Source organism: Micromonospora pisi (assembly GCF_003633685.1).
Taxonomy (GTDB): Bacteria; Actinomycetota; Actinomycetes; order Mycobacteriales; family Micromonosporaceae; genus Micromonospora_G; species Micromonospora_G pisi.
Map to the genome: position 1 here is coordinate 5119782 of NZ_RBKT01000001.1, position 55286 is coordinate 5175067.

Annotated in this window: 65 protein-coding genes and 4 tRNA genes (2 of these 69 cut by a window edge); 67 read left to right on the forward strand and 2 right to left on the reverse strand. The window is 68.3% G+C overall.

What is annotated here, in order from left to right; translation table 11 throughout:
• The 4 genes from BDK92_RS21820 to BDK92_RS21835 all read left to right on the forward strand — a co-directional run.
• Positions 1-423, forward strand: the end of a protein-coding gene (locus tag BDK92_RS21820) for a complex I subunit 4 family protein (RefSeq protein WP_121158383.1). 1101 nt of this gene lie to the left of the window's left edge; 423 of the gene's 1524 nt are visible here — the last part of the coding sequence; the start codon falls outside the window, past its left edge; it ends in the stop codon at positions 421-423.
• The gene (locus BDK92_RS21825; RefSeq protein ID WP_121158384.1) at positions 420-1949 is read left to right on the forward strand and encodes an NADH-quinone oxidoreductase subunit N; all 1530 of its coding nucleotides are present in this window, start codon (positions 420-422) and stop codon (positions 1947-1949) included. The genes BDK92_RS21820 and BDK92_RS21825 overlap by 4 nt, the downstream gene beginning before the upstream one ends.
• A 139-nt stretch (positions 1950-2088) precedes the next feature.
• Positions 2089-2970, forward strand: coding sequence for a zinc metalloprotease HtpX (gene htpX, locus BDK92_RS21830; RefSeq protein WP_246017181.1), 882 nt, complete (start codon positions 2089-2091; stop codon positions 2968-2970).
• A 220-nt stretch (positions 2971-3190) separates the two neighbouring features.
• Positions 3191-4459: an MFS transporter gene (locus BDK92_RS21835; protein ID WP_121158386.1), complete on the forward strand. Its 1269-nt coding sequence runs from the start codon at positions 3191-3193 to the stop codon at positions 4457-4459.
• A gap of 66 nt (positions 4460-4525) precedes the next feature.
• Here BDK92_RS21835 and BDK92_RS21840 read toward each other — a convergent pair whose 3' ends face one another.
• Complete coding sequence (locus BDK92_RS21840) at positions 4526-5020, reverse strand: YajQ family cyclic di-GMP-binding protein (RefSeq protein WP_121162471.1); 495 nt, start codon at positions 5018-5020, stop codon at positions 4526-4528.
• A 146-nt stretch (positions 5021-5166) separates the two neighbouring features.
• Between BDK92_RS21840 and BDK92_RS21845 the strand changes: the two genes are divergently transcribed.
• The 59 genes from BDK92_RS21845 to truA all read left to right on the forward strand — a co-directional run bounded on the left by BDK92_RS21845 (position 5167) and on the right by truA (position 49883).
• A tRNA-Tyr gene (locus tag BDK92_RS21845) sits at positions 5167-5250 on the forward strand.
• Between the two features lie 243 nt (positions 5251-5493).
• A complete protein-coding gene (locus BDK92_RS40850) occupies positions 5494-5616 on the forward strand; it encodes a hypothetical protein (RefSeq protein ID WP_281278633.1) in 123 nt (40 codons plus the stop codon).
• A gap of 813 nt (positions 5617-6429) precedes the next feature.
• A complete protein-coding gene (locus tag BDK92_RS39120) occupies positions 6430-6600 on the forward strand; it encodes a hypothetical protein (RefSeq protein ID WP_170208653.1) in 171 nt (56 codons plus the stop codon).
• 56 nt (positions 6601-6656) lie between these two features.
• On the forward strand, positions 6657-9212 hold the full coding sequence (locus BDK92_RS21850) for a putative bifunctional diguanylate cyclase/phosphodiesterase (RefSeq protein ID WP_121158387.1): 2556 nt from the start codon (positions 6657-6659) through the stop codon (positions 9210-9212).
• 113 nt (positions 9213-9325) lie between these two features.
• Positions 9326-9398, forward strand: a tRNA-Thr gene (locus BDK92_RS21855).
• 26 nt (positions 9399-9424) lie between these two features.
• Positions 9425-9497: transfer RNA gene (locus BDK92_RS21860), tRNA-Met, on the forward strand.
• Positions 9498-9627: 130 nt separating this feature from the next.
• Positions 9628-9795, forward strand: a complete 168-nt coding sequence (gene rpmG, locus BDK92_RS21865) for a 50S ribosomal protein L33 (RefSeq protein WP_013288652.1) — start codon at positions 9628-9630, stop codon at positions 9793-9795.
• 149 nt (positions 9796-9944) lie between these two features.
• Positions 9945-10391 carry a MaoC family dehydratase N-terminal domain-containing protein gene (locus BDK92_RS21870; RefSeq protein WP_121158388.1) on the forward strand — a complete coding sequence of 149 codons (447 nt, stop codon included), beginning with the start codon at positions 9945-9947 and terminating at the stop codon, positions 10389-10391.
• 1 nt (position 10392) lies between these two features.
• On the forward strand, positions 10393-10794 hold the full coding sequence (locus BDK92_RS21875; RefSeq protein WP_121158389.1) for a MaoC family dehydratase: 402 nt from the start codon (positions 10393-10395) through the stop codon (positions 10792-10794).
• A gap of 173 nt (positions 10795-10967) precedes the next feature.
• Positions 10968-11040 (forward strand) — tRNA-Trp (locus tag BDK92_RS21880).
• Positions 11041-11301: 261 nt separating this feature from the next.
• Positions 11302-11697 (forward strand): preprotein translocase subunit SecE, encoded by a 396-nt coding sequence (secE, locus tag BDK92_RS21885; protein WP_121158390.1) that lies wholly within the window; start codon positions 11302-11304, stop codon positions 11695-11697.
• 38 nt (positions 11698-11735) lie between these two features.
• Entirely contained in the window at positions 11736-12467 is a 732-nt protein-coding gene (gene nusG / locus BDK92_RS21890; RefSeq protein WP_121158391.1) for a transcription termination/antitermination protein NusG, read from the forward strand.
• 202 nt (positions 12468-12669) lie between these two features.
• Positions 12670-13098 carry a 50S ribosomal protein L11 gene (rplK, locus tag BDK92_RS21895; protein ID WP_121158392.1) on the forward strand — a complete coding sequence of 143 codons (429 nt, stop codon included), beginning with the start codon at positions 12670-12672 and terminating at the stop codon, positions 13096-13098.
• Between the two features lie 89 nt (positions 13099-13187).
• Positions 13188-13904 (forward strand): 50S ribosomal protein L1, encoded by a 717-nt coding sequence (gene rplA / locus BDK92_RS21900; protein WP_121158393.1) that lies wholly within the window; start codon positions 13188-13190, stop codon positions 13902-13904.
• Positions 13905-14019: 115 nt separating this feature from the next.
• A complete protein-coding gene (locus BDK92_RS21905) occupies positions 14020-14817 on the forward strand; it encodes an ATP-binding cassette domain-containing protein (RefSeq protein WP_121158394.1) in 798 nt (265 codons plus the stop codon).
• Complete coding sequence (locus tag BDK92_RS21910) at positions 14814-15506, forward strand: hypothetical protein (protein ID WP_121158395.1); 693 nt, start codon at positions 14814-14816, stop codon at positions 15504-15506. The genes BDK92_RS21905 and BDK92_RS21910 overlap by 4 nt, the downstream gene beginning before the upstream one ends.
• 309 nt (positions 15507-15815) lie before the next feature.
• Positions 15816-16361, forward strand: coding sequence for a 50S ribosomal protein L10 (rplJ, locus tag BDK92_RS21915; protein WP_121158396.1), 546 nt, complete (start codon positions 15816-15818; stop codon positions 16359-16361).
• A 57-nt stretch (positions 16362-16418) separates the two neighbouring features.
• Complete coding sequence (gene rplL / locus BDK92_RS21920) at positions 16419-16802, forward strand: 50S ribosomal protein L7/L12 (RefSeq protein ID WP_121158397.1); 384 nt, start codon at positions 16419-16421, stop codon at positions 16800-16802.
• A gap of 583 nt (positions 16803-17385) precedes the next feature.
• Positions 17386-20817: a DNA-directed RNA polymerase subunit beta gene (gene rpoB / locus BDK92_RS21925; protein WP_121158398.1), complete on the forward strand. Its 3432-nt coding sequence runs from the start codon at positions 17386-17388 to the stop codon at positions 20815-20817.
• A 90-nt stretch (positions 20818-20907) separates the two neighbouring features.
• Positions 20908-24798: a DNA-directed RNA polymerase subunit beta' gene (locus BDK92_RS21930; RefSeq protein ID WP_121158399.1), complete on the forward strand. Its 3891-nt coding sequence runs from the start codon at positions 20908-20910 to the stop codon at positions 24796-24798.
• Between the two features lie 81 nt (positions 24799-24879).
• Positions 24880-25233: a hypothetical protein gene (locus BDK92_RS21935; RefSeq protein ID WP_121162472.1), complete on the forward strand. Its 354-nt coding sequence runs from the start codon at positions 24880-24882 to the stop codon at positions 25231-25233.
• A gap of 90 nt (positions 25234-25323) precedes the next feature.
• Positions 25324-25848, forward strand: a complete 525-nt coding sequence (locus BDK92_RS21940; RefSeq protein WP_246017182.1) for a DUF4190 domain-containing protein — start codon at positions 25324-25326, stop codon at positions 25846-25848.
• 463 nt (positions 25849-26311) lie between these two features.
• On the forward strand, positions 26312-26686 hold the full coding sequence (rpsL, locus tag BDK92_RS21945; RefSeq protein ID WP_007465318.1) for a 30S ribosomal protein S12: 375 nt from the start codon (positions 26312-26314) through the stop codon (positions 26684-26686).
• A gap of 1 nt (position 26687) precedes the next feature.
• Positions 26688-27158 carry a 30S ribosomal protein S7 gene (gene rpsG / locus BDK92_RS21950; RefSeq protein ID WP_121158400.1) on the forward strand — a complete coding sequence of 157 codons (471 nt, stop codon included), beginning with the start codon at positions 26688-26690 and terminating at the stop codon, positions 27156-27158.
• Positions 27159-27229: 71 nt separating this feature from the next.
• Positions 27230-29326: an elongation factor G gene (gene fusA / locus BDK92_RS21955; protein ID WP_121158401.1), complete on the forward strand. Its 2097-nt coding sequence runs from the start codon at positions 27230-27232 to the stop codon at positions 29324-29326.
• A gap of 233 nt (positions 29327-29559) precedes the next feature.
• Positions 29560-30753: an elongation factor Tu gene (gene tuf / locus BDK92_RS21960; protein ID WP_121158402.1), complete on the forward strand. Its 1194-nt coding sequence runs from the start codon at positions 29560-29562 to the stop codon at positions 30751-30753.
• Between the two features lie 351 nt (positions 30754-31104).
• On the forward strand, positions 31105-31413 hold the full coding sequence (gene rpsJ, locus BDK92_RS21965) for a 30S ribosomal protein S10 (protein ID WP_007073037.1): 309 nt from the start codon (positions 31105-31107) through the stop codon (positions 31411-31413).
• Between the two features lie 11 nt (positions 31414-31424).
• Complete coding sequence (gene rplC, locus BDK92_RS21970) at positions 31425-32090, forward strand: 50S ribosomal protein L3 (RefSeq protein WP_121158403.1); 666 nt, start codon at positions 31425-31427, stop codon at positions 32088-32090.
• Complete coding sequence (gene rplD / locus BDK92_RS21975; protein ID WP_121158404.1) at positions 32087-32755, forward strand: 50S ribosomal protein L4; 669 nt, start codon at positions 32087-32089, stop codon at positions 32753-32755. Before rplC ends, rplD begins: the two co-directional genes overlap by 4 nt.
• Complete coding sequence (rplW, locus tag BDK92_RS21980) at positions 32752-33054, forward strand: 50S ribosomal protein L23 (protein ID WP_121158405.1); 303 nt, start codon at positions 32752-32754, stop codon at positions 33052-33054. The genes rplD and rplW overlap by 4 nt, the downstream gene beginning before the upstream one ends.
• Positions 33055-33066: 12 nt before the next feature.
• On the forward strand, positions 33067-33906 hold the full coding sequence (gene rplB, locus BDK92_RS21985) for a 50S ribosomal protein L2 (RefSeq protein ID WP_121158406.1): 840 nt from the start codon (positions 33067-33069) through the stop codon (positions 33904-33906).
• 15 nt (positions 33907-33921) lie between these two features.
• Positions 33922-34203: a 30S ribosomal protein S19 gene (gene rpsS, locus BDK92_RS21990; RefSeq protein WP_121158407.1), complete on the forward strand. Its 282-nt coding sequence runs from the start codon at positions 33922-33924 to the stop codon at positions 34201-34203.
• Positions 34204-34239: 36 nt separating this feature from the next.
• A complete protein-coding gene (gene rplV, locus BDK92_RS21995) occupies positions 34240-34713 on the forward strand; it encodes a 50S ribosomal protein L22 (RefSeq protein ID WP_121158408.1) in 474 nt (157 codons plus the stop codon).
• A complete protein-coding gene (rpsC, locus tag BDK92_RS22000) occupies positions 34713-35591 on the forward strand; it encodes a 30S ribosomal protein S3 (RefSeq protein ID WP_121158409.1) in 879 nt (292 codons plus the stop codon). The genes rplV and rpsC overlap by 1 nt, the downstream gene beginning before the upstream one ends.
• 3 nt (positions 35592-35594) lie before the next feature.
• Positions 35595-36020 (forward strand): 50S ribosomal protein L16, encoded by a 426-nt coding sequence (rplP, locus tag BDK92_RS22005; RefSeq protein WP_121158410.1) that lies wholly within the window; start codon positions 35595-35597, stop codon positions 36018-36020.
• Entirely contained in the window at positions 36020-36256 is a 237-nt protein-coding gene (gene rpmC / locus BDK92_RS22010) for a 50S ribosomal protein L29 (RefSeq protein WP_121158411.1), read from the forward strand. Before rplP ends, rpmC begins: the two co-directional genes overlap by 1 nt.
• Positions 36253-36543, forward strand: a complete 291-nt coding sequence (gene rpsQ / locus BDK92_RS22015; RefSeq protein WP_121158412.1) for a 30S ribosomal protein S17 — start codon at positions 36253-36255, stop codon at positions 36541-36543. The genes rpmC and rpsQ overlap by 4 nt, the downstream gene beginning before the upstream one ends.
• A gap of 136 nt (positions 36544-36679) precedes the next feature.
• Positions 36680-37048 carry a 50S ribosomal protein L14 gene (gene rplN / locus BDK92_RS22020; protein ID WP_007465279.1) on the forward strand — a complete coding sequence of 123 codons (369 nt, stop codon included), beginning with the start codon at positions 36680-36682 and terminating at the stop codon, positions 37046-37048.
• Positions 37045-37365, forward strand: coding sequence for a 50S ribosomal protein L24 (rplX, locus tag BDK92_RS22025; protein ID WP_211349329.1), 321 nt, complete (start codon positions 37045-37047; stop codon positions 37363-37365). The genes rplN and rplX overlap by 4 nt, the downstream gene beginning before the upstream one ends.
• Positions 37365-37949, forward strand: coding sequence for a 50S ribosomal protein L5 (gene rplE / locus BDK92_RS22030; RefSeq protein WP_121158413.1), 585 nt, complete (start codon positions 37365-37367; stop codon positions 37947-37949). Before rplX ends, rplE begins: the two co-directional genes overlap by 1 nt.
• A 1-nt stretch (position 37950) precedes the next feature.
• On the forward strand, positions 37951-38136 hold the full coding sequence (locus tag BDK92_RS22035) for a type Z 30S ribosomal protein S14 (protein WP_007465272.1): 186 nt from the start codon (positions 37951-37953) through the stop codon (positions 38134-38136).
• Positions 38137-38240: 104 nt separating this feature from the next.
• Complete coding sequence (rpsH, locus tag BDK92_RS22040) at positions 38241-38648, forward strand: 30S ribosomal protein S8 (RefSeq protein WP_121158414.1); 408 nt, start codon at positions 38241-38243, stop codon at positions 38646-38648.
• A gap of 16 nt (positions 38649-38664) precedes the next feature.
• On the forward strand, positions 38665-39207 hold the full coding sequence (gene rplF / locus BDK92_RS22045) for a 50S ribosomal protein L6 (protein ID WP_121158415.1): 543 nt from the start codon (positions 38665-38667) through the stop codon (positions 39205-39207).
• Complete coding sequence (rplR, locus tag BDK92_RS22050) at positions 39204-39593, forward strand: 50S ribosomal protein L18 (RefSeq protein WP_121158416.1); 390 nt, start codon at positions 39204-39206, stop codon at positions 39591-39593. Before rplF ends, rplR begins: the two co-directional genes overlap by 4 nt.
• 72 nt (positions 39594-39665) lie before the next feature.
• Positions 39666-40280: a 30S ribosomal protein S5 gene (gene rpsE, locus BDK92_RS22055; protein WP_121158417.1), complete on the forward strand. Its 615-nt coding sequence runs from the start codon at positions 39666-39668 to the stop codon at positions 40278-40280.
• A complete protein-coding gene (gene rpmD, locus BDK92_RS22060) occupies positions 40280-40462 on the forward strand; it encodes a 50S ribosomal protein L30 (protein WP_121158418.1) in 183 nt (60 codons plus the stop codon). The genes rpsE and rpmD overlap by 1 nt, the downstream gene beginning before the upstream one ends.
• Entirely contained in the window at positions 40462-40905 is a 444-nt protein-coding gene (gene rplO / locus BDK92_RS22065) for a 50S ribosomal protein L15 (RefSeq protein ID WP_121158419.1), read from the forward strand. Before rpmD ends, rplO begins: the two co-directional genes overlap by 1 nt.
• 233 nt (positions 40906-41138) lie before the next feature.
• Positions 41139-42461: a preprotein translocase subunit SecY gene (secY, locus tag BDK92_RS22070; protein ID WP_121162475.1), complete on the forward strand. Its 1323-nt coding sequence runs from the start codon at positions 41139-41141 to the stop codon at positions 42459-42461.
• Positions 42462-43115: an adenylate kinase gene (locus BDK92_RS22075; protein WP_121158420.1), complete on the forward strand. Its 654-nt coding sequence runs from the start codon at positions 42462-42464 to the stop codon at positions 43113-43115.
• A 205-nt stretch (positions 43116-43320) separates the two neighbouring features.
• Positions 43321-44172 carry a type I methionyl aminopeptidase gene (map, locus tag BDK92_RS22080; RefSeq protein ID WP_121158421.1) on the forward strand — a complete coding sequence of 284 codons (852 nt, stop codon included), beginning with the start codon at positions 43321-43323 and terminating at the stop codon, positions 44170-44172.
• A gap of 70 nt (positions 44173-44242) precedes the next feature.
• On the forward strand, positions 44243-44515 hold the full coding sequence (locus BDK92_RS22085) for a DUF1707 domain-containing protein (RefSeq protein WP_246017183.1): 273 nt from the start codon (positions 44243-44245) through the stop codon (positions 44513-44515).
• A gap of 411 nt (positions 44516-44926) precedes the next feature.
• Positions 44927-45148, forward strand: coding sequence for a translation initiation factor IF-1 (gene infA, locus BDK92_RS22090; protein ID WP_007073013.1), 222 nt, complete (start codon positions 44927-44929; stop codon positions 45146-45148).
• A 113-nt stretch (positions 45149-45261) separates the two neighbouring features.
• Positions 45262-45375, forward strand: coding sequence for a 50S ribosomal protein L36 (gene rpmJ / locus BDK92_RS22095; protein WP_088982067.1), 114 nt, complete (start codon positions 45262-45264; stop codon positions 45373-45375).
• Positions 45376-45605: 230 nt separating this feature from the next.
• Positions 45606-45986: a 30S ribosomal protein S13 gene (gene rpsM / locus BDK92_RS22100; protein WP_121158423.1), complete on the forward strand. Its 381-nt coding sequence runs from the start codon at positions 45606-45608 to the stop codon at positions 45984-45986.
• Between the two features lie 63 nt (positions 45987-46049).
• The gene (gene rpsK / locus BDK92_RS22105; RefSeq protein ID WP_007073011.1) at positions 46050-46457 is read left to right on the forward strand and encodes a 30S ribosomal protein S11; all 408 of its coding nucleotides are present in this window, start codon (positions 46050-46052) and stop codon (positions 46455-46457) included.
• Between the two features lie 13 nt (positions 46458-46470).
• Entirely contained in the window at positions 46471-47097 is a 627-nt protein-coding gene (gene rpsD, locus BDK92_RS22110) for a 30S ribosomal protein S4 (RefSeq protein WP_121158424.1), read from the forward strand.
• 159 nt (positions 47098-47256) lie between these two features.
• Positions 47257-48279 carry a DNA-directed RNA polymerase subunit alpha gene (locus BDK92_RS22115; RefSeq protein WP_121158425.1) on the forward strand — a complete coding sequence of 341 codons (1023 nt, stop codon included), beginning with the start codon at positions 47257-47259 and terminating at the stop codon, positions 48277-48279.
• A 48-nt stretch (positions 48280-48327) separates the two neighbouring features.
• On the forward strand, positions 48328-48891 hold the full coding sequence (rplQ, locus tag BDK92_RS22120; protein WP_121158426.1) for a 50S ribosomal protein L17: 564 nt from the start codon (positions 48328-48330) through the stop codon (positions 48889-48891).
• Between the two features lie 161 nt (positions 48892-49052).
• Positions 49053-49883, forward strand: coding sequence for a tRNA pseudouridine(38-40) synthase TruA (truA, locus tag BDK92_RS22125; protein WP_121158427.1), 831 nt, complete (start codon positions 49053-49055; stop codon positions 49881-49883).
• A gap of 28 nt (positions 49884-49911) precedes the next feature.
• Here truA and BDK92_RS22130 read toward each other — a convergent pair whose 3' ends face one another.
• Positions 49912-50952: a hypothetical protein gene (locus BDK92_RS22130; RefSeq protein ID WP_121158428.1), complete on the reverse strand. Its 1041-nt coding sequence runs from the start codon at positions 50950-50952 to the stop codon at positions 49912-49914.
• Positions 50953-51156: 204 nt separating this feature from the next.
• On the opposite strand from BDK92_RS22130, the gene BDK92_RS38525 reads away from it, so the two are divergent.
• The 4 genes from BDK92_RS38525 to BDK92_RS22145 all read left to right on the forward strand — a co-directional run.
• On the forward strand, positions 51157-51579 hold the full coding sequence (locus tag BDK92_RS38525) for a hypothetical protein (protein WP_147457087.1): 423 nt from the start codon (positions 51157-51159) through the stop codon (positions 51577-51579).
• A 366-nt stretch (positions 51580-51945) separates the two neighbouring features.
• Complete coding sequence (locus BDK92_RS22135; protein ID WP_121158429.1) at positions 51946-52551, forward strand: class I SAM-dependent methyltransferase; 606 nt, start codon at positions 51946-51948, stop codon at positions 52549-52551.
• 64 nt (positions 52552-52615) lie between these two features.
• On the forward strand, positions 52616-54295 hold the full coding sequence (locus BDK92_RS22140; protein ID WP_121158430.1) for an ABC-F family ATP-binding cassette domain-containing protein: 1680 nt from the start codon (positions 52616-52618) through the stop codon (positions 54293-54295).
• A 102-nt stretch (positions 54296-54397) separates the two neighbouring features.
• On the forward strand, positions 54398-55286 hold the 5' portion of the coding sequence (locus BDK92_RS22145) for an aldo/keto reductase (protein ID WP_121158431.1). It continues 56 nt past the right edge of the window; the window shows 889 of its 945 coding nt (coding positions 1-889); it begins with the start codon at positions 54398-54400; its stop codon lies off the right edge, out of view.

Genomic DNA, 55286 nt, shown 5'->3' on the forward strand with positions numbered 1-55286 from the left:
CGGGCCCACACCGGCGAGCTGGCGGAGTTGGGCGGGTTGCGGGAGACCGCGCCCCGACTCGCCGGGCTGCTCGGCTTCGCCGCCGTCGCCTCGCTCGGCCTCCCCGGCCTCGCCGGCTTCTGGGGTGAGGCGTTCGCGATCGTCGCCGCGCTGCGCCTCGGTGGACCGCTCTGGACCACGCTCGGCGTACTCGCCGCCTTCGGTGGGGCGCTCACCGCCGCATATTTCCTGCGGATGCTGCGTCGGATCAGCCACGGGCCGGCGACCCCCTCGGTGTCCCGGTTCACCCCCGGCGGGTACGCCGTCGAGCAGACCATCTGGGCCCCGCTGGTGGTGCTCACCCTTGCCATCGGACTGTTGCCGCCGATCGCGCTCGACGTGGCCGACGAGCCGGTGAAAGCCCTGATCGAGGCGATCTCATGAACCTGACCCAGAGCGTGGACAACGTCGCGCTGTTGCCGGCGTACCTGGCTGCGGGGACCGCCGTACTGGTCCTCCTCGCCGATCTGGTGGTGGCCCGACGCGGCGCCACCATGGCGGTCTTCGCGGCCGGCGCCGTCGCCACCGCCGTGGCGGCGCTGCTGGTCGGGGCCGGCGACGACCGCCGGACCTTCTGCGTCGGCGACGCCTGTTCCTACCTGGCCAACGGCCGGACCGCCCTGATCGGCGCCCTGTTCGCCCTGCTCACCCTCGGGGTGCTGGCCTTCTCGACTTCGTTGCTGCGGGCCGGCGAGGTGCCGGCGGGGGAGTACTGCTTCCTGCTCGCCTGTTCGATGACCGGTGGCGTGGTGCTCGCCGGGGCCGGCGACCTGATCACCCTGATCGTGGCGCTGGAGACGCTGACACTGCCGCTGTACGTGCTGGTCGGCCTCCGTCGGCGCAGCGTGGCCGGGGCCGAGGCGGCGGTCACCTTCTTCGTGGTCAGCGTGGTGGCGACCGCGGTCACCCTGCTCGGTGCCGCGCTGCTGTACGCGGTCACCGGCGCACTGCACTTCCGCCTGCTCGCCACCGCGTTCGCCACCGACCCGGAGCTGCTGGAGATCCCGCTCACCTCGGCCGCGGTGGCGCTGGTGGTGCTCGGGCTGGCCTTCAAGGTCGCGGCGGTGCCGTTCCACGCCTGGGCGCCGGCGACGTACGACGGCGCCCCGTTGCCGGTCGCCGCGTACCTCTCCACCGCCTCGAAGCTCGGCGGTGTGGTGGCGCTGCTCGCGGTCACCGGGATCGCCGCGCCGGTGGCCGGGGCGGTGGTGGCGGACGGCTCGCTGCCCGACGCCGTGCTGCCCGCCTCGGTGACCGGGCCGGTGCTGGCCGCGCTGGCGGTGCTGACGATGACCGTCGGCAACCTGGTCGCGCTCCGGCAGACCCGCATGATCAGGCTGTTGGCCTGGTCGTCGGTGGCCCAGGCCGGCTACGTCCTCGCCCCGCTCGGCGCGCTGGCGCTGCCCGGTGGGCGCGACCCGGGGGCGTACGGTACGGCGCTCACCGCCGCGTTGGCGTACACCGTCTTCTTCGTGGTGCTGGAGTTGGCCGCGTTCGGCGCGGTCATCGCACTGCGGTCCGGGCACGGTGACGGCGGGGAGATCGCGGACTACCGGGGGGCCGCCCGGCGGCGGCCGGCGGTCGGTGCCGTGCTGGCGCTCGCGCTGGTCGGGCTCGCCGGACTGCCGCCCGGCCTGGCCGGTCTCTTCGCGAAGGTGACCGTGGTCCGGTCACTGCTCTTCGGCGACTCCGACTGGCTGGCCCTCGTCGTCGCGGTGAACGCGGTGATCGGACTCGCCTACTACGTCCGGGTCGCGGCGACGCTGTACGCCGACCCCGAACCGGTCGAAGCGCCCAGCAGGGCGCGTACGCCCTGGCCGGTGGCTGCCGCCCTTGCCGTCGCCGCCGTGCTGGCCCTCGTCCTCGGGTTCGCCCCGCAGCTCGTGCTGGACGCCGCCGCCGGCTGGTAGCCGGTCGCTGGGCCGCCCCTCGTCGTGCTCCGCCAACGACTCTTACAGGCAACTCTCAGCTATATGGGGATTGTTGATGGGTATCGAGTTGTTGGAACGGTCAGCGGTTTCACGAGAACCGCGCACCGAAGGAGTGATAGTGCACAGCCACCGCAACGGTCTGAAGACGGCCGCCCTGCTCGGCCTGCTCACCGCGCTGATCCTGGGCGTCGGTTACGCACTGGGCGGCAGTGGGGGCGTGGTCGTCGCCGTACTGGTCTCGCTGGGTATGAACGCGGCGACGTACTTCTGGTCGGACAAGCTCGCGCTCCGCTCGATGCGGGCGAGACCGGTCAGTGAGGCGGAATTCCCCGCGCTGTACCAGATGGTCCGGGAGCTCTCCAGCTCTGCCGGGCAGCCGATGCCCCGCCTGTACGTCAGCCCGACGATGCAGCCGAACGCGTTCGCGACCGGACGTAACCCGCAGCACGCGGCGGTCGCGGTGACCCAGGGCATCACGCAGATTCTCGACTACCGCGAGCTTCGGGGCGTGATCGGACACGAACTGTCCCACGTCTACAACCGCGACATTCTCATCTCCAGCGTCGCGGCGGGCCTCGCCGGCATCATCACCATGTTGTCGTACTTCGCCTGGTTCATCCCGCTGGGCGGCGGGGACGACGAAGACGGCCCCAACCCGGCGGTCCTGCTGGTCATGCTCATCCTCGGCCCGATCGCGGCGAGTGTGATCCAGCTCGCGATCAGCCGGAACCGGGAGTACCAGGCGGACGCCTCCGGCGCCACCCTCTCCCGCGACCCGCTGGCCCTGGCCAGCGCACTGCGGAAGATCCACGAGGGTACGCGGGCGCTTCCGCTGCCGGCCGACAACCGGCTCACCTCCACCGCGCACCTGATGATCGACAACCCGTTCCGTGGCGGCGGCCTGGCCGGGCTCTTCTCCACCCACCCGCCGATGCAGGAGCGGGTACGCCGGCTGGAGCAGATGGCCGCGAACTCGGGTCCGGTGCAGTTCCAGCGCTGACCGCGTAGCCCCACGTACTGACGAGAGAATCGGCGGGACCCCGAGCGGGGTCCCGCCGATTCGCGTCTGCGTGCCCGGCTGACGTGAGGGCCGGGCGGGGCTAAGTCGTTTCATCCGGCCGGTCCGTGCCGTTAGGGTCGAGAGGTCTCCCGCTCGTTACATATCTTGGTCACAGCCGAGGTCCGGGCGCGTTACATCTCACGAACGAGGAGGTCCGGCCGTGGCTGCGCTGCGTCAATATCTGGGAGTCTGGCGAATCCCCGGCGCGCCGATGCTGCTGGTCACCGGGATCATCGGGCGGCTCGGCATCGGCATGACCCCACTGGCGCTGCTCCTGGTCGTCGAACAGGTCACCGGCCGGTACGCCCTCGCCGCAGCGGCCGGGGCGGCGTACGCCCTCGCCGGCGCCACGCTCAGCCCGGTCGCCGGCCGGATCGCCGACCGGATCGGGCCGACCCCCGTCCTCGTGGTCACCGCCGTCGCGCACCCGCTCGCACTGGTGGGACTGGTGCTCGCCACCCGGGGCGGGGCGGAGGCGCTCACCCCGATCTACCTCATGTCGGCTGTCGCCGGGGCGACGTACCCACCGCTGACCGCCGCCATCCGGGGCGCCTGGAACGACCTCACCGAACCCGGTTCCGGTCGGTACGGGCTGCGCAACACCGCGCTCGCCGCCGAGACGTCCCTGTTCGAGGTGGTGTTCGTCCTCGGCCCACTGCTGGTCGCGCTCTTCGTACTCCTGGCCGACGCCACCGCCGCCCTGCTCGGCGCGGCCGTGGTGACCCTTGTCGGCACCCTCGCGGTCGCGCTCGGCCGGGTCATGCGCGGCTGGCGACCCCATCCGACCACCGCACACGCCACCGGCCTCGGGCCACTGCGGTCGGGCGGGTTCGCCGCCCTGCTGCTCTGCGCGGCCGGCCTCGGCGTCGCATTCGGCGCGGCCGGGGTCGCCATCCCGGCGTACGCCTCGGCCCACGTCTCCGGCGACGAGGAGAGTGTCGCCGGCATACTGCTCGCGGTCTGGGGGGTCGGCAGCGCCGTCGGCGGCATCTGGTTCGGCACCCGGGCCACCGCGCCGAACATGACCCGCCAGTTCGCCGGGCTGCTCACTGCGGTCGCGGCCAGCTTCGTCCTCTTCGCGCTGATGCCGCACCCGGTGGCGCTCGGTGTCGCGCTGGTGATTGGTGGGGCGACCATCGCGCCCGCGCTCACCCTGGAGAACACCATGGTCGGGCGGATCTCACCGGGCAGCATGCTCAATGAGGCGTACACCTGGATGGTGACCGTGTCGGTGGCCGCGAGCGCGGCCGGCGGCGCGGTCGCCGGGCTCATCGTGGACCAGGTGGGCGTGCCGTGGGCGTTCCTCTTCGCCGGCGCGGCGGTGGCCGTCGCGGCCGGGGTCGCGGCGCCACGCTCGGGGCCGATCTCCCGGGCCGAGGCCCGGGAGGCGGTACGGGTCGAGCAGGCCCTCGCCGCCGAACTGGTCTAGTGGACCGCTGCGGTACGCGAGGCGTGGGCCGCAGCGGTCCGGTCTAACAGCCGCCTGTGATCGAGGTCACCGGTAGTTGGTGAACTGGAGGGCGACGCCGAAGTCCTCGCCCTTGAGTAGCGTGATCACGGCCTGCAGGTCGTCCCTCTTCTTGCCGGTGACCCGCAGCTGGTCACCCTGGATCTGGGCCTGTACGCCCTTCGGGCCCTCGTCCCGGATCTTCTTGCCGATCGCCTTGGCCTTGTCCGAGTCGATGCCCTGGATGACCTTGCAGTCGATCTTGTACGTCTTGCCGGAGGCGCGCGCCTCGCCCGCGTCCAGCGACTTCATCGAGATGTTCCGCTTGATCAGCTTCTCTTTGAATACGTCCAGCGCGGCCTTGACCCGCTCCTCCGTCTCCGCCTGCAGGCTGACCGTCTCCTCGCCCGACCAGGAGATCGCCGCTCCGGTGCCGCGGAAGTCGAAGCGGGTACCGAGCTCCTTCTCCGTCTGGTGGAGGGCGTTGTCGATCTCCTGCCGGTCGACCTTGCTGACGATGTCGAACGACGGGTTGGCTGCCATGATCATGCTCCTGCTGGGTCGCGGTATGAAGATGTCCCGGACGGCTGCTGGGCGGTCCGACCTGCCGACCGTACCCGGTTGCGAAGATGCCCGGTGCAACCGCTATCCTTGCTTCCGCTGCCGCGTTACACGTGGCGGCACGCCCTGGCGGGTTGCCCGAGCGGCCAATGGGAGCGGACTGTAAATCCGTCGCGAAAGCTTCAGAGGTTCGAATCCTCTACCCGCCACCAGGTGCGGAAACGGCCTCCGGCCAGCAGAGATGCTGACCGGAGGCCGTTCTCGTTGGTTCAGCCGAGTCCAGCCAGATCTGGCCGTCTACGGCTCCCAGTGGGCAGATAGTGGGCGGGTCGATCTTGGCTCGTCCTGGGTGGCTCAGGTGCCTCCTGTGCCTCCTGTGCCGTCTGTACGGCTCTGGGGCGCGCGTCTCTTCATGTGCGACTGGGGTCGGCACCGGAACATGGCGTGACGCCCAAGTGCCGCTGAGAATCGGTGCCGGCCTGGTGCTCGTGGAGATCGTCGGTCTGCCCCACGATGTTGCTGGCGGTTGGCTTGAGCTACGTGGCCTGAAGGTGGAGCTGTACGCGACCGGCATCTGAACCACGGCCGGCGTTGTCTCGCTCTGCGGCGGCCGGCGTCGGGTGTGCCGGTCGGCGGCTGCGAGAAGTCGCCCCCAGGTGTCCGTCGACACTCGTCCGTGCGACGCGTACGGGCGCGAGTCGGCCTACCTGCGGCTGCTCGCCACCCCCAGCCGGATTGTCGACGGTGGGAGGGGAGAAGACAGATCTGCTCGTGATGCGGCTTATCTGACAAGCCGTGTCCGTCTCGATCGGTCTGCACAATTACTCGACGGTAGACTGTGAATACGTACGGTGCTCGATGCTGTGATATCGCGGCGACAATTTGTCATGTGTCCACGAAGTCGTGCCCGGGCGGTGCTCGCCGAACGATGTGAGTCGGCCGACGGTCGGGAAGAGCAAGAAGTGAAGATTCTTGGCTGGCCGCGACGTTGACCACGCATTGTGTTGCGCGACGTGCGGCGCGTGGATGTGCCGGGGCGTTTCGCGTCAGCTCAGGTCAGGGCGGTGTGGGAGCGGGTTGCCGTACGGGGTGACCGTCCGATATGGGGAGTGTTGAAGGCATAAGTTCTATAGGTCGATTATGAGATGCAGCACGATTTCGTCCGTGTTATCTGATTCGAGGAAAAGCTCACTTCGTGCGCTACCCGCACCAAGTCGGGGATCTGTGGCACATGGGGTTGCATCCAGCCGGCGGACTTCTCCCTACCGTTCGGTTGGAATTTGCTGCATCGGCGGCGTGGCAGGCCCGTACCGCTTTGCTACCTCCGGTAGCTGTGGCACCATCATGGAACCTCCACTCCTTCTCCGTCATTCTCTCGACAGGAGCCAACGATGTCTGCACGACGGCTGTGTCGGCTGCTTGGCCCAGCCCTTGCGCTGGCAGCGCTCTTCGGTGCCATGTTCGTGGCCGAAGAGGTCCACACCTTTAACCAGCTGACCTTCGAGTGGGTGGCCGACTTCGCCACCACGACTGTCGCGCAGGTGGGCGGGAGCGGGGTCTAGAACGACCTCGCGGCTCCGTCGCGGGCCAGCTAGGAACGCAACCCCTAGGGAGCGGTATGGCCGGGCGGCAGTCATCGCCACGACGATCCGCTGAGCACGCCTGGTTCATCACCGGTCCGTTGGCGATCCTGGCGGTGATCTGGTCCACTGCTCTGGGCATCCTGGACGTCGCGCCCGAGGCGGAGTCCCGCGTCGTCGGTCCGGTCGCGTACTGGCTGATCGCGCTCGTCCTGACGGTCGCCATGGTGGTGACCGAGGGGTCGATGTTCCACTTCGTCATCCGGCGCCAGGCGTTCGGTGTCACCATCACCGAAATCCCGCTGGTGCTGGTGATGTACTTCCTGCACCCGCTGACCGTCGTGCTGGTCTTCACCCTGGCGTCCGTGATCACCCAGGTCAGGCGCAAGTTCGGCACCGCGAAGGCCTACTTCAACGTGGCGAAGACGGCGGCCGCGACGTCACTGGCCGGGCTCGTCCTGCACGCGCTTCCGGAAATGGACGGCGTCGGGCCGCGTACCTGGGGCATCCTCGCCGCCGGCGTGAGCACGATCACCCTGGTCACCCTCGCCGCGGTGATCGGTGTCATCACGCTGATGCAGGGCTCGCAGGCGGGCTGGGAGGTGGCCCGGACCGCCGCGCCGAACCTGCTCGTCGCCATGGCGAACGTGGCGCTCGGCCTGATCGTGCTGATCGCGCTCGTCACCACCTGGTGGTCCCTGCTCCTGCTCGCCGTGCTTGCCGGTGGACTGGCCCTCCTGGGCCGCTCGTACGCCCACTTCTTCCGGCAGCACCGCACCCTCGCCGACATCTACGACCTGACCCGGGCGATGACCCGTAGCGGTCAGGACGGCACTCTGGCGGACGTCATGCTCGGCCGGGTCCGGGCGCTGATGCAGGCCGAGTACGCCACCCTGTGGCTACCCGCCCAGGGTCGGCACCCCGAGGTGCTGCTCACCGCGCGGATCGACGATCCCGGCCTGCTCGATATCGACCGGACGCCTCCGGTCGTCCGTGCGCGCGCCCAGCAGGAGAAGCAGACCATCGCCGTCGGGAAGCGGCTTGAGGACGACGAGAAGATGCGGCCCGCCCTACGCGCGGCAGGGGTGAAGGACGTCATCGTCGCTCCGCTCCGCTCCGGGCAGGCGGTGATCGGGACGCTGGAGGTCGTCAACCGGCTCGGTGACACCACCCATTTCGTGCCGGGCGACGTACCCATCTTCGAGACGATCGCGGCGCACGCCGCGGTCGCGCTGGAGAACTCCCGGCTGGTCGACCGGTTGCGTCACGACGCGTACCACGACGGTCTGGTCAACCTTCCGAATCGCCGTCGGATGACCGAGGCGATGGAGGAGGCCGTACGGGTCCGGGCGCCGGGCGAGGTGGTCGCGATGCTCCTGTTCGACGTCGACGGGCTGCGGCAGGTCAACGAGACGCTCGGCCACGCCGCCGGGGACAAGGTGCTGACCGAGGTCGCCTCACGGTTGCGCTCCAGTGCCCCGGCCGCCGCCCTGGTCGGCCGGGTCGGCGGGGACGAGTTCCTGGTCATGCTCCGGGTGGAGAACGCCGAGACGGCCACCGAACTCGCGGCCGAACTGCGTGAACAGATCCAGGACCAGATGGTCTTCGGCACCCTGGTGCTCGACGTCGACACCGCGGTCGGGGTGGTGGTCCATCCGGACCACGGCAACGACCCGGAGACCCTGTTGCGCCGGGTCGACCTGGCGGCGACCGCCGCGAAGTCGACGCCGGGCAGCATCCAGCTGTTCAACCCGGCGCTGGAGTCCCGGTCCATGCACCGCCTTGGTCTCGCCGGTGACCTGCGTCGGGCGCTGGACAACAACGAGCTGGAGGTCTACTTCCAGCCGAAGGTGACCCTGGACGACCGGCGGCTGGTCGGGGTGGAGTGCCTGGCCCGTTGGGAGCATCCGGCGCACGGGCCGGTCTCACCGGAGGACTTCGTGGCGGTGGCCGAACACACCGGCCAGCTCGAACGGTTGACCGAGGCGGTGCTCCGGGAGGGACTGCGGCGCAGCCGGGACTGGACCGCTGGCGGCGGTGCGCTCGCCGTGTCGGTCAACCTCTCCGCCCGTACCCTCATTGACCAGCACTTCCCGGACCGGGTCCAGGAGCTGCTCACCGAGTACGGCGTCGCCCCCGAACTGCTGACCTTCGAAATCAAGGAAGCCGGGGTGCTGGACGGGACCAACCGCCCGATGCCGACCCTGCGCCGGCTGCGCGAGGTCGGGGTACGCCTCTCGGTCGACGACTTCGGCACCGGCTACTCGTCCCTGTCCTATCTGCGCCGGCTGCCGGTCGACGAGGTGAAGGTCGACCGCTCGTTCGTCCAGGGCATGGCGACCGATCCGGTGGACCTGGCGATCGTCAACGCGGTGGTGACGCTCTCCCAACAGTTCGGGCTCTCGGTCGTCGCCGAGGGTGTGGAGAGTGAGTTGACCCTCGAACTGTTGCAGGACATCGGCTGCCAGATCGGCCAGGGTTTCCTGTTCAGCCGGCCGCTGCCGTACGAGCGGTTGGAAGCCTGGTTCGGTGCCCAGGCGGAGCCGGAAACGTCGTCCAGCCACGACGTACGCCGGTTGCGCGCGGTGCCGTAGGGCCCGCACCAGGGTTGTCGACGTGCTGTGACGCGACGCCCGGGGATCCGATTTCCCCACCGCTACGTCGCCGTGTACTCTTACCTCTGCGCGGCGGAAGCAAGATCGCGTGCGCCCCCTTAGCTCAGTCGGCAGAGCGTCTCCATGGTAAGGAGAAGGTCTACGGTTCGATTCCGTAAGGGGGCTCAGAGGGTTCAGATGGACCCGCCCGCGGCGGTGTAGCTCAGATGGTAGAGCAAGCGGCTCATAATCGCTGTGTCGCCGGTTCAAGTCCGGCCACCGCTACTGTCGGCGACCGGTCCTGAATCCGGTAACCGAAGCGAAGGGCGCCTAGTGCGCCCACTTTGCATGTGCGCGTAGCCAGCAGGTAGGCTGCTACGTCGTAGTTGATCCTTAGCGAGGAAGGCACTCCGCCGTGGCGAAGGCGACCGATGTCCGTCCGAAGATCACTTTGGCGTGTGTGGAGTGCAAGGAGCGCAACTACATCACGCGTAAGAACCGCCGTAACGACCCGGACCGTATCGAGCTGAAGAAGTTCTGCCCCCGGGACGGCAAGCACACCGTGCACCGCGAGACCCGCTAGAACCCAACGGCCGGTTCGTCCGGCCACGGGCCGTCTTCCACGATCGCCGTACCGATCGGGCGTTTACGCCCCCGGTGCGGCGATCGTGTTTTGTCACTCCCCGTATTCGCTAAACGGTGATCGAGGACCCGGGAGTGTAGGTTCGCGGCATGTCGTTGGACCCTTCTTTTGTTGGCCGCAGTTATCCGCCGACCGCTCCGTACCAGGTGGGGCGGGAGAAGATTCGTGAGTTCGCCACGGCGATCGGCGCGACCGATCCGGCGTACCACGACCCGGAGGCCGCCCGCGCGCTCGGTCACGGCGACGTGGTCGCGCCGCCGACCTTTCCGGTGATCGTCACGATGGCGGCGAGCCAGCAGCTCATCGACGATCCGGCGCTCGGTATCGACTACAGCCGGGTGGTCCATGGTGACCAGCGTTTCGCCTACGCCCGCCCGGTGGTGGCCGGGGACGAACTCGTCTGCGTCAACACCGTGGAGGAGATCACGTCCCGTGGGGGCCACGATTTCCTGACCACCCGGACGGACGTCTCGACCGCTGCCGGCGAGCCGGTGGTCACCGTCTGGTCAAAGCTTGTCGTACGCGGGGAGAGCTGACGTGGAACTGCCGGTGAAGACCTTCCGGGTGACCCGGGCCGACCTGATCCGCTACGCGGGCGCCTCGGGCGACTTCAACCCGATCCACTGGAGCGACCGGTTCGCCACCAAGGTCGGCCTGCCCGGTGTGATCGCCCATGGGATGTTCACCATGGCGCTGGTGGGGCGGGCGGTGACGGAGTGGGCCGGGAGCCCTGACGCCGTGGTCGAGTACGGCGTCCGGTTCACCCGCCCGGTGCTGGTGCCGGATGACGACCAGGGCACCGAGATAGAGGTGCGTGCCGTCGTTCGGGACACCCCTGAACCAGGCCTGACCAGGCTCGACCTGACCGCGACCTGCCTCGGAGAGAAGGTGCTCGCGCAGGCGCGGGCGACCATCCGGGGTTCGCTCGCCGCTGGCTGAGCAGAGCGCTCCGGCGTGGGTCGGGCGGCCGGGAACGGCGCGCTCCGACGGGCGGCCGGCGTGCGGGGGGAGACCGGTTGGGAAAGTCGGTCGTCTACCCGTACACTGGTCCGCCGTGGGGCAAGTAGGCCCTACTTAGGCGTGCGTGCCCAAGTAGGGGGACTTTCCCGCACAGGGGTGTAGCTCAATTGGCAGAGCAGCGGTCTCCAAAACCGCAGGCTGCAGGTTCAAGTCCTGTCACCCCTGCGCCTTAGGCCTGACCGTTCCCGGGGGTCGGAGTCGCCGATGTGCGGCTGTCGTCCCGTGGTGGTGGCATCGGCGGGGTCGTACCGGAGCGGGTCACCCCGCGTCGTACGGCATCCGTCGGCTCCGCCGGCCGCGGCCCGTCCCGGGGGACGGTAGGGTTCGGGTTTCGGTCGAGTGCGTTCATTCGAACTCGGCCGGCGAGACCAGTGTGTCGCGCGTCCACCCGACGTGCGAACCCAGCACCCCCCGACGGAGGGCGAAGTGGCCGAGAGCAACCGGCGCGGCGAGGACGCCGCGGACGACGACCGCCTCGATGACGAGACGATCGACGACGCTGTCGACGATGACGCCGACGAGGGCGAGGAGCCGGTCTCGCGAGGTGGCACCGCCACCCGTTCCCGGACCAAGGCCGAGTCGGCCGACAGCCGGCCGAAGGCCAAGTCGGAAACCCAGCGCGTGGGATTTTTCGGCCGGATCGCCCGGTTCTTCCGCGAGGTCGTGGCCGAACTGCGTAAGGTCATCTGGCCAACCCGGAAGGAACTGCTGACCTACACCGCCGTGGTGGTCGTCTTCGTCGCCGTGATGCTGACGATCGTGGCCGGGCTGGACTACGGGTTCGCCCAGGGCGTGTTGTGGGTCTTCGGTAACCCCAGCTGACGCGCTGCCGCAGCTGATAGTGACGGAAGTGAGCAAGCGTGCCTGAGTACGACGAGACCGCCGGATCCGCGGACGAGCAGTCCGCGGTGGCGACGGCGGCCGGTGACGAGTCGGTCGAGGCCGCCAGCGAGCCGGATTTCGATGAGATCAGCGAGTCGGAGCCGGACGAGGACTACGACCCCGTCGCGGAGCTGCGGCAGAAGCTGCGTTACGCACCGGGCGACTGGTACGTGGTGCACTCCTACGCCGGTTACGAGAACAAGGTCAAGACCAACCTGGAGACCCGGATCACCAGCCTCGACATGGAGGAGTTCATCTTCCAGGTCGAGGTGCCGACCCGGGAAGAGGTAGAGGTCAAGAACGGCAAGCGGTCCCAGGTGCAGGCCAAGGTCTTCCCCGGCTACATCCTGGTCCGGATGGAGCTGACCGCGGAGTCCTACTCCTGCGTCCGGAACACCCCCGGCGTCACCGGCTTCGTCGGGGCGACGGACCGGGTCGACCGGCCGGCGCCGCTGTCGCTGGACGAGGTGCTCAAGTGGCTCGCTCCGGCCGTGGAGGCCGAGACCAAGGGCGGCAAGGCCAAGCCTGAGATCCGGGTGCTCGACTTCGAGGTGGGCGACTCCGTCACCGTTACCGACGGCGCCTTCGCCTCCCTGCCGGCGACGATCAGCGAGATCAATCCGGACCAGCAGAAGCTCAAGGTGCTGGTCTCGATCTTCGGTCGGGAGACGCCGGTGGAGCTCAACTTCAACCAGGTCGCCAAGATCTAGTCGATGCCCGGTGGGCGTCGGGTCCGGTCGGGCCCGGCGCCCACCGGCGTCTCGACAGACGTTCGACGGTGACCTGGGCGGATAGCCCGGCTCCGGCCTGCGCTATCCTAGAACGTCGCCCCATTGGTCGCGCTGACCGTGCGCGCCCCGGTGCGGCAACGTCCGGTGCACATTCACCAGATATCAAGCCCCAGGAAGAGACATGCCTCCGAAGAAGAAGCTCGTCAAGACGTTCACGCTTCAGCTGCCGGCGGGCCAGGCCACCCCGGCGCCGCCGGTCGGCCCGGCGCTCGGTCAGCACGGCGTCAACATCATGGAGTTCTGCAAGTCGTACAACTCGCAGACCGAATCGCAGCGCGGTGACATCGTCCCCGCTGAGATCAGCGTGTACGAGGACCGGTCCTTCACCTTCGTGCTGAAGACCCCGCCCGCCGCGCGCCTGCTGATCAAGGCCGCCGGTGTGGCCAAGGGTTCCGGCGTGCCGCAGAGCGAGAAGGTCGGCTCGGTCACCCGTGCCCAGCTGCGTGAGATCGCCGAGAAGAAGATGGCCGACCTCAACGCGAACGACATCGAGCAGGCCGAGAAGATCATCGCCGGCACCGCCCGGTCGATGGGCATCACCGTCAAGTGACAACTTTCCACCTCGCGGTGGAGAGTTCGGAATTCGTGGGAGGGCGTGCCGTCGGCGCGACCCGCCAGACACCACAGGAGTAGCCAGACATGCAGCGCAGCAAGAACTACCGCAAGGCCACCGAGGTCGTCGACCGGGATCACCTGTACACCCCGGCCGAGGCGGTCAAGCTCGCCAAGGAGACCACCCGGGTCAAGTTCGACGCCACGGTCGAGGTCGCGATGCGCCTCGGCGTCGACCCGCGTAAGGCGGACCAGATGGTCCGTGGCGTGGTGAACCTGCCGCACGGCACCGGCAAGACCGCTCGTGTGATCGTCTTCGCCGCTGGCGCGAAGGCCGAAGAGGCCCTCGCCGCCGGTGCCGACGAGGTCGGTTCCGACGAGCTGGTCGCCCGGATCCAGGAGGGCTGGCTCGACTTCGACGCCGCCATCGCCACCCCGGACCAGATGGCCAAGATCGGCCGGATCGCGCGGATCCTGGGCCCGCGCGGCCTGATGCCGAACCCGAAGACCGGCACCGTGACCATGGATGTCACCAAGGCGGTCTCGGACATCAAGGGTGGAAAGATCACCTTCCGGGTGGACAAGCACTCCAACCTGCACCTGATCATCGGCAAGGCGTCCTTCTCCGAGGCGCAGCTGATCGACAACTACGCCGCGGTCCTCGACGAGGTGCTGCGCGCCAAGCCGTCCGCGGCCAAGGGCAAGTACCTGAAGAAGGTCACCGTCACCACCACCATGGGCCCCGGCGTGCCGGTCGACCCGAACGTGGTGAAGAACCTCCAGGGAGACTCGGCCGAGGCCTGAGTCAGCTCCTCCGGCCCGAGCAGGGCCCACACCGGTCGACGACCGGAAGCATGAGTCGGGGCCTCACCCACTGGGTGGGGCCCCGATCCATGTCCGGGTCTGGCAAGCTCGGGCCATGCGTCTCGACGATGTCTGGCTGCGCTACCGGCGCGGTGCGCCGTGGGTGTTGCGCGCGGTCCAGCTCGATCTCGCACCGGCTGAGGCCGCGGTGGTACTCGGCCGTAACGGGGTGGGAAAGTCCACTCTGCTGCAACTGGCCGCCGGAGTGCTCCGGCCGACCCGGGGCGCGGTGCGGGACCGGCCCCGTGTGGTCGGATGGGTGCCCGAGCGCTTCCCGGCAGACCAGCCCTTCACCATCGACCAGTACCTGACCGCCGTCGCACGGATGCGAGGGCTTCCGGCTTCGGAGGCCGGGCGCGTGGTCACGGCCTGGACCGAACGGCTCGGCGTGCGCCGGTACGGCGACGTGCGGCTGCCGGAGTTGTCCAAGGGCACCGCGCAGAAGGTCGGCCTCGCCCAGGCGCTGCTGGTCCGGCCGGATCTGCTGATCCTGGACGAGCCCTGGGAGGGGCTCGACGTGACCGCCCGGGAGATGGTGCCGGACCTGATCGCCGAGGTCCGGGACGCGGGAGGTTCGGTACTGGTGAGTGATCACCGAGGGGAGACGGTGCGGCTGCCCGGGGCGACCCAGTGGCTCGTGGACGAGGGGGCCGTCATCGTGGCGACGCCGTCGCCGTCCAGCGAGAGCAGCGTGGTGGAGATCGTGGTCCCGACCGCCGATGCCGCGGGGACCGTGGCCGCTCTGCGTGCCGCCGGCCACCAGGTCCTCGGGGTACGGCCGGCCGTGTCCGCGTCGGCCGCCGTGGCCGAGCCGGAGCGGGGCGGGCTGACCGGGAGCGGGTTGACGGCATGATCCCCTTGACGCTGATGCGGCTGACCGGGTTCGTCCGTACGGGGCGGGCGCTGGCACCACTGATCGCGGGGTTGGTCGTGCTGGCCGTCCTCTACGGGGGCGGGCAGGCGCAGGCGGGGGAGGCGTACGGGGTCTCCGCAGTGGTGATCTTCCCCGTACTGGCCTGGCAGACCAAGCTGCTGCTCGATGTCGAGCCGGATGTGGCGCGTCGCCTGGCGCTGGTCACCGTGGGGAGCCGGGGACGGGAGGCCGTCGCCGGTCTGGTCGCCGCCGGGTTGGCCGGGATCGGCACGGTGGCGGTGGCGTTGGTCCTGCCGTGGCTGCTCGGCGGTGTCGTCGGGCCGAAGGATACGGGTGATCTGCCGCTGGCCGAGGGGATCGCGCTCGGAGTCTGGGCGCACCTGTTGGTCCTGCCGGCCGCGGTGGCGCTCGGTGCGCTGGCCAGCCGGGCGGCTTCCGACAGCCCGCGTTACGGGGTGCTGATCCTGGTTGGCGGGGTGGTCGGGGCGATCGTGTTCGGGTTGCGTGACTCGGTGGTGCCGTGGCTGGCGCCGCCGATGATGGCGACCGCCCGGGCGACCACGTCGGGGCCGACCGGGGTGCGGGTGGTCGAGTTGACCGTGCACGCCCTGCTCTGGAGCGCCGCTGCCCTCGCCCTGTACGGCTGGCTTCGCCGGCGCAGGGCGTGACCCCCGTCACTTGCTGTCGACGATCGCGTACCGATTTGGCGCTGGTCGGATGCTCCCGTACTCTTGACAAGTCGTCTGGGTTTCGACCCGGGCAATCGTAACCACCGAAGACCGCTGGTCACCGTGCCAAGGCACGGTTGAAGGTCCCGTTCGACGGGCGGCCCGCGCAGGCGGAAACGGAAAGCGTGTTGATCATGTTCGCATGAATCTCCCGCCCCGTGCGCCCTGCGCCGGGGCGATTCTCGTTGCGGCTGTTCCTTCCTACCTTTTACGAAGGTAACCAGCCTGGAGCAATGAGAGAGGAGGGACATGGCGGACAAGCCGGTTCGGGCCGACAAGGCCACGGCCGTTGCCGAACTCACCGAGCACTTCCGTAGCTCGGGTGCCACCGTGCTGACCGAGTACCGCGGCCTGACGGTCGCCCAGCTGACCCAGCTGCGGCGCTCGCTGGGGCGTGACACCACGTACTCGGTCACGAAGAACACGCTGGCCAAGCGTGCTGCGACGGACGCTGGCATCGAGGGTCTCGATGAGCTGTTCACCGGTCCTACCGCGCTGACCTTCGTCGGCGGCGACGTCGTCGAGGCGGCCAAGGGTCTGCGTGACTTCGCGAAGGCGAACCCGAAGCTCGTCATCAAGGGTGGCGTCTTCGAGGGCAAGGCCATCACCGCGGCGGAGGTCACCAAGCTCGCTGACCTCGAGTCCCGCGAGGTGTTGCTGGCCAAGCTGGCCGGCGCGATGAAGGGCAGCCTGAGCAAGGCCGCGGCGCTGTTCCAGGCGCCGCTGTCCAAGACCGCCCGCCTCGCGGCGGCGCTGCAGGACAAGCGCGAAAAGGAGGGCGCGGAGCAGGCCTGACGGCCCGCTCCAGCGCCTCTGATCAACTTTCGATAGTACGAGGAAAGGACGCCAACCATGGCGAAGCTCAGCACCGACGAGCTGCTCGACGCGTTCAAGGAAATGACGCTGATCGAGCTGTCGGAGTTCGTGAAGCAGTTCGAGACCACCTTCGAGGTCACCGCGGCCGCCCCGGTCGCCGTCGGCGTTGCCGGCCCGGCCGGCCCGGCCGCCGAGGCGGAGCCGGAGCAGGACGAGTTCGACGTCATCCTCGAGGCTGACGGCGGCAAGAAGATCCAGGTCATCAAGGTCGTGCGTGAGCTGACCGGCCTGGGCCTGAAGGAGGCCAAGGACCTCGTCGAGGGCGCGCCGAAGGCCGTCGTCGAGAAGGTCAACAAGGAGACCGCCGACAAGGCCAAGGCCAAGCTCGAGGCCGAGGGCGCGAAGGTCACCCTCAAGTAGTTTTCCCGGCGCATCACCCGGTGGCGTTGGCGCCAGCGCCACCCGGGTGAGTGAGCTGACGCACATTGCGTGGCGGCGGGCGGCGATCCGAGATCGGATCGCCGCCCGCTGCTGTCTGCTGACAGCAGGTGATCAGGGCTTTGGTGGGCGGATACCCTGCCCCGTCCGGGTGTGGACCACCGATCTCCGGGGAAAGACGTTGCGTGACCGACGTTCCAGCCCTTGACGCGGCCGGCCACCGGCAGGCACGCTGACACCAGCAAGACCTTCCGCGCTTGCGACGGCCATCACTCAGGTGGTGCCGGTGGCCCCGCTACCGACACGACCAGAGTCGCCTGCGGGGAGCGTGCGAAGACGTGCGAGCGCGTATCTGAACGCGTGGCGGCCTCGGGCCTCGGCACGTTTCGCAACGCCCTGCCGTGCCGGGCTGGACAGCGGTTAGCCTCTCGGCTACACTGCTAGTTTGCGCTGCCTTCCGACTTGACCCCTGCTCGGAATGTCCGATTGCGGATATTTCTAGTGGGGTCATTGGAGTGCACGCGTAACAGCCGTTCTGCAGCACCGGTCCTCGGAAGGACGCATCTTGGCAGCTTCCCGCCCTGCGAAGACCAGTCGTACGTCGAGCGCATTCGCGCCCCGCCGAATCTCATTCGGCAGGATCACCGAACACCTCGAGGTCCCCAACCTCCTCGCCATCCAGAACGAGTCATTTGACTGGCTGGTTGGCAACGAGGCTTGGCAGGGCCGGTCGGCCGACGACCCGCACGCACGCTCGGGTCTCGCGGAGATCCTCGACGAGATCAGCCCGATTGAGGACTTCTCCGGCACTATGTCCCTGTCCTTCTCCGCTCCGCGCTTCGACGAGGTCAAGGCCTCGATCGAAGAGTGCAAGGAGAAGGATCTGACCTACTGCGCTCCGCTCTTCGTGACCGCGGAGTTCACCAACAACACCACTGGCGAGATCAAGAGCCAGACGGTGTTCATGGGTGACTTCCCGATGATGACGCCGAAGGGCACCTTCATCATCAACGGCACCGAGCGCGTCGTGGTCAGTCAGCTCGTCCGGTCTCCGGGCGTCTACTTCGACAAGCAGCCGGACAAGACCTCCGACCGCGACCTCTCCAGCGTCAAGGTCATCCCTAGCCGGGGTGCCTGGCTGGAGTTCGACATCGACAAGAGAGATACGGTCGGTGTCCGCATCGACCGTAAGCGCCGGCAGGCCGTCACCGTCCTGCTCAAGGCGATCGGTTGGACCGGCGAGCAGATTCGCGAGCGGTTCGGCTGGTCCGAGCTGATGATGACCACCCTGGAGAAGGACCACATCGCCGGGGTGGACGAGGCACTGCTCGACATCTACCGCAAGCTCCGGCCGGGTGAGCCGCCGACGCGCGAGAACGCCCAGACCCTGCTCGACAACCTCTTCTTCAACCCGAAGCGGTATGACGTAGCCAAGGTCGGCCGGTACAAGTTCAACAAGAAGCTCGAACTACAGGTGCCGATCACCACCGGCACGCTGACCGAGGACGACGTCGTCGCCACCGTGGAGTACCTCTGCCGGCTGCATGCCGGTGAGGAGGGCTACGAAGCCGACGACATCGACCACTTCGGCAACCGGCGGCTGCGTACCGTGGGCGAGCTGATCCAGAACCAGGTCCGGGTCGGTCTTTCCCGGATGGAGCGGGTTGTCCGCGAGCGGATGACCACCCAGGACGTCGAGGCGATCACGCCGCAGACCCTGATCAACATCCGCCCGGTGGTGGCGGCGATCAAGGAGTTCTTCGGTACGTCGCAGCTGTCCCAGTTCATGGACCAGACCAACCCGCTGGCGGGTCTTACCCACCGGCGCCGGCTGAGCGCGCTCGGCCCGGGTGGTCTCTCCCGTGAGCGGGCCGGCTTCGAGGTCCGGGACGTGCACCCGTCGCACTACGGCCGGATGTGCCCGATCGAGACGCCGGAAGGCCCGAACATCGGCCTGATCGGCGCGTTGTCCACCTTCGGGCGGGTCAACCCCTTCGGGTTCATCGAGACGCCGTACCGCAAGGTGGTCGAGGGTCAGGTCACCGACCAGATCGACTACCTGACCGCGGACGAGGAGGACCGGTACGTCAAGGCGCAGGCCAACGCCCCGCTGCGGGCCGACGGTCACTTCGCCGAGGACCGGGTTCTGGTTCGTCGGAAGGGCGGTGAGGTCGACTACGTCGCCCCGACGGCGGTCGACTACATGGACGTCTCGCCGCGTCAGATGACGTCGGTCGCGACCGCCATGATTCCGTTCCTCGAGCACGACGACGCCAACCGGGCACTGATGGGCGCGAATATGCAGCGCCAGGCGGTGCCGCTGGTCAAGGCGGAGGCGCCGCTGGTCGGCACCGGCATGGAATACCGTGCCGCCGTCGACGCCGGCGACGTGGTTGTCGCCGAGGTCGGTGGAGTGGTCGAGGACCTCTGCGCCGACTACGTGACGGTGCACCAGGACGACGGCCACCGGCGTACCTACCTGCTGCACAAGTTCCGCCGCTCCAACGCCGGCTCCTGCGTCAACCAGAAGCCGGTCGTCTTCGAGGGTGACCGTGTCGAGGCCGGCCAGGTCATCGCCGACGGTCCCTGCACCGACGAGGGCGAGATGGCGCTCGGGCGCAACCTGCTCGTGGCGTTCATGCCCTGGGAGGGTCACAACTACGAGGACGCGATCATCCTGTCGCAGCGCCTCGTGCAGCAGGACGCCCTCACCTCGATCCACATCGAGGAGCACGAGGTCGACGCCCGCGACACCAAGCTGGGCCCGGAGGAGATCACCCGCGACATCCCGAACGTCAGCGAGGAAATGCTCGCCGACCTCGACGAGCGCGGCATCATCCGGATCGGTGCGGAGGTCGTACCCGGCGACATCCTGGTCGGCAAGGTCACGCCCAAGGGCGAGACCGAGCTGACCCCGGAGGAGCGCCTGCTCCGCGCGATCTTCGGTGAGAAGGCGCGTGAGGTTCGGGACACCTCGCTGAAGGTTCCGCACGGCGAGACCGGCACGGTCATCGGTGTGCGTACCTTCTCCCGCGAGGACGGCGACGAACTGCCGCCGGGGGTCAACGAGCTGGTCCGTGTCTACGTGGCCCAGAAGCGGAAGATCCAGGACGGTGACAAGCTCGCCGGCCGGCACGGCAACAAGGGTGTCATCTCCAAGATCCTGCCGGTCGAGGACATGCCGTTCCTTGAGGACGGCACGCCGGTCGACATCGTGCTCAACCCGCTCGGTGTGCCGAGCCGGATGAACATCGGTCAGGTGCTGGAGACCCACCTGGGCTGGGTAGCCAAGACCGGGTGGCAGGTCGAGGGCGACGACGCGGACTGGAAGCGCCAACTGCGCTCGATCGACGCCGACTCGTCCGAGCCGGACACCAACGTCGCGACTCCGGTCTTCGACGGTGCCCGCGAGGAGGAGATCGCCGGTCTGCTCTCGTCGACCCTGCCTAACCGGGACGGCAAGCAGCTCATCGGCGCGAGCGGAAAGGCACAGCTGTTCGACGGCCGCTCCGGCGAACCGCTGCCGTCCCCGATCGCGGTCGGCTACATCTACATCCTGAAGCTGAACCACCTGGTCGACGACAAGATCCACGCTCGGTCGACCGGCCCGTACTCGATGATCACGCAGCAGCCGCTGGGTGGTAAGGCGCAGTTCGGTGGCCAGCGGTTCGGCGAGATGGAGTGCTGGGCGATGCAGGCGTACGGCGCCGCCTACGCCCTGCAGGAGTTGCTGACGATCAAGTCCGATGACGTGCTGGGCCGAGTCAAGGTCTACGAGGCGATCGTCAAGGGCGAGAACATTCCCGAGCCGGGCATCCCGGAGTCGTTCAAGGTGCTGCTCAAGGAGCTGCAGTCGCTGTGCCTCAATGTTGAGGTGCTTTCCAGCGACGGCGTGGCCCTGGAAATGCGCGAAACCGACGACGAGGTCTTCCGCGCGGCGGAGGAACTTGGTATCGACCTGTCCCGGCGTGAGCCGAGCTCGGTCGAAGAGGTGTGAGGCGAAAGGTCTGGGGCAGGGCTCGCCCTGCCCCAGACCTTCCCCGGGAGAGCTAGCAACGAATAAGACACGACACGAGGGATACATAACGTGCTCGACGTCAACTTCTTCGACGAGTTGCGCATTGGCCTGGCTACCGCGGACGACATCCGCCAGTGGTCGCACGGCGAGGTTAAGAAGCCCGAGACGATCAACTACCGCACCCTGAAGCCGGAAAAGGACGGGCTCTTCTGCGAGAAGATCTTCGGTCCGCAGCGGGACTGGGAGTGCTACTGCGGTAAGTACAAGCGGGTCCGGTTCAAGGGCATCATCTGTGAGCGCTGTGGGGTCGAGGTCACTCGCTCCAAGGTACGGCGTGAGCGGATGGGCCACATCGAGCTGGCCGCCTCCGTGACGCACATCTGGTACTTCAAGGGCGTTCCCAGCCGGCTGGGCTACCTGCTCGACCTGGCTCCCAAGGACCTCGAGAAGATCATCTACTTCGCATCGTACGTGGTCACCAGCGTGGACGCCGAGGCGCGTCACCGCGACCTGTCCACGATCGAGAACGAGATCCTGGCCGAGAAGCGTCAGGCGGAGAACAGTCGCGACTCGGAGATCGAGAAGCGGGCCTCCAAGCTGGAAGCCGACCTGGCCGAGCTCGAGTCCGAGGGTGCCAAGGCCGACGTGCGCCGCAAGGTCAAAGAGGGCGGCGAGCGCGAGATGCGCCAGATCCGCGACCGTGCGCAGCGTGAGATCGACCGGCTCGACGAGGTGCTCGACACCTTCCGCAAGCTGGACTCGAAGCAGCTGGTCACCGACGAGCTGCTCTACCGCGAGCTGCGGGACCGCTTCGGTGAGTACTTCACCGGCGGCATGGGTGCCGAGGCGATCAAGGCGCTGGTCCAGAACATGGACCTCGACGCCGAGGCGGAGAACCTCCGCGAGATCATCCGTTCCGGCAAGGGCCAGCGGAAGATCCGGGCGCTCAAGCGGCTCAAGGTCGTCGCGGCGTTCCTGAACACCCGCAACTCCCCGCTCGGCATGGTTCTGGACTGCGTCCCGGTCATCCCGCCGGACCTGCGCCCCATGGTGCAGCTCGACGGTGGCCGCTTCGCGACCTCGGACCTGAACGACCTCTACCGCCGGGTGATCAACCGGAACAACCGGCTCAAGCGCCTGATCGACCTGGGTGCGCCCGAGATCATCGTGAACAACGAGAAGCGGATGCTGCAGGAGGCCGTCGACGCGCTGTTCGACAACGGCCGCCGTGGCCGGCCGGTCACCGGCCCGGGTAACCGCCCGCTGAAGTCGCTCTCCGACATGCTCAAGGGCAAGCAGGGTCGGTTCCGTCAGAACCTGCTCGGCAAGCGCGTCGACTACTCCGGCCGTTCGGTCATCGTGGTCGGCCCGCAGCTCAAGCTGCACCAGTGTGGCCTGCCCAAGCAGATGGCGCTGGAGCTGTTCAAGCCGTTCGTGATGAAGCGCCTGGTGGACCTCAACCACGCGCAGAACATCAAGTCCGCGAAGCGGATGGTCGAGCGGCAGCGGCCGGTCGTCTGGGACGTGCTGGAAGAGGTCATCGGCGAGCACCCGGTGCTGCTCAACCGGGCGCCGACCCTGCACCGTCTGGGCATCCAGGCCTTCGAACCGCAGCTGGTCGAGGGCAAGGCGATCCAGATCCACCCGCTGGTCTGCACCGCGTTCAACGCGGACTTCGACGGTGACCAGATGGCGGTGCACGTACCGCTCTCCGCCGAGGCCCAGGCCGAGGCGCGGATTCTGATGCTGTCGTCGAACAACATCCTCAAGCCGGCCGACGGTAAGCCGGTCACCATGCCGACGCAGGACATGGTTATCGGGCTCTACTACCTCACCCACCTCACCCCCGGTGAGATCGGTGAGGGTCGGGCGTTCAGCTCGGACGCCGAGGCGCGGATGGCCTTCGACAACGGGGAGCTGCACCTGCAGACCCCGATCAAGATCCGCCTGCACGGCGTGATCGGCGTCGACAACGGGGTGGGCCAGCCGAAGTGGACCGAGCCGGAGGGCTGGGTCGCGGGAGAGCCGCTCACCGTGGAGACCACGCTGGGTCGGGTGCTGTTCAACGAGACCCTGCCGCAGGGCTACCGGTTCGTGAACTACGAGATCCGCAAGGGTCAGCTCTCCGCGATCGTCAACGATCTCGCCGAGCGGTTCCCGAAGGTGGCGCTGGCCGCGACCCTCGACGGGCTCAAGGAGGCCGGGTTCCACTGGGCCACCTGGTCCGGCGTGACGATCGGTATGCAGGACGTCATCGCGCCGCCGCGCAAGCCGGAGATCCTGGAGCGGTACGAGAAGGAAGCCGACCGGATCGACAAGCAGTACCAGCGGGGTCTGATGACCGCCGAGGAACGTCGCGGCGAGCTCATCGAGATCTGGACCAAGGCGACCAACGAGGTCGCCAAGGAGATGGAAACCGCGCTACCGCAGGAGAACCCGCTCTGGGTCATGATCAACTCGGGTGCCCGCGGTAACCTGCTCCAGCTCCGTCAGATCGCCGCGATCCGTGGCCTGGTGGCGAACCCCAAGGGTGAGATCATCCCGCGGCCGATCAAGGCCAGCTACCGGGAAGGCCTCTCCGTACTGGAGTACTTCATCTCCACGCACGGTGCCCGTAAGGGTCTGGCCGACACCGCGCTGCGTACCGCCGACTCGGGTTACCTGACCCGTCGTCTGGTGGACGTCTCGCAGGACGTGATCATCCGTGAGGAGGACTGCGGCACTGACCGGGCCATCCCGATGCAGGTCGGCCAGTTCCTTGAGGGCGGCAAGCTGGTGGTGCACACGCACGCCGAGACCGGTGTGCATGCTCGTACCCTGGCGGACGACATCAAGGGCACCGACGGCAACGTGGTCGCCGAGCGGGGCATGGACCTCAACTCCATCCTGGTCGACAAGATCGTCGAGGCCGGTGTCGAGACGGTCCGGGTGCGCAGCGTGCTCACCTGCGAGTCCAAGCTCGGTGTCTGTGCCGCCTGCTACGGCCGTTCGCTGCCGACCGGTAAGTCGGTCGACATCGGCGAGGCGGTCGGCATCATCGCGGCCCAGTCGATCGGTGAGCCGGGCACGCAGCTGACCATGCGTACCTTCCACACCGGTGGTGTCGCGGGTGAGGACATCACCCAGGGTCTGCCGCGTGTGCAGGAGATCTTCGAGGCCCGGGTGCCGAAGGGTAAGGCGCCCATCGCCGACACCCCGGGACGCATCCGGATCGAGGACGGCGAGCGCTCGCGGAAGATCATCGTGGTTCCGGACGACGGCAGTGAGGAGATCGTGTACGACAAGATCTCCAAGCGCGTCAAGCTGCGGGCTCACGACGGCGACCACGTGGCGGTCGGCGAGAAGCTCACCGAGGGCACGATCGACCCGCACGAGCTCCTGCGGATCATGGGTCCGCGGGCGGTCCAGGTCCACCTGACCAGTGAGGTCCAGGAGGTCTACCGCTCGCAGGGTGTGCTCATCCACGACAAGCACATCGAGATCATCATCCGCCAGATGCTCAAGCGGGTGACGGTGATCGACTCCGGTGCGACCGAGTTCCTGCCGGGTGTGCTGGTCGACCGGGCGCTGTTCGAGTCGGAGAACCGCCGGCTCGTCTCCGAGGGCGGCGAGCCTGCCGCTGGTCGGCCGGTGCTGATGGGTATCACCAAGGCGTCGCTGGCCACGGACTCGTGGCTGTCGGCGGCCTCCTTCCAGGAGACCACCCGGGTGCTCACCGACGCGGCGATCAACGCGCGTAGTGACTCGCTCATCGGTCTCAAGGAGAACGTCATCATCGGTAAGCTCATCCCGGCGGGTACTGGCATCAGCAAGTACCGCAACGTCCGGGTGGAGCCGACCGAGGAGGCGAAGGCCAAGGTCTACTCGATGACCGGATACCCCGAGACCGACTACGGTTTCGGTCCGGCCAGCGGGCAGGCGGTTCCGCTGGACGACTTCGACTTCGGGTCGTACCGCTAACCAGAACGGATCCGGGCGCCCCGCGTGTCGTAACGACGACGCGCGGGGCGCCCGCCGTATTTGTAGGGTGGCGAGGTGGAGATGACGCCGTCGACCGTGCCCGGACCGGTGCTGCGGCATCCGCTCGATCCGGACCCGGTACCTTCGACCAAGGCCCGTACGGTCTACGCCCTGGGGTTGGTGGCCGCGTTGACCGGGATCCTGCTCGGCGGCATCGTGCCGGCCACGGTCGCGTTGCTGCTGCTCCGCCAGGCCCGCCGGGAGGCGTACGCCTCCGCCGGTTATCTCACCGGCGGGGACCTGCTGCGTCGCGGCGAACGGCTCGCCTGGATCGGCATCGTGCTGGCGGCGGCGACGACCGTGGTGCTGCTCGTGATCGGCCTGCTGAACCTGGCGGGTACGCCGGGGCAGGACTTCGCCCCCACCATCGACTAGTGCGCGGACTGCCTAGAGTATGGGGACTCGTAGGGGCCGGAGCCGATCCGGTCGGCGTTGCGCGAGCAGGGCTCTCGGAGGGGGACGTCGGTGACGGATGAGGCGCGGCCACCCCTCGGGGCGGGCGGTCAGCCCGCCACGTACCCGACGATGGCGACCGGACCGGGGCCGACCGGCGTCGGCGGACCGGTGCCGATGCCGCCCCGCGAGACATGGCGCCCGCCGCGCCGGGTCGACGCCGTCCCCGGCACGCCGTTCGGGCTCGCCTACCTGGATGTGCCGCCGATCATCTCTGGCCTGGCGGTCGGTGCCCTGGTGGCCGGCATCGGCTCGATCATGGTCGCCCTGGTGGTGCTCTGTTTCGGCTTGCTTGGTGCGAGCGGCGGCTGGGGAGCGTGGGCCGCGGGCGCGTTCGGGGTACTCGGGACCCTGCTCGGCGCCGCCGCGATCGTGCTGGGCGTGGTTGGCCGGCGGCAGACCCGGCGTAACGCTCCGCCACCGGCGGTCCGATTCGCCGGTGCGGGACTCGCGTCGGCCGGCGTCTGGTGCGGTGTCGCCGGGTTGGCGGTGACCGTGCTGGCGTTCGGGTTGGCCGTGATCCTTCAGCTGAGCTGAGGCCTCCGGCACGGCTGACCGGGGGCCGGCCGGGCGTTTCCGGCAGGGGCCGGTACACTTGACGACAGCGGTGCCTGTTATAGGCGCGCGGGTCGGACGGAGTGAGCAAGGCCACGGCGTGGCTTTTGCACCGAACCCCGTTTTGACCTGGGTGCTTCTGATAGGTACCCTTCCCCTCGTGCCCGGGCTCGCCCGGGCAACTCGTGCGTGCTCCCGAGTCGGTTCCCGGCTAACGAGCGGCATCACGACACAGTCGAAAAGGTCGGCGGGCGACGTCCGCTGGCCGGGAAACCCGCTGCGGGCGAGAGCGCGCGACGGGACCGTGGAAGGGCGACACGCCCGACCGCGGGTACCGGAGCCATCCGCGGACGGGTTCGGTTGGAATGTAGGAGAGTCACCCACCCGGGCGACTACGACCAAGGCGCGACCGCCAGGCAGGCGGTCGGAGGGAGCGGAAAACCCGGTGCCCACCATTCAGCAGTTGGTCCGAAAGGGCCGCCAGGCTAAGACGACGAAGACCAAGACGCCCGCGCTGAAGGGCAGCCCGCAGCGGCGCGGCGTGTGCACGCGTGTTTACACGACCACCCCGAAGAAGCCGAACTCGGCGCTGCGCAAGGTCGCTCGTGTGAAGCTGAGCAGCCAGATCGAGGTGACCGCGTACATCCCGGGCGTGGGGCACAACCTGCAGGAGCACTCGATCGTGCTCGTTCGCGGTGGCCGGGTGAAGGACCTCCCCGGCGTGCGCTACAAGATCGTCCGCGGCTCGCTCGACACCCAGGGCGTTCGTAACCGCAAGCAGGCGCGCAGCCGTTACGGCGCGAAGAAGGAGAAGAGCTGACATGCCGCGTAAGGGACCCGCTCCGCGCCGGCCGTTGGTCGCCGACCCGGTGTACAACTCGCCGCTGGTCACCCAGCTGGTGAACAAGATCCTGCTCCGTGGCAAGCGTCAGCTCGCCGAGCGCATCGTCTACGGCGCCCTTGAGGGCTGCCGGGAGAAGTCGGGCACCGACCCGGTCGTCACCCTCAAGCGGGCGATGGACAACGTGAAGCCGACGCTGGAGGTGCGCAGCCGCCGGGTCGGTGGCGCCACCTACCAGGTGCCGGTCGAGGTTCGCCCGGCCCGGGCGACCACCCTCGGACTGCGCTGGCTCGTGACGTACTCCAAGGCGCGTCGTGAGAAGACCATGATCGAGCGCCTGATGAACGAGCTGCTCGACGCGAGCAACGGCCTCGGTGCCGCCGTCAAGCGGCGCGAGGACACGCACAAGATGGCCGAGTCGAACAAGGCCTTCGCGCACTACCGCTGGTAACACGCCTCGTGCCGCCGCCGCAGGGCGGCGGCACGACCAGGTTGTCGAGACGACGATAAGTAGGGATTGAAGTGGCCGCCGCAGACGCGCTCGCCAAGGTACGCAACATCGGCATCATGGCGCACATCGATGCTGGTAAGACCACGACCACCGAGCGGATCCTGTTCTACACCGGCATCACGTACAAGATCGGTGAGGTCCACGAGGGCGCCGCCGTCATGGACTGGATGGAGCAGGAGCAGGAGCGGGGGATCACCATCACCTCCGCCGCCACCAAGTGTGAGTGGAAGGGCCACACGATCCAGATCATCGACACGCCCGGCCACGTCGACTTCACGGTCGAGGTCGAGCGGTCGCTGCGGGTGCTGGACGGTGCGGTCGCGGTGTACGACGGGGTCGCCGGCGTGGAGCCGCAGACCGAGAACGTCTGGCGCCAGGCGGACAAGTACAACGTCCCCCGGATGTGCTTCGTCAACAAGCTCGACCGGACCGGCGCTGACTTCTTCCGCTGCGTGCAGATGATGATCGAGCGGCTGAACGCCACCCCGCTGGTGCTGCAGATCCCGATCGGGCTCGAAGGTGACCACATCGGTGTCGTCGACCTGATCGGGATGCGCGCGCTGACCTGGCGTGGCGAGACCCAGAAGGGCGAGGACTACGCGATCGAGGAGATCCCGGCCGACCTCGCCGCTTCCGCCGCCGAGTGGCGCGACAAGCTGCTCGAGACCCTGGCCGACGTCGACGACTCGGTGATGGAGAAGTACCTCGAGGGCGAGGAGATCGCCGCCGACGAGATCAAGGCCGCCATCCGGCGTGCCACGATCGCCGGCAAGGCGAACCCGGTGCTCTGCGGTTCGGCGTTCAAGAACAAGGGCGTCCAGCCGATGCTCGACGCCGTGGTCGACTTCCTCCCGTCGCCGCTGGACATCCCGGCGGTCGAGGGCACCGCGCTCGACGGCGAGACCGTGCTGCTGCGCAAGCCCAGCAACGACGAGCCGTTCGCTGGCCTGGCCTTCAAGATCCAGACCGACAAGCACCTCGGCAAGCTGACCTACGTACGGGTCTACTCCGGCACGCTCGAATCCGGTTCCCAGGTGGTCAACTCCACCAAGGACCGCAAGGAGCGGATCGGCAAGATCTACCAGATGCACGCCAACAAGCGGGAAGAGCGTCCTACCGCCCAGGCTGGCGACATCATCGCGGTCCAGGGTCTGAAGCAGACCACCACCGGTGACACGCTCTCCGACCCGGCGAACCCGGTCATCCTGGAATCGATGACGTTCCCGGAGCCGGTCATCAACGTGGCGATCGAGCCGAAGACCAAGTCCGACCAGGAGAAGCTCGGCACCGCGATCCAGCGGCTGGCCGAGGAGGACCCGACGTTCCGGGTCAAGCTCGACGAGGAGACCGGCCAGACGGTCATCTCCGGCATGGGCGAGCTGCACCTGGACATCCTGGTCGACCGGATGCGCCGCGAGTTCAACGTCGAGGCGAACATCGGCAAGCCGCAGGTGGCGTACCGCGAGACGATCCGCCGCAAGGTGGACAAGGTCGAGCACACGCACAAGAAGCAGACCGGTGGTTCGGGTCAGTACGCCCGGGTCATCGTCAGCCTCGAGCCGCTGCCGCTCGGCAACGACCAGCCGACGTACGAGTTCGTGAACGCGGTCAGCGGTGGTCGTATCCCGCGGGAGTTCATCCCGTCGGTGGACGCCGGAGCCCAGGACGCCATGCAGTACGGCACCCTGGCCGGTTACCCGCTGGTCGGCCTGAAGCTGACGCTGCTCGACGGTCAGTACCACGAGGTCGACTCGTCTGAAATGGCGTTCAAGATCGCCGGTTCGATGGTGCTCAAGGAAGCGGCCCGCAAGGCCGACCCGGCACTGCTCGAGCCGATGATGGCCGTCGAGGTCACCACCCCTGAGGAAAACATGGGTGACGTCATCGGCGACATCAACTCCCGCCGCGGCATCATCCAGGCCATGGAGGAGCGGAGCGGTGCTCGCATCGTCCGCGCCCTGGTGCCGCTGTCGGAGATGTTCGGCTATGTCGGCGACCTGCGGTCGAAGACCCAGGGCCGGGCTAGCTACAGCATGCAGTTCGACTCCTACGCCGAGGTTCCGCAGAGCGTCGCGAAGGAGATCATCGCGAAGGCGACGGGTGAGTAGCGCGACACGCGTCACTCGTCCGTAGCCGGGCCGGTGATACCGCTAAGGCCATAGGCGGGTAATCTCGCCGCGGCCTGCACGGGCCGGGCTGCAAGAGACCGGGCCTGAAGGTTTCACCGCCGCAAGACCCAAGTACTTCCCGGCCGAAATGGGCCGGTAAGGCTGTCGACAGAGTCCTGAACGCCGAATGGCGTGCCGGGCGTACGAACCAAGAAGTCCACAGGAGGACACCAGTGGCGAAGGCGAAGTTCGAGCGGACTAAGCCGCACGTCAACATCGGCACCATTGGTCACATCGACCACGGTAAGACGACGCTGACGGCGGCCATCACCAAGGTCCTGCACGACAAGATGCCCGACCTCAACCCGTACACGCCGTTCGACGAGATCGACAAGGCGCCGGAGGAGAAGGCCCGCGGCATCACGATCTCGATCGCACACGTCGAGTACCAGACCGAGGCGCGGCACTACGCGCACGTTGACTGCCCCGGTCACGCCGACTACATCAAGAACATGATCACCGGTGCCGCGCAGATGGACGGCGCGATCCTGGTGGTCGCGGCGACCGACGGCCCGATGCCGCAGACCCGCGAGCACGTGCTGCTGGCCCGCCAGGTTGGCGTGCCGTACATCGTCGTGGCGCTCAACAAGAGCGACATGGTCGATGACGAGGAGCTCCTGGAGCTCGTCGAGCTCGAGGTTCGTGAGCTGCTCTCGGGCCAGGAGTACCCGGGCGACGACCTGCCGGTCGTCCGCGTCTCGGCGCTGAAGGCGCTCGAGGGCGACCCGGAGTGGACCGACCGGCTCATGGAGCTCATGGCCGCGGTCGACACCTCGATCCCGCAGCCGGCCCGTGAGACCGACAAGCCGTTCCTGATGCCGGTCGAGGACGTGTTCACGATCACCGGTCGTGGCACCGTCGTCACCGGTCGGGTCGAGCGTGGCGTGCTCCTGCCGAACGAGGATGTCGAGCTCGTCGGTATCAAGGAGAAGAGCTTCAAGACCAAGGTCACCGCGATCGAGATGTTCCGCAAGACCCTGGAGGACGCTCGCGCAGGCGAGAACGTCGGCCTCCTGCTGCGCGGTACCAAGCGCGACGAGGTCGAGCGTGGCATGGTCGTGGTGAAGCCGGGCTCGAACACCCCGCACACCGAGTTCGAGGCGACCGTCTACATCCTCTCCAAGGAGGAGGGTGGACGGCACACCCCGTTCTTCCAGAACTACCGTCCGCAGTTCTACTTCCGGACCACGGACGTTACCGGCGTCGTCACGCTGCCCGAGGGCACCGAGATGGTCATGCCGGGCGACAACACGACGATGTCCGTCAAGCTGATCCAGCCCATCGCGATGGAGGACAACCTCAAGTTCGCGATCCGGGAGGGTGGCCGGACGGTCGGCGCCGGGTTCGTCACGAAGATCGTAAAGTAAAAAGGTAACCCCGATTAGCGTTGCCGTGCGGTAGTACGGCATACTGGTCAGGTTGCGTACCGACCGTTTGTCGGCGTGCGCCCGGGACTCCCGGGTAAGTGCTGACGATAAGTCGCGCGCAGGGTGGTTGACCGCCACACGTGGTCAACCACCCTCGCACGGCGTCTGGGTCATGTTTTTCATGACCGGCGCCTCGACCGACCCGCGAAGGTCAGATTGCCCCGGGTAATGCTGGGCGGAGTCTGATCCCGGAGCGCGACACGCCCGACCGCGGGGGTCGGCGAAGTGGGGCTCTACCAGGTGGTGAGCACCCGCAAGACAGCGGCATCGAGAGAAGGAACAGAAGCCACCATGGCGGGACAGAAGATCCGCATCCGGCTCAAGGCCTATGACCACGAGGTCGTCGACTCCTCGGCGCGGAAGATCGTGGAGACGGTGACGCGCACCGGGGCGCAGGTCGCGGGCCCGGTGCCGCTGCCCACGGAGATCAACCGTTTCTGCGTGATCCGTTCGCCGCACAAGTACAAGGACTCGCGCGAGCACTTCGAGATGCGCACGCACAAGCGTCTGATCGACATCATCGACCCGACCCCGAAGACGGTCGACTCGCTCATGCGCCTCGACCTGCCGGCTGGCGTCGACATCGAGATCAAGCTGTAGGGACCGGACTAATGGACAGGCAAGTTAAGGGCATCCTGGGCGCCAAGCTCGGCATGACCCAGGTCTGGGACAACAACCGCGTTGTCCCGGTGACCGTGGTGCAGGCCGGCCCGTGCGTCGTGAGCCAGGTCCGTACCACCGACAAGGACGGGTACTCCGCGGTCCAGTTGGCGTACGGCGTAGTTGACCCGCGCAAGGTCAAGAAGCCGCGTGCCGGACACTTCGCGAAGTCCGGTGTGGCCCCCCGGCGGCACATCGTCGAGCTGCGCACCTCCGACGCGTCGGAGTACGAGCTCGGCCAGGAGGTCACCGTCGACGCGTTCGCCAAGGGCGGAATGATCGACGTGACCGGCCGGACCAAGGGCAAGGGCTTCGCCGGTGTCATGAAGCGTCACGGCTTCCACGGCCTGGGCTCGGGCCACGGTGTCGAGCGCAAGCACCGCTCGCCCGGTTCCATCGGCGCCTGCGCGACCCCCGGTCGCGTCTTCAAGGGCGTACGGATGGCCGGTCGCATGGGTGCGCGTCGGTTCACCTCGCAGAACCTGGTCGTCCAGGCGGTCGACGTCGAGCAGAACCTGCTGCTCGTCCGTGGCGCCATCCCGGGCCCCAAGGGTGCGCTGGTGCTGGTTCGCACCGCAGCCAAGGTGCAGGCGAAGAAGGGCGGTGTGGCGAAGTGACCTCCGTTGACGTGCGCACCGTCGAGGGTGGCACGAGCGGCTCGGTTGAGCTGCCCGACAGCATCTTCGACGTGCAGGCGAACCTCTCGCTGATGCACCAGGTCGTGGTGGCCCAGCTGGCCGCCGCGCGCCAGGGCACGCACAAGGTGAAGACCCGCGGTGAGGTCGCCGGTGGCGGCAAGAAGCCGTACAAGCAGAAGGGCACCGGTCGCGCCCGTCAGGGCTCGATCCGCGCGCCGCAGTTCGCCGGCGGTGGCGTTGTCCACGGCCCGGTGCCGCGTGACTACAGCCAGCGGACCCCGAAGAAGATGAAGGCCGCTGCTCTGCGTGGCGCCCTGTCGGACCGGGCCCGCGCTGGTCAGGTACACGTGGTGGAGTCGTTCGTCGGTGGCGAGAAGCCGTCGACCAAGGCGGCCCTGGCCACGCTGACCAAGCTGACCGAGGCCAAGCGGGTGCTGGTCGTGCTGAGCCGCACCGACGAGCTGAACTGGGTCTCGCTGCGCAACGAGCCGCGAGTACACCTGATCGAGTCCGGCCAGCTCAACACGTACGACGTGCTGGTGGCCGACGACGTGATCTTCACCCGGGATGCGCTGGACGAGTTCCTGGGCGTTCCGGGGGCACAGGCCGCGGACGAGTCCGGAAGTGAGGGCGACGAGAAGTGAGCACGATCGCCGACCCGCGGGACATCATCGTCGCGCCGGTCGTCTCCGAGAAGAGCTACAGCGAGCTGAACCGTAACTGGTACACCTTCCTGGTGCACCCGGACGCGAACAAGACCGCGATCAAGATTGCTATCCAGCAGATCTTCGACGTGCGCGTCCTGACGGTCAACACGCTCAACCGCGAGGGCAAGCGCAAGCGGACCCGTAACGGGTTCGGCCAGCGCAAGGCCACGAAGCGCGCGATGGTGAAGCTGGCTGACGGCGACCGCATCGAGGCCTTCGGCGGCCCGGTCAGCTGAGGGGTGTAGACAATGGCAATCCGTAAATACAAGCCGACGACGCCTGGCCGACGTGGCTCCAGCGTCGCCGACTTCGCCGAGATCACCAGGTCGACTCCCGAGAAGTCGCTGCTGGCTCCGCTGCCGAAGAAGGGTGGGCGTAACGCCCACGGCCGGATCACCACCCGGCACCACGGCGGTGGGCACAAGCGGCAGTACCGGCTGATCGACTTCAAGCGGGTGGACAAGGACGGTGTGCCGGCCAAGGTCGCGCACATCGAATACGACCCCAACCGCACCGCGCGTATCGCGCTGCTGCACTACGCCGACGGCGAGAAGCGCTACATCATCGCGCCGAAGGACCTGAAGCAGGGCGACGCGGTGGAGTCGGGCCCGACCGCCGACATCAAGCCGGGCAACAACCTGCCGCTGCGCAACATCCCGGTGGGTACCACCATCCACGGTGTGGAGCTGCGTCCGGGCGGCGGAGCCAAGCTGGCCCGTTCGGCCGGCGTCGGCATCCAGCTGCTGGGTCGTGAGGGTGCCTACGCCACGCTGCGTATGCCCTCCGGTGAAATCCGGCGGGTGGACGTGCGCTGCCGGGCGACGGTTGGCGAGATCGGCAACGCCGATCAGTCAAACATCAACTGGGGCAAGGCCGGCCGTATGCGGTGGAAGGGCAAGCGCCCGACCGTCCGTGGTGTCGCGATGAACCCGGTGGACCACCCGCACGGTGGTGGTGAGGGTAAGACCTCCGGTGGCCGCCACCCGGTCAACCCGCAGGGTAAGCCCGAGGGCCGCACCCGTCGTAAGGGCCAGCCGAGCGACCGGCTGATCGTCCGCCGCCGCTACGCGACCCGCAAGCGCGGCTAAGGGAGTTAGGTAGACATGCCTCGCAGCTTGAAGAAGGGCCCGTTCGTCGACGACCACCTGCTCAAGAAGGTGGAGACGCAGAACGAGAAGGGCTCGAAGAACGTCATCAAGACGTGGTCCCGGCGTTCGATGATCATCCCGGACATGCTCGGGCACACGATCGCCGTGCACGACGGGCGCAAGCACGTTCCGGTGTTCGTCACCGAGGCGATGGTCGGGCACAAGCTCGGCGAGTTTGCGCTGACCCGCACGTTCAAGGGTCACGAGAAGGACGACCGGAAGAGTCGCCGGCGCTGAGCCGGGCCACGGATAAAGGATCAAGGGGTTTCAGCGATGCCAGTTAAGGGCGACGCTCCGGTGCTTCCGGGCGCGCGGGCGGTTGCGCGGCACGTGGGCATCTCGGCGACGAAGGCTCGCCGGGTGGTCAACCTCGTCCGCGGCCTGCCCGCGAAGGAGGCGCTCACGGTGCTCCAGTTCGCGCCGCAGGCTGCGAGCGAGCAGGTCTACAAGGTGCTCGCGAGTGCGATCGCCAACGCCGAGAACAACGAGCGGCTGGACCCCGACGCGCTGCTCGTGAGCGAGGCGTATGTCGACGAGGGCCCGACGATGAAGCGGTTCCGGCCGCGGGCGCAGGGCCGGGCGTACCGGATCCGCAAGCGGACCAGCCACATCACCATCGTGGTCGAGGCGGTCGCGCCAGCCACGCCGAAGCGGGGCGCGGCGAAGAAGGCCGCACCGGCCAAGGCCACGCCGGCCACCGAGGCCGAGGCTGCCGACACGCAGAGCAAGACGGAAGGTGCCGAGTAATGGGTCAGAAGGTTCACCCGATTGGGTTCCGGCTTGGCATCTCGACCGATTGGAAGTCCCGCTGGTTCGCGGACAAGCTCTACAAGGACTACATCGGCGAGGATGTCAAGATCCGCCGGATGATGTCCAAGGGCTTGGAGCGGGCTGGTATCTCCAAGGTCGACATCGAGCGCACCCGGGACCGGGTCCGGGTCGACATCCACACCGCGCGGCCGGGCATCGTGATCGGCCGTAAGGGTGCGGAGGCCGACCGGATCCGCGGGGAGCTGGAGAAGCTCACCGGCAAGCAGGTGCAGCTGAACATCCTCGAGGTGAAGAACCCCGAGTCGGACGCGCAGCTGGTCGCACAGGGTGTGGCCGAGCAGCTGTCCAGCCGGGTCAGCTTCCGTCGGGCGATGCGCAAGGCGATGCAGTCGGCGATGAAGAACTCGATCGTCAAGGGAATCCGGGTGCAGGTCTCCGGTCGCCTCGGCGGCGCGGAGATGAGCCGCACGGAGTTCTACCGCGAGGGCCGGGTGCCGCTGCACACGCTGCGGGCCAACATCGAGTACGGCTTCTTCGAGGCGCGGACCACCTTCGGCCGGATCGGCGTGAAGGTGTGGATCTACAAGGGCGACGCCGTACCCGGTCGGGAAGCTCCGGCCGAGACCGGTCCGGCCCGTCCGCGTCGCGACCGTGGTGACCGGCCCGAGCGGCCGCGTCGTGGGCGGTCCGGCTCGTCCGGTACCACCGCCGGCGGCACCGAGGCTGGGCGTGCGGCGGCGGCGGAGTTCGCCGGCACCCCGGCCGAGGCCACGAACGACCAGGCCGCGCCGGCTAGCGCCGCGCCGGCCACTCCGGCTCCGGCCGGATCGGACAGCTCAGCGCAGGAGGGCTGACAGATGCTGATGCCGCGCAAGCCCCCGAAGGGCTTCCGCAAGCCGCACCACCCCGACCGCCATGGCGCGTCGAAGGGCGGCAACCGGGTGGTGTTCGGCGAGTTCGGAATCCAGGCGCTGGAGCCCGCGTACGTCACCAACCGGCAGATCGAGTCAGCGCGTATCGCGATGACCCGACACATCAAGCGTGGCGGCAAGGTCTGGATCACGGTCTTCCCGGACCAGGCCCTGACCAAGAAGCCCGCTGAAACCCGGATGGGTTCCGGTAAGGGCTCGCCCGAGTGGTGGGTCGCCAACGTTAAGCCGGGACGGGTGCTCTTCGAGATGTCCTTCCCCAACGAGCAGACCGCGCGAGAGGCTATGCGTCGCGCGATCCACAAGCTCCCGATGAAGTGCCGAATTGTGACACGCGAAGTGGGTGAAAGCTGATGGCCGCGGGCGTTAAGGCCGGCGAGCTGCGTGAGCTCTCCGAGGAGGAGCTGGTCACGAAGCTGCGCGAGGCCAAGGCGGAGCTGTTCAACCTCCGCGTGCAGGCCGCGACCGGCCAGCTGGACAACAATCGCCGGCTGCAGGTCATCCGTCGGGAGATCGCCCGGATCTACACGATCATGCGTGAGCGCGAGCTGGGTCTCTCCGCCGCGCCGACTGAGGTGACTGCATCATGAGCGAGTCGACCGCCCCGGAGGGGACCACCACCGCCCCACGGGCCCAGCGCAAGGTGCGCGAGGGCCTCGTGGTCAGCGACAAGATGGACAAGACCGTCGTGGTCGAGGTTGAGGACCGGGTCAAGCACGCGCTGTACGGCAAGGTTCTGCGCCGTACGCGCAAGCTGAAGGTGCACGACGAGCAGAACGCGTGCGGCATCGGCGACCGCGTGCTGCTGATGGAGACCCGTCCGCTCTCCGCCACCAAGCGGTGGCGGGTCGTGGAGATCCTCGAAAAGGCCAAGTAGAGCCGGCCGGGCTGCGGAAGCGGACCGGACAGCAAGCTCAGGGTTCCGCCAGGCTCAGACGGCATGAGTTTCCAGCTGGTAGGTACGGGCCGGAGACATACAGCCGTCTGAGAACCGGCAGACATAGGAGATAGACGTGATTCAGCAGGAGTCGCGACTGCGCGTCGCCGACAACACGGGTGCCCGGGAGATCCTGTGCATCCGGGTTCTCGGTGGCTCCGGTCGGCGCTACGCGAGTATCGGCGACGTCATCGTGGCCACGGTCAAGGACGCCATTCCGGGGGCCGGTGTGAAGAAGGGCGACGTCGTCAAGGCGGTCGTCGTCCGCACCGCCAAGGAGAGGCGGCGTCCGGACGGCTCGTACATCCGCTTCGACGAGAACGCCGCCGTCATCATCAAGGACGGTGGCGACCCGCGTGGTACCCGCATCTTCGGCCCGGTGGGTCGGGAGCTGCGGGACAAGCGGTTCATGAAGATCATTTCCCTCGCGCCGGAGGTGTTGTGACCGTGAAAATCAAGAAGGGTGACACGGTCGTCGTCATCGCCGGCAAGGACAAGGGTGCCAAGGGTAAGGTCATCGCGGCCTACCCGCGGCAGGACAAGGTCCTGGTCGAGGGCGTGAACCGGGTCAAGAAGCACACCCGCATCAGCACCACTCAGCGTGGCGCCAAGACCGGTGGCATCGTCACTCAGGAGGCCGCGATCCACGTGTCGAACGTGCAGATCCTGGACTCCGACGGCAACCCGACCCGGGTCGGTTACCGGATCGACGACAGTGGCCAGAAGGTCCGCATCGCGCGTAGCACCGGTAAGGACCTGTGATGAGCACGGCTACCGAAGCCAAGACCATGCCGCGTCTCAAGGAGCGGTACCGCAACGAGATCGCGGCCGCGCTGCGCGAGCAGTTCGGCTACCAGAACCCGATGCAGGTGCCGGGTCTGGTCAAGATCGTCGTCAACATGGGTGTCGGCGAGGCTGCTCGCGACGCCAAGCTGATCGACGGTGCGGTTCGCGACCTGGCCACCATCACCGGCCAGAAGCCGCAGGTGCGGCGGGCGACCAAGTCGATCGCGCAGTTCAAGCTCCGTGAGGGGATGCCGATCGGCGCGAAGGTGACCCTCCGGGGTGACCGGATGTGGGAGTTCCTGGACCGGCTGCTCTCCATCGCGCTGCCGCGTATCCGTGACTTCCGGGGTCTCGACGGGCGCAAGCTCGACGGCCACGGCAACTACACCTTCGGTCTGACCGAGCAGTCGGTGTTCCACGAGATCGACCAGGACCGGATCGATCGGCAGCGGGGTATGGACATCACGGTGGTCACCACGGCCACGAAGGACGACGAGGGCCGGGCGCTGCTGAAGCACCTGGGCTTCCCGTTCCGTGAAGACCCGAGCAAGGAGAACTGAGATGGCGAAGAAGGCGCTTATCATCAAAGCGGCCGCGAAGCCGAAGTTCTCGGTTCGCGCCTACACCCGCTGCCAGCGGTGCGGTCGCCCGAAGGCGGTCTACCGCAAGTTCGGGCTCTGCCGCGTGTGCATCCGGGAGATGGCCCACCGCGGTGAGCTGCCCGGTGTCTCCAAGGCATCCTGGTAAAGGCCCAGCAGCGTCCTGACCGTTGGTCGGGGCGAGGATCGCAACGCCGTAGGCCCCGGGCCGTGTGCCCCGGGAACCGCGGTGAGAAAGGCTGACGAAAACCAATGACTATGACTGACCCGATCGCAGACATGCTCACGCGTCTGCGTAACGCCAACCAGGCGTATCACGACCGGGTGACGATGCCCTACTCGAAGATCAAGGCGAACATCGCCGAGGTCCTCAAGACCGAGGGTTACATCGCCACCTGGTCGGTCGAGGAGCCCGAAGAGGGTGTCGTCGGCAAGCGGCTGGTCGTCGAGCTGAAGTACGGCCAGAGCCGCGAGCGGAGCCTGGCGGGCATCAAGCGCGTCTCCAAGCCCGGTCTCCGGGTGTACGCCAAGTCGGACGAGCTTCCCCGGGTGCTCGGTGGGCTGGGCGTGGCGATCATTTCGACGTCCCAGGGCCTGCTCACCGACCGGCAGGCCCGCAAGCGGAGCGTTGGCGGGGAAGTCCTCGCCTTCGTCTGGTAACGGGAGACAGGTAGAAATGTCGCGTATTGGACGTAAGTTGATCCCGGTGCCCGCCGGAGTCGACGTCACGATCACCGGGCCGACCGTCAAGGTCAAGGGCCCCAAGGGCGAGCTCTCGCACACCCTCGCTGAGCCGATCAAGGCGGAGCGGGCCGAGGACGGTCAGCTGGAGGTGACCCGTCCGAACGACGAGCGTCGCGCCAAGGAGCTGCACGGTCTGAGCCGCACGCTGGTGGCCAACATGATCGTCGGGGTGACCGAGGGCTACCGTAAGACGCTGGAGATCGCCGGTACGGGTTACCGGGTCACCGCCAAGGGCAGCGACCTGGAGTTCGCGCTCGGGTTCTCCCACCCGGTGCTGGTTCCCGCCCCGGCGGGCATCACCTTCACGGTCGAGCGGCCCACGCTGTTCCACGTGGCCGGCATCGACAAGCAGTTGGTTGGTGAGGTCGCCGCCAAGATCCGGAAGATCCGGCCGCCGGAGCCCTACAAGGGCAAGGGCGTGAAGTACCAGGGCGAGGTCATCCGCCGTAAGGCTGGAAAGGCAGGTAAGAAGTGAGCGCCACGCTGCTCAAGCGCCGTCGCGGCGTTGCCGCCAAGCGCGCCGTCGGGCGGGCGCGGCGACACTTCCGGGTCCGCAAGAACGTCAGCGGCACCTCCGACCGTCCGCGGCTGGTCGTCACCCGTTCGCTCCGGCACATCACGGCCCAGGTGGTCGACGACACCAAGGGTCACACCCTGGCGTCGGCTTCCAGCCTGGACACGTCGCTCCGCGGTGGCGAGGGCGACAAGAGCGCCCTGGCCGGCAAGGTCGGCGCACTGCTGGCCGAGCGGGCGAAGGCCGCCGGCATCTCCAAGGTCGTCTTCGACCGCGGTGGCAACCGGTACGCGGGGCGGATCGCCGCGCTCGCCGACGCCGCCCGCGAAGCCGGACTCGAGTTCTGACGGGCGTCTGATGCGCGTCGGACGAGGATCGCAAGTTAGTAACCCCGTCACGAGAGATAAGGAAGGCTGCTGATGCCAGGTCAACAGCGCCGTGGCGGCGGGTCCGGTGGCAACGAGGGTGGTCGCCGCGACAACCGCCGTGAGGGCGGCCGCGGAAACGCGCCCGTCGAGAAGACGCCGCACATCGAGCGGGTCGTCGCGATCAACCGTGTGGCCAAGGTCGTGAAGGGTGGTCGTCGCTTCAGCTTCACCGCCCTGGTGATCGTGGGCGACGGCGACGGCACCGTCGGTGTGGGCTACGGAAAGGCCAAGGAGGTGCCCGCGGCGATCGCCAAGGGCGTCGAGGAGGCCAAGAAGCACTTCTTCAAGGTGCCGCGGATCGCCGCGTCGATTCCGCACCCGGTGCAGGGTGAGGACGCCGCTGGCGTGGTCCTGCTCAAGCCGGCGAGCGCCGGTACCGGTGTGATCGCCGGTGGGCCGGTCCGTGCCGTGCTGGAGTGCGCCGGTATCCACGACGTGCTCTCCAAGAGCCTCGGATCGTCGAACCCGATCAACATCGTGCACGCCACCGTCGCGGCCCTGAAGGGGCTGGAGTCGCCCGAGGCGGTTGCCAAGCGTCGTGGCCTGCCGGTGGAGGACGTCGCGCCGGCCGCCATGCTGGCGGCGCGGGCGGGGGTGACCCGCTGATGGCACGGCTCAAGGTCACCCAGCTCCGATCCGACATCGGGACCAAGCACAACCAGCGGGAGTCCCTGCGGTCGCTCGGTCTCAAGCGGATCAATGACGTGGTGGTCAAGGAGGACCGCCCCGAGATTCGGGGCATGATCTTCACCGTGAGCCACCTCGTGAAGGTCGAGGAGGTCGAGTAATGACGATCAAGGTCCATCACCTGCGCCCGGCGCCCGGTGCCAAGACCGCCAAGACCCGCGTGGGTCGTGGTGAAGGCTCCAAGGGCAAGACCGCCGGTCGGGGCACCAAGGGCTCCAAGGCCCGTAAGAACATCTCGGCGGCGTTCGAGGGTGGGCAGATGCCCATCCACATGCGCCTGCCGAAGCTGAAGGGCTTCAAGAACCACTTCCGGGTGGAGTTCCAGGTGGTCAACCTGGACCGGCTCGCGGAGTTGTTCCCCAAGGGCGGTCAGATCGGTCCGGCCGAGCTCGTCGAGGCAGGTGCGGTCCGTAAGGGCCAGCCCGTCAAGGTGCTCGGTGCCGGGGATCTCGGCGGCGTGACGCTCCAGGTGTCGGCACACGCGTTCAGTGCGTCGGCCAAGGAGAAGATCGCGGCTGCTGGCGGCTCGGTTACCGAGCTGTAGGACGAACGCGGCCATGGCGCCCGTCAGTTGTCTGCAACTGACGGGCGCCAAGGTCTACTACGGGGGCATGCCCCTCGTTAACATCGGACCCGGTGTATGTTCATGGGCACACCTGCCCGGATCGTCGCCGGGCTGTTAGAGTCCGATCCCAGCACTGGTATCGGGCTACCGCTCGACGACCACCCTAAGCCGCGCCGGACCACCGGCGGCCCGCCTCGCGCAGGAGGATGAAGTTGCTCTCCGCCTTTTTCAGTGCGTTTCGTACGCCTGACCTGCGCAAGAAGCTGCTGTTCACAGTAGCTATCATCGGCGTCTACCGACTCGGTGCGACGCTTCCCAGCCCGGGTGTCTCCTTCGGCAACGTGCAGAAGTGTCTGGACACGATCCAGACCGACGGCGTGCTGTCGCTGTTGAACCTCTTCTCCGGCGGCGCGCTACTGTCGCTGTCGGTCTTCGCGCTGGGCATCATGCCCTACATCACCGCCTCGATCATCCTTCAGCTGCTCACCGTGGTTATTCCGCGGTTGGAGCAGCTCCGCAAGGAGGGTCAGTCCGGTCAGGCGAAGATCACCCAGTACACGCGCTACCTGACGCTCGGCCTGGGCGTGCTGCAGGCCTCCGCGTTCGTCGCGCTGGCCCGCTCCGGGCAGCTCTTCAACAACCAGTGCGACAACTTCCCGATCGTCCCGGAGAACACCGGGCTGCCGATGTGGCTCACCCTGACCGTGCTGGTCATCACGATGACCGCCGGTACCGGTGTGGTCATGTGGCTCGGTGAGCTGATCACCGACCGGGGTGTCGGCAACGGCATGTCGGTCCTGATCTTCACCTCGATCGCCGCGCGGCTGCCCGGCGAGGGTTGGTCGATCAAGACCTCCAAGGGCTGGGGGATGTTCTTCCTGGTCATCCTGCTGGTCCTGGTGGTCATCTCGCTGGTGGTCTTCATCGAGCAGGCGCAGCGCCGGATTCCGGTGCAGTACGCGAAGCGGATGATCGGCCGGCGGATGTACGGCGGTACCTCGACCTACATCCCGCTCAAGGTGAACCAGGCCGGTGTGATCCCGGTCATCTTCGCCTCGTCGCTGCTCTACCTGCCGCAGCTGGCACTGCAGTTCTTCGACCAGAACAACCCGGGCGACGTACAGGCTTGGATCCAGAACAACCTGGTGAGCCCGAGCAGCCCGACGCACATCATCGCGTACTTCCTGCTGATCATCTTCTTCACGTACTTCTACGTCTCGATCACGTTCAACCCGACCGAGGTCGCGGACAACATGAAGAAGTACGGCGGGTTCGTGCCGGGTATCCGCCCGGGCAAGCCGACCGCTGACTACCTCGACTTCATCCTCAGCCGGATCACTCTTCCCGGCGCCTTCTACCTGGGCCTGATCTCGATCCTGCCGAACTTCTTCTTCATCTGGCTGGACAACCAGCAGTACCAGAACTTCCCGTTCGGTGGTACTGCGGTGCTGATCATGGTTGGTGTGGGTCTGGAGACGGTGAAGCAGATCGAGAGCCAACTCATGCAGCGGAACTACGAAGGGTTCCTGCGCTAGATGCGACTCGTTCTGGTTGGTCCCCCTGGGGCGGGCAAGGGGACCCAGGCCGAGTTCATCGCCGCCCAGCTGGCCGTGCCCAAGATCTCGACCGGGGACATCTTCCGCGCCAACGTCACCCAGGGCACGCCGCTGGGGGTCGAGGCCAAGCGGTACATGGACGCCGGCAAGTTGGTGCCCGACGAGGTCACGATCAACATGGTCCGGGGTCGGCTTGCCGAACCGGACGCCGCCGAGGGATTCCTGCTCGACGGCTTCCCACGTACGACGCCGCAGGCGGCCGCGCTGGACAAGCTCCTGGCCGACCTGGGAACCGCGCTCGACCTGGTGATGGAACTGGTCGTGGACGATGACGAGGTGATCCGCCGGCTCTCCGGCCGGCGGACCTGTCGGGGCTGCGGCAAGATCTGGCACATCGAGTTCGACGCGCCGACCAAGCAGGGGATCTGCGACCGGTGCGGGTCCGAGCTGTTCCAGCGCGACGACGACAAGGCCGAGACGATCGCCGAGCGGCTGCGTGAGTACGCGGAGAAGACCGCGCCGCTTGTCGACTACTACGGTGCCCAGGGCAAGCTGGTGGGAATCGACGCCACCGGCCCGGTCGAGGACGTGACGGTCCGAGCTATCGATGCGCTGCGCTCGTACGGCGGATAGGCTCTGATTTCAGGGTTTTCAGTGTGGGGTTGGCCCCCGCCGTGCCCCGCTCTGGGCGGTCAGGCTCGATCCCGCCGCGGGGCACGGCGGGGCCCAACCCAGCGCCGTGCGGCGGCGTCAGACAGCCCACGTTGCCGCACCCGATCGGTGAACAGTGCGGGTGTCGGGGTAAGCCCGACGGCCGCGAGGGAAAGGTAGAGCCGGCATGCGCCGTCACCAGCTGGATATCCAGCTGAAGACTCCGGAGCAGATCGACAAGATGCGGTCGGCCGGACTGGTCGTCGCGGCGGCGTTGGCCCGCATGCGCGAGGCGGTCGCTCCCGGGATCTCCACCGCGGACCTCGACGCGATCGCCGAGTCGGTGATCCGGGACGCCGGGGCGATCCCGTCGTTCAAGGGCTACCACGGATTTCCGGCCTCGATCTGTTCCTCTGTCAACGAGCAGGTCGTACACGCGATCCCCGCCGCCGACCAGGTGCTGCGGGAGGGAGACCTGATCTCCATCGACTGCGGCGCCGTCCTCGACGGCTGGCACGGGGACGCGGCGATCACGGTCGGCGTCGGTGAGGTCCAGCCCGAGCTGCTCCGGATGGCCGAGGTGGCCGAGGACGCGATGTGGGCCGGTATCGCCGCTGCGGCGCGCGGTGCGAAGAACGGACGCGGCCGGCTGACCGACATCTCGGCCGCGGTCGAGATCGCGGTTCGCAAGGGCGGGCGGTACGGCATCGTCGACGGCTACGGCGGGCACGGCATCGGGACCGAGATGCACCAGGATCCGCACGTGCTCAACCACGGACGGCCCGGGCGCGGGCCTCGCCTGGTGCCGGGGATGGCGCTGGCGATCGAGCCGATGATCACGTTGGGGTCGCCGCGTACGGCCGAACTGGACGACGGCTGGACCGTGGTCACCCGGGACAACTCCGTCGCGGCCCATGTCGAGCACTCGATGGCACTGCTCCCGGACGGCGTGTGGGTCCTCACCGCTATGGACGGGGGCCGGGCCCGGCTCGGCGATCTGGTCACGTCGCGCCAGCCGGCCGCCTCGTCTTCGAGCTGAACGCCCCCGGGCGCTCGCCATCGTGGCGTGACTGTGGCTTGCTCGTGCCCGCACACAAGGCGAGGTGCGGGTGGCGGACCCCGATCGCCAGGCGGCCGCCGAGCGACTCCCGGTCGCGGTTGATGAGGGCTGGCTCGACCGGTACGGGCACGATGAACGTTTGCGGGCGACGTACGCAGCGCAGAGGTATGCGGAGCCGTACGGCCATGTCCAGCGGTCCACTGGAACCGGCGGTACCGGAACCAGGCGGGACTGGTCGCGGCGGGCGGTCGGTGGCATCCGACCCACTGGTTCCCGGCCCGGACGGTCGTTGTCCCGGGGAGACCCGCCGTTGGCTGCCTGAGAACCGGACGCCGTACGTCTCGGTCGTCGTTATGGCGACCGTCGGCCGGGCCGGGCCGGGGGTGGTCGGGGCGGTCGGGGCGGTCGGATCGGCGGCGACGGACGGGGTGGACAGGCGGTTGGTGCCGGAGTCGTCGAGCGCTCACAGAGACTGGCAACTCGGTGGAGAGGCCGACTAGTATCGGCTGGTTCGTCCGTTCCGCCACACCGGTGCCCCCTCGGTTTGGCGTCGATCCGTGGGCGAGCGTACACTGGCTGATCGGCGCACAGCGTCCACTCCGGCATGCCCACCCTGCGCTTCGGTGGGAGTCGGAGCCGCGGCTGGTCCGGTTGACTGATCTTGATTGAGGCAGGCATCCGGGTAAGGCGTTGTGAGCCGTCCGGAGTTACCGACGTCAGGACAGCGGAGGACATGCCGAAAAAAGACGGAGCCATCGAGATTGAGGGCCGGGTCATTGAGCCGCTCCCGAACGCCATGTTTCGGGTCGAGCTCGCGAACGGCCACAAGGTGCTGGCTCACATCAGCGGCAAGATGCGGCAGCACTACATCCGCATCCTGCCCGAGGACCGGGTTGTCGTCGAGCTTTCGCCGTACGACCTGACCCGCGGGCGCATCGTCTACCGCTACAAGTGAATCCGGGTTCGGATTCAGTCATCTGACGACGGCCGGAACGTCCGTGTCCGTCCTCGAAGTCCAGCGCCGTGCGTGTGTACGTCGCTGGGCCTTATGGGAAGTAAGGCAAACCCGTGAAGGTCAAGCCGAGCGTCAAGCGGATCTGCAACAAGTGCCGGGTGATCCGCCGGCACGGCCGGGTCATGATCATTTGCAGCGACCCGCGCCACAAGCAGCGCCAGGGCTGATCCGGTCGGCCGGCCACTAGACAGGCCGGTGCCGGGCAGCCTCGTCGCCGATCCGCAAGCGCCAGAGGATCCAGTAACACAGCAATAGCTCGTCCCAGCCGCGAGCGTGCCGTCGTGTCATGCGTCGGTTCTCGTGGCTCACCCCCGGTCGGAGGCCGGGGCCCGCCGGGGCAGGCGGGATGGGGTGGGCCAGAGACCTCCGCGAGACAACACGAGGAGTACGCCCGCGCATGGCACGTCTAGCCGGCGTCGACCTCCCCCGCGAAAAGCGGATGGAGATCGCGCTCACTTACATTTTCGGGGTCGGTCGGACCCGGGCCGTCGAAACGCTCGCCGCGACCGGGATCTCTCCGGACAAGCGCGCCAAGGACCTCACGGACGAGGAGCTGGTCCAGCTCCGCGACCACATCGAGGCGAACTACAAGGTTGAGGGTGACCTGCGCCGCGAGGTTGCCGCTGATATCCGCCGCAAGGTCGAGATCGGTTGCTACGAGGGCATCCGGCACCGCCGGGGCCTGCCCGTACGTGGTCAGCGGACCCGTACCAACGCCCGGACCCGCAAGGGCCCGAAGCGGACCGTGGCAGGCAAGAAGAAGGCCGGCCGGAAGTAACAACCGCTCCGGCCACGTCCTCAGGACACGGCCGGGTATCCCACACTAGGAGCGCACAGACTTATGCCACCGAAGGCTCGCGCCGGAGCCGCTGTAAAGAAGGTTCGGCGCAAGGAACGCAAGAACGTCGCCCACGGGCAGGCGCACATCAAGAGCACCTTCAACAACACCATCGTGTCCATCACGGACCCGACTGGTGCGGTCATCTCCTGGGCCTCCGCCGGCCAGGTTGGCTTCAAGGGCTCCCGCAAGTCGACTCCGTTCGCCGCGCAGCTGGCCGCCGAGGCGGCCGCCCGTCGGGCGATGGAGCACGGCATGCGCAAGGTCGACGTGTTCGTCAAGGGCCCCGGCTCCGGCCGGGAGACCGCTATCCGTTCGCTGCAGGCCGTCGGGCTGGAGGTCGGGCAGATCTCCGACGTCACCCCGCAGCCGCACAACGGGTGCCGTCCGCCGAAGCGTCGTCGGGTCTGAGAGGTAGAGAGAGATGGCTCGTTACACCGGTGCAGACTGCCGCCGTTGCCGGCGGGAGAAGATGAAGCTGTTCCTCAAGGGCAGCAAGTGCGATGGCCCGAAGTGCCCGTTCGAGTCCCGGCCGTTCCCGCCCGGACAGCACGGCCGGGGTCGGACCAAGGAGACCGAGTACCTGCTCCAGCTTCGTGAGAAGCAGAAGGCCCGTCGTGTCTACGGCGTGCTGGAGAAGCAGTTCCGCGGTTACTACGAGGAGGCCGTGGCCAAGCAGGCGAAGACCGGTGAGGTCCTCCTGCAGATCCTCGAGTCGCGGCTGGACAACGTGGTCTACCGGGCTGGCTACGCCCAGTCCCGGGACATGGCCCGCCAGCTGGTCAAGCACGGTCACTTCATCGTGAACGGCAAGAAGGTCGACATCCCGTCGTACCGCATCAAGGAACACGACATCATCGAGGTCCGGGGCAAGTCCAAGGAAATGACCCCGTTCGTCGTCGCGCAGGCCCAGTCGGGCTCGCGCACGGTGCCGGCCTGGCTGGAGGCAATCCCCAGCCAGATGAAGATCCTGGTGCACTCGCTCCCGGCCCGGCAGGTCATCGACACGCAGGTCCAGGAACAGCTGATCGTCGAGCTCTACTCCAAGTAGGGCTGAACCGCTCGGATCGGTCCGGGGTCGGCCGTACGGCACGCCAGTGGTGCGCCGTACGGCCGGTCCCGGGTCCGGTCCCGGGTGGTCGCCAGTTCGCTGGCATGGCGGTAAAGACGGGCGTCAAATGGTGGGCGCCCCGAAACAAGGAGAACTGAAGTGCTCATCACCCAGCGGCCGACCCTCTCGGAGGAGTCGATCAGCGAGACCCGGTCCCGGTTCACGATCGAACCGCTCGAGCCGGGCTTCGGTTACACCCTGGGCAACAGCCTGCGCCGTACGCTGCTGTCGTCCATCCCGGGCGCGGCCGTGACGTCGATCAAGATTGACGGCGTGCTGCACGAGTTCACCACGATCCCCGGTGTCAAGGAGGACGTGGTCGAGCTGGTCATGAACGTCAAGGAGCTCTGCGTCAGCTCCGACCACGACGAGCCGGTCAGCATGTACCTGCGCAAGCAGGGCCCCGGCGATGTCACCGCCGCGGACATCCAGCCGCCGGCCGGGGTGTCGGTGCACACCGGTGACCTCAAGCTCGCCACCCTGAACGGCAAGGGCCGGCTCGACATGGAGCTGACCGTCGAGCGGGGCCGGGGTTACGTCACCGCCGCGCAGAACAAGCAGTCCGGCGCCGAGATCGGCCGGATTCCGGTCGACTCGATCTACTCGCCGGTGCTGAAGGTGACCTACCGGGTCGAGGCGACCCGGGTCGAGCAGCGGACGGACTTCGACCGCCTGATCATCGACGTCGAGACCAAGGCGTCGATCGGCCCGCGTACCGCTCTGGCGTCCGCCGGTTCCACCCTGGTCGAGCTCTTCGGCCTGGCCCGGGAGCTGGACGAGACGGCGGAGGGCATCGACATCGGCCCGTCGCCGCAGGACGCGCAGCTCGCTGCCGACCTGGCACTGCCGATCGAGGAGCTCGACCTCACCGTCCGCTCCTACAACTGCCTCAAGCGCGAGGGCATCAACTCTGTTGGTGAGCTCATCGGGCGTACCGAGGCAGACCTCCTCGACATCCGGAATTTCGGTCAGAAGTCGATCGACGAGGTCAAGATGAAGCTCGCCGGGATGGGCCTGGGGCTGAAGGACTCTGCCCCCAACTTCGACCCGGCGCACGTCGTGGACACCTTTGGCGAGGGCGACTACGACACCGACGACTACCGCGAGACCGAGCAGCTTTGATTTTCGGCTAGCTGGAGATCAGCTGCCCACTACTGAGGAGCACCAAGCATGCCCACGCCCACCAAGGGTCCCCGCCTCGGCGGCAGCCCCGCGCACGAGCGGCTGATGCTGGCCAACCTGGCCACCGCGCTGTTCCAGCACGGCAAGATCAAGACGACCGAGACCAAGGCCAAGCGGCTGCGGCCCCTGGCGGAGCAGTTGATCACCAAGGCGAAGCGCGGCGACCTGGCCAGCCGTCGTAAGGTGCTCGGCACGGTGCGGGACAAGGACGTCGTCTACACCCTGTTCGACCAGATCGCCCCCCGGTACGCGAACCGTCCCGGTGGCTACACCCGGATCGTGAAGACCGGGCCGCGTAAGGGCGACAACGCCCCCATGGCGATCATCGAGCTGGTCGAGGAACTGGTCGTCACCGCCCCGACGGCCGGCACCCCGCAGAAGTCGGCCGCCCGCAAGGCGGCTCAGCAGGACAAGGTCGAGGCGCTCGCCCCCGAGGACGAGACCACCGAGACCCGCCCGGCTGACCAGGACGCCGAGGCACCGGAGTCGGTGTCGGGCGACACGGCGGCTGCCCGCGAGGACAGCGACGAGGCCGACGAAGCCAAGTCCTGACCACAGGCAACGTCGGGCCCGGCACCCCTTCGGGGGTGCCGGGCCCGTGCATTTCCGCCAGCGGTGGGGCGCACCCCCACCCATCGCTTCCGGCCCCGACCACGGCCCCGGCCGCGGCCAGCGCCAGCTCCGCCGATGGCGGCTTCAGAGGAGGTACGGGAGTGGACGGCTACACCCGGGTACGGCTGGACGTCGCCTACGACGGCACCGACTTCTCCGGCTGGGCGGCCCAGCCCGGACGCCGTACCGTCGCCGGTGTTCTGACCGAGACGCTGTCGAAGGTGCTCGGCGCGGATGCGGTGACCGGGCTGACCGTCGCCGGCCGGACCGACGCCGGCGTACACGCCACCGGGCAGGTGTGCCACGTCGACCTGGCGGACGTCGCCTGGAAGCCGCTCGCCGACTCGCTGCTGCGCCGACTCGCCGGGCTCCTGCCGGGTGACGTACGGGTGCGTACGGTCACCGAGGTGCCCGCCGAGTTCGACGCCCGGTTCTCGGCGACCTTCCGCCGCTACGAATACCGGGTGACCGATGCCCCGTACGGGGTGGAGCCGCTGCGTCGGCACGAGATCCTGGCCTGGCCCCGTCCGCTGGAACTCGCCGCCCTGGCACACGCGGCGGCCGGACTCGTCGGCGAGCACGACTTCGCCGCGTACTGCCGGCGCAAGGAGCACGCGACGACGCTGCGCGAGGTCACCCGGCTGGAGTGGCGCCGGGACCCGGACGGGATCCTGGTGGCCACCGTGCAGGCCGACGCGTTCTGCCAGTCGATGGTGCGCAGCCTGGTCGGGGCGATGCTGGTGGCCGGCGACGGGCGTCGACCGGTCGAGTGGCCAGCGAGCCTGTTGACCCGGCGGGAGCGGTCGAGCGAGGTGACCGTGGCGCCGGCCCACGGGCTGACCCTGGTCGAGGTCGGCTATCCCGAGGACCCGGCCGGCTACGCCGACCGCGCGGAACGTACCCGTCGGTTGCGACTGCCGGCGGAGGCCTGACGGCGGACCGGCGTCGGCCCGCGCCGACTCAGGCCGCCGGCTTCGCTTCCAGCGTTGACTCCACCGGTGCGGTCGCCCGCCGTTCCAGGACACCACCGCGCAGATGCAGTTCGATCATGTCGAAGAGGATCTGCCGCGCGTACGGGTCGTTGTCGCCGATCGCCGTCCGATCGGTTTTCGCGATCACGCAGTAGACCAGGAAGTGACCGCGTACGTGCCAGCCGACCTGTGCGGAGGCGAGGGCGATCGCCTCGGTGCCCGAGCCCGCGGCCAGGCCCTGGAACCGACCCTTGCCACCGTCCACGATCGGTTTGATCCGCTGGTGCGCCCACTCGGCACCGGTCGCGTCGGCGAGGTTGAACACGCCCGCGGTGACCAGGTACGCGCCGGTCGGTGACCGCAGCGTGCCGCGTACCACCTGGTCGCAGCCGAGTTCGGCGAGGAGACCGGTGATCTCGCCGGAGGCGGCCGAAGCGCAGTCGTCCGTCGCCTCCGTCCTGAGCACCTGGTACGGCGTCTCTTCGGCATTGATCAGGACCTCGTCGGCGGGGAAGACCTCCGCTTCGGTCAGCGGCGCCGGGTCGACCGTACGAGTGCCGATGTCCCGTGCCTGCGTCGTGGACGCCGGTGGGACGGTCTCTCGGCTGGCCCGGCCCTGCCGCTCGTCGGCCACCATGAAGTAGGCGCTGAGCCCGCAGACGGCGAGCAGGACCAGTGCGCCGAGTCCACCGATCACGAACAGCCAGGTACGCCTCTGGTCGCGCGGCGCTACCGGAGGAGGCCCGTTCCGGCCGACGGCGAGGGCCAGGTCGGTGCCGGGTCGGGCGAGGACCAGGGCGGTACCGGGCCGGGTGCCGTCCGGGCGGGTGGATGCGGGCGGGGTGCCGACCGGGCCGGATCCCCGACCCGGGGTGTGGTCCTGCCTGGGGCCGGCCCGGTCCGGGCGGGCGCGGGCCGGGTCCTGCGCGGTGCCCTGTCCCCGGTCAAGTTCGGCCGCGTCGCGCCAAGCGCGCAGCTGTCCGGTGTTGATCTGTCCGGCCCGGATCTGCGCGACGCTGACCTGGGCCACGCCGGCTCGGGGGCGTACGACCGGAACGCCGGTCGGCGGTCCCTGGGCGGCCGGGTAGCCGTTTGGCGACCCCTGGGCGGCCGGGTAGCCGCTTGGTGACCTCTGGGCGATCCGGCGGGGCGGGGCGGTGGCGGTGCCTGTCCCGGCGGCGCGGGGAGCGGAGACTGCCCGGGTCTCGCCAGTGCGGGTGCGGGGAAGCGGGAGGTGGGGCGAGGTCGTGGGCTGCTGTCGACGGCGGCCCGGTCCGGTGGCAGCCGGTCCGGTGGCAGCGGATCCGGTGGCAGCGGATCCGGCCCGGTCCTGGGCGGTGGCACCGCCCGGCCCTGGGCCGGCCGTAACGATGGTTGCTGTGCCGGGGGCCGGTCGGCGGGCCGGTCGGCAGGCTGGCTCGGGTGCGGGCGCTCGACCGGGTCCACGCGTCGGGCCGGCTCGACCCGCTGGCTGGGCAGGGGCGGCGGACCTGGCGTAGCCAGCCGGCGCGGGGTCGGTGGCGGCAACCAGGCCGGGCCGGAACGCCCGCCCGGTGGCGGCACTCGCCGTTGCTCGCCACCGGTGCGGCCGACCGGGGCGGCGGTACGCTCCTCCGCCTGGCGCTGGCTCGGCGCGGTCGGCCGGTTCCCACCCTGAGCTTGGCTCAGCGGCGGTACCGGAGGAGTCAGGGCGCCGTGCGCGGGCGACCGGGGAGCGGGCGGGGTCTCCTCCTGCTCGTCGTACTCGGCAACGGGGTGCGGGTTGGACCATCCCTGGGACGGCAGCCGATCCCGGCCGGGTCGTACCCGGCTCGCGGTGCGGTCTCCGGACGGGGACCACCCGCCGGGACCGGAACGCTCCCCGTTCGTCATGTCGCTCAGGGTAGTGGAAAGGTCTCATTTGGCGCCTCTCCCCATGAATCACGCCAGGTGAAAGACCAGACATTCGGGCAGGAAACCCTGCGTACGGTGAAGAGCGACCACGGGTGCGACGTGAATCCGGCGGTACGCGAGAATGCGTTGCGTGACCGGCGACCATTACTTCACCCCCCAGCCCGGTGCCGCCCCCGACCGCCGTGAGATCGAGTTCTCGGCCGCCGGGCGGGACTACTCGCTGGTCTCCTCCGGCGGGGTCTTCTCCGCGACCAGGCTCGACCCCGGGACCGCCGTACTGCTGCGTAAGGCCGACCTGCCCGAAGCCGGCAGCACCGGCCCGCTGCTCGATCTGGGCTGCGGCTACGGCCCGATCACCTGTGTGCTGGCCAGCGCGGCACCGGCGGCGACGATCTGGGCGGTCGACGTCAACTCCCGTGCCCGCGACCTGGCCACCGAGAACGCGGCCCGGATCGGCGCCGGCGACCGGGTCCGGGTGGCCGACCCTGACGAGGTGCCCGACGACGTCACCTTCGCCGAGATCTGGTCCAACCCGCCGATCCGGATCGGCAAGGACGGACTGCACACGATGCTCGCCCGCTGGCTACCGAGGCTGGCGCCGGACGGCGTCGGCTGGCTCGTGGTGGCCCGGCACCTCGGTGGCGACTCGTTGCACCGGTGGCTGGAGGAACAGGGCTGGCAGGTGGAGCGACCGGCCAGTCAGAAGGGCTACCGGGTGCTCCGGGTCACCCGGTGACGCCTGCCACCCGCGCACTGAAAGTCGCTGTCGCCGTACCGGTCGGAGAGGGCAGGATGCCGGCGTGGGTTACATAGACGTCGCCGGGGTCGGCTACACGCTGCCGGACGGCCGGGAACTCTTCGCCGACGTGTCGTTCCGGGTCGGTGAGGGTGCCAAGGTGGCCCTGGTCGGGCCGAACGGGGCGGGGAAGACCACCCTGCTGCGCATGGTCGCCGGTGACCTGGCCAGCAAGACCGGCGGTATCGCCCGTTCCGGTGGGCTCGGCGTGATGCGCCAGTTCATCGGCATGATCGGCGACGAATCGACCCTGTACGACCTCGCCCTCTCCATCTCGGCGCCCGCGCTGCGGTCGGCCGGTGCCCGACTGGCCGGCGCCGAGGCGGCACTGCACGCCGCCGAGCTGCGCGGCAAGTACAGCACCGCCGCCGGCAAGGCCCAACTGGCGTACGCGGACGCGCTCGCCGCCTGGGGAGAGGCCGGCGGGTACGACGCCGAGGTCCTCTTCGACACCGTCTCCACCATCGTGCTCGACCTGCCCTGGGAACAGAGCCGGACCCGACCCGTGCGGACCCTCTCCGGCGGCCAGCAGAAGCGGTTCGCACTGGAGATCCTGCTTCGCGGCAGCGACGAGGTGCTGCTCCTCGACGAGCCGGACAACTTCCTCGACGTACCGGGTAAGCGGTGGTTGGAGGGACGGCTTCGGGAATCGACGAAGTCGGTGCTCTACGTCTCGCACGACCGGGAACTGCTCTCCCAGACCTCCAACCGGGTGGTCGCGGTCGAGGGCGGCAGCGCCTGGGTGCACCCGGGCGGTTTCGGTAGCTGGCACGAGGCTCGGGTGGCTCGGCACGCCCGCCTGGACGAGCTGCGTCGCCGCTGGGACGAGGAGCACCAGAAGCTACGTGAGCTGGTGCTGATGTACAAGCAGAAGTCGGCGTACAACGACGGCCTGGCCTCGCGTTACCAGGCCGCGCAGACTCGCCTGCGCAAGTTCGAGGAGGCTGGGCCTCCTCCGGTGCCGCCGAAGGACCAGGACATCCGGATGAAGCTCGCCGGTGGCCGGACCGGCAAGCGCGCGGTCATCTGCGAGCAGCTCGAACTGGACGGGCTGACCTACCCGTTCGACCTGGAACTCTGGTACGGCGACCGGGTCGCCGTGCTCGGCGCCAACGGGACCGGTAAGTCGCACTTCCTGCGGCTGCTCGCCCGGGGCGGCACCGACCCCGACCCGGCGAACGGTCCGGTCGACGGTGGGCACCTGCTCAAGCCGGTGCTGCACGGCGGGGTGGCCCGACTCGGTGCCCGGGTCCGGCCCGGTCACTTCTCCCAGACCCACGACCGTCCGGAACTGACGGAGAAGACCCTGGTCGAGGTCCTCTGGCGAGGTGATGACCACCGTTCCGGGATGGACCGGCACGCGGCCATGGCATCGCTCAGTCGCTATGAGCTGAGCGCCCAGGGGGACCAGCGTTTCGGCACCCTATCCGGTGGCCAGCAGGCCCGGTTCCTGGTGCTGCTGCTCGAACTCTCCGGTGCGACCCTGCTGCTGCTCGACGAACCCACCGACAACCTCGACCTCGCCTCGGCCGAGGCGCTGGAGGAGGGGCTGCGGGCGTACGAGGGGACGGTGATCGCGGTCACCCACGACCGCTGGTTCACCCGTTCGTTCGACCGCTTTGTGCTCTTCCGGGGCGATGGTGACGTGGTGGAGACCCCGGAACCGGTCTGGGACGTCGGCTGAGGCGTCGGAAACGCGCCCTGGGCACCAAGGAGGGGCTCTCCCACCTTGGGATCGGCCTGCTCGCCCCTGGTCGGGAAGCATAGGGTTGATCACGTGACTGAGATGACCTTTCGCCGGTTGGGCGACTCCGGGCTCGTGGTGTCCGTCGTCGGAATCGGCTGCAACAACTTCGGCCGGAAGCTGGACGCACAGGGCACCCGGGCGGTGGTCGACGCGGCCCTGGAAGCCGGAATCAACTTCTTCGACACCGCCGACATCTACGGCGACCCGAAGGGCGCGTCCGAGGAGCAGCTCGGCGCGGCCCTGAAGGGTCGGCGCGACGACGTCGTACTGGCGACCAAGTTCGGCATGGACATGCTCGGTGCCAACGGGCCCGACCACGGGGCGCGGGGTGCCCGCCGCTACATCGCCCGCGCTGTCGAGGCGTCGCTGCGCCGGCTCGGCACCGACCACATCGACCTCTACCAGATGCACGAGGTCGACCCGGGCACGCCGATCGAGGAGACGCTGAGCGCGCTCGACGACCTGGTCCGCGCCGGCAAGGTCCGCTACCTGGGCAACTCGAACTTCTCCGGCTGGCAGATCGCCGACGCGACGTGGATCTCCCGTACCCGGGGCTACGCACCGTTCATCAGCGCCCAGAACCAGTACAGCCTGGTGGAGCGGCACGTCGAGACCGAGATCGTCCCGGCCGCCCAGCGCTTCGGCCTCGGGCTGCTGCCGTTCTTCCCGCTCGCCAACGGGCTGCTCACCGGAAAGTACAAGCGCGGGGAGCAGGCCCCGGAAGGCAGCCGACTCTCCGGTGGTGGCCGGTACGCGGAGCGGCTCGCCGCCGCACCGTGGGACGCGATCGAGGCGATCGAGAAGTACGCCGCCGAGCGGGGCCTGACCCCGTTGCAGGTGGCGATCGGCGGGCTGGCCGCGCAGCCGGCGGTCACCTCGGTGATCGCGGGTGCGACCACTCCGGAGCAGGCGCGGGCGAATGCCGCCG

Excerpts from the sequence above, each read along its gene's own strand:
- BDK92_RS21910 (WP_121158395.1), top strand. The coding sequence starts at position 14,814 with ATGATCCCCTTGACGCTGATGCGGCTGACCGGGTTCGTCCGTACGGGG.
- rpsE (WP_121158417.1), top strand. The coding sequence starts at position 39,666 with ATGCCAGGTCAACAGCGCCGTGGCGGCGGGTCCGGTGGCAACGAGGGT.
- BDK92_RS21935 (WP_121162472.1), top strand. The coding sequence starts at position 24,880 with ATGACGCCGTCGACCGTGCCCGGACCGGTGCTGCGGCATCCGCTCGAT.
- BDK92_RS21905 (WP_121158394.1), top strand. The coding sequence starts at position 14,020 with ATGCGTCTCGACGATGTCTGGCTGCGCTACCGGCGCGGTGCGCCGTGG.
- BDK92_RS21870 (WP_121158388.1), top strand. The coding sequence starts at position 9,945 with ATGTCGTTGGACCCTTCTTTTGTTGGCCGCAGTTATCCGCCGACCGCT.
- rpsM (WP_121158423.1), top strand. The coding sequence starts at position 45,606 with ATGGCACGTCTAGCCGGCGTCGACCTCCCCCGCGAAAAGCGGATGGAG.
- rpmC (WP_121158411.1), top strand. The coding sequence starts at position 36,020 with ATGGCCGCGGGCGTTAAGGCCGGCGAGCTGCGTGAGCTCTCCGAGGAG.
- rpsD (WP_121158424.1), top strand. The coding sequence starts at position 46,471 with ATGGCTCGTTACACCGGTGCAGACTGCCGCCGTTGCCGGCGGGAGAAG.
- rplE (WP_121158413.1), top strand. The coding sequence starts at position 37,365 with ATGAGCACGGCTACCGAAGCCAAGACCATGCCGCGTCTCAAGGAGCGG.
- BDK92_RS22035 (WP_007465272.1), top strand. The coding sequence starts at position 37,951 with ATGGCGAAGAAGGCGCTTATCATCAAAGCGGCCGCGAAGCCGAAGTTC.
- BDK92_RS22075 (WP_121158420.1), top strand. The coding sequence starts at position 42,462 with ATGCGACTCGTTCTGGTTGGTCCCCCTGGGGCGGGCAAGGGGACCCAG.
- BDK92_RS39120 (WP_170208653.1), top strand. The coding sequence starts at position 6,430 with ATGTCTGCACGACGGCTGTGTCGGCTGCTTGGCCCAGCCCTTGCGCTG.
- BDK92_RS21840 (WP_121162471.1), bottom strand. The coding sequence starts at position 5,020 with ATGGCAGCCAACCCGTCGTTCGACATCGTCAGCAAGGTCGACCGGCAG.
- rplA (WP_121158393.1), top strand. The coding sequence starts at position 13,188 with ATGCAGCGCAGCAAGAACTACCGCAAGGCCACCGAGGTCGTCGACCGG.
- rplV (WP_121158408.1), top strand. The coding sequence starts at position 34,240 with ATGCCAGTTAAGGGCGACGCTCCGGTGCTTCCGGGCGCGCGGGCGGTT.
- rplJ (WP_121158396.1), top strand. The coding sequence starts at position 15,816 with ATGGCGGACAAGCCGGTTCGGGCCGACAAGGCCACGGCCGTTGCCGAA.
- map (WP_121158421.1), top strand. The coding sequence starts at position 43,321 with ATGCGCCGTCACCAGCTGGATATCCAGCTGAAGACTCCGGAGCAGATC.
- rplP (WP_121158410.1), top strand. The coding sequence starts at position 35,595 with ATGCTGATGCCGCGCAAGCCCCCGAAGGGCTTCCGCAAGCCGCACCAC.
- rpsK (WP_007073011.1), top strand. The coding sequence starts at position 46,050 with ATGCCACCGAAGGCTCGCGCCGGAGCCGCTGTAAAGAAGGTTCGGCGC.
- rplK (WP_121158392.1), top strand. The coding sequence starts at position 12,670 with ATGCCTCCGAAGAAGAAGCTCGTCAAGACGTTCACGCTTCAGCTGCCG.
- rplC (WP_121158403.1), top strand. The coding sequence starts at position 31,425 with ATGGACAGGCAAGTTAAGGGCATCCTGGGCGCCAAGCTCGGCATGACC.
- BDK92_RS21850 (WP_121158387.1), top strand. The coding sequence starts at position 6,657 with ATGGCCGGGCGGCAGTCATCGCCACGACGATCCGCTGAGCACGCCTGG.
- rplB (WP_121158406.1), top strand. The coding sequence starts at position 33,067 with ATGGCAATCCGTAAATACAAGCCGACGACGCCTGGCCGACGTGGCTCC.
- rpmD (WP_121158418.1), top strand. The coding sequence starts at position 40,280 with ATGGCACGGCTCAAGGTCACCCAGCTCCGATCCGACATCGGGACCAAG.
- rpsS (WP_121158407.1), top strand. The coding sequence starts at position 33,922 with ATGCCTCGCAGCTTGAAGAAGGGCCCGTTCGTCGACGACCACCTGCTC.
- rpsQ (WP_121158412.1), top strand. The coding sequence starts at position 36,253 with ATGAGCGAGTCGACCGCCCCGGAGGGGACCACCACCGCCCCACGGGCC.
- rpsH (WP_121158414.1), top strand. The coding sequence starts at position 38,241 with ATGACTATGACTGACCCGATCGCAGACATGCTCACGCGTCTGCGTAAC.
- rplF (WP_121158415.1), top strand. The coding sequence starts at position 38,665 with ATGTCGCGTATTGGACGTAAGTTGATCCCGGTGCCCGCCGGAGTCGAC.
- rplL (WP_121158397.1), top strand. The coding sequence starts at position 16,419 with ATGGCGAAGCTCAGCACCGACGAGCTGCTCGACGCGTTCAAGGAAATG.
- rplO (WP_121158419.1), top strand. The coding sequence starts at position 40,462 with ATGACGATCAAGGTCCATCACCTGCGCCCGGCGCCCGGTGCCAAGACC.
- rpsJ (WP_007073037.1), top strand. The coding sequence starts at position 31,105 with ATGGCGGGACAGAAGATCCGCATCCGGCTCAAGGCCTATGACCACGAG.
- rpsC (WP_121158409.1), top strand. The coding sequence starts at position 34,713 with ATGGGTCAGAAGGTTCACCCGATTGGGTTCCGGCTTGGCATCTCGACC.
- infA (WP_007073013.1), top strand. The coding sequence starts at position 44,927 with ATGCCGAAAAAAGACGGAGCCATCGAGATTGAGGGCCGGGTCATTGAG.
- rplQ (WP_121158426.1), top strand. The coding sequence starts at position 48,328 with ATGCCCACGCCCACCAAGGGTCCCCGCCTCGGCGGCAGCCCCGCGCAC.
- BDK92_RS21825 (WP_121158384.1), top strand. The coding sequence starts at position 420 with ATGAACCTGACCCAGAGCGTGGACAACGTCGCGCTGTTGCCGGCGTAC.
- rpsG (WP_121158400.1), top strand. The coding sequence starts at position 26,688 with ATGCCGCGTAAGGGACCCGCTCCGCGCCGGCCGTTGGTCGCCGACCCG.